This window comes from Deltaproteobacteria bacterium (assembly GCA_016875225.1).
Lineage (GTDB): Bacteria > Myxococcota_A > UBA9160 > SZUA-336 > SZUA-336 > VGRW01.
The window spans coordinates 1-48,179 of sequence record VGRW01000022.1 but is presented as its reverse complement, the minus strand read 5'-3'; the positions used below and the strand labels follow the sequence as shown (position 1 = coordinate 48,179).

51 protein-coding genes and 1 pseudogene are annotated in these 48,179 nt (G+C 70.5%); 15 read left to right on the top strand and 37 right to left on the bottom strand.

Annotated features, from left to right (window positions below; all coding sequences use genetic code 11):
• Positions 1 to 755 (bottom strand): CoA transferase (locus FJ108_07900; GenBank protein MBM4335819.1); only part of this gene is annotated, 755 nt, incomplete at its 3' end.
• Positions 756 to 770: 15 nt separating this feature from the next.
• Positions 771 to 1,397 (bottom strand): nucleoside triphosphate pyrophosphohydrolase, encoded by a 627-nt coding sequence (mazG, locus tag FJ108_07895; protein ID MBM4335818.1) that lies wholly within the window; start codon positions 1,395 to 1,397, stop codon positions 771 to 773.
• A 30-nt stretch (positions 1,398 to 1,427) separates the two neighbouring features.
• Between mazG and FJ108_07890 the strand changes: the two genes are divergently transcribed.
• Positions 1,428 to 3,221 carry an AMP-binding protein gene (locus tag FJ108_07890; protein MBM4335817.1) on the top strand — a complete coding sequence of 598 codons (1,794 nt, stop codon included), beginning with the start codon at positions 1,428 to 1,430 and terminating at the stop codon, positions 3,219 to 3,221.
• On the top strand, positions 3,218 to 4,057 hold the full coding sequence (modA, locus tag FJ108_07885; GenBank protein ID MBM4335816.1) for a molybdate ABC transporter substrate-binding protein: 840 nt from the start codon (positions 3,218 to 3,220) through the stop codon (positions 4,055 to 4,057). Before FJ108_07890 ends, modA begins: the two co-directional genes overlap by 4 nt.
• A 26-nt stretch (positions 4,058 to 4,083) precedes the next feature.
• Here the strand turns inward: modA and FJ108_07880 are convergent, their stop codons facing one another.
• The 8 genes from FJ108_07880 to FJ108_07845 all read right to left on the bottom strand — a co-directional run bounded on the left by FJ108_07880 (position 4,084) and on the right by FJ108_07845 (position 11,328).
• Positions 4,084 to 4,557 carry a DUF1232 domain-containing protein gene (locus FJ108_07880; protein ID MBM4335815.1) on the bottom strand — a complete coding sequence of 158 codons (474 nt, stop codon included), beginning with the start codon at positions 4,555 to 4,557 and terminating at the stop codon, positions 4,084 to 4,086.
• Positions 4,554 to 4,961, bottom strand: coding sequence for a peptide-methionine (R)-S-oxide reductase MsrB (gene msrB / locus FJ108_07875; protein MBM4335814.1), 408 nt, complete (start codon positions 4,959 to 4,961; stop codon positions 4,554 to 4,556). Before msrB ends, FJ108_07880 begins: the two co-directional genes overlap by 4 nt.
• A gap of 15 nt (positions 4,962 to 4,976) precedes the next feature.
• Entirely contained in the window at positions 4,977 to 6,470 is a 1,494-nt protein-coding gene (locus FJ108_07870) for an MATE family efflux transporter (GenBank protein MBM4335813.1), read from the bottom strand.
• A 3-nt stretch (positions 6,471 to 6,473) separates the two neighbouring features.
• Complete coding sequence (locus FJ108_07865) at positions 6,474 to 7,670, bottom strand: lipid-transfer protein (protein ID MBM4335812.1); 1,197 nt, start codon at positions 7,668 to 7,670, stop codon at positions 6,474 to 6,476.
• 13 nt (positions 7,671 to 7,683) lie between these two features.
• On the bottom strand, positions 7,684 to 8,541 hold the full coding sequence (locus tag FJ108_07860) for a 3-alpha,7-alpha,12-alpha-trihydroxy-5-beta-cholest-24-enoyl-CoA hydratase (GenBank protein ID MBM4335811.1): 858 nt from the start codon (positions 8,539 to 8,541) through the stop codon (positions 7,684 to 7,686).
• A 9-nt stretch (positions 8,542 to 8,550) separates the two neighbouring features.
• Entirely contained in the window at positions 8,551 to 9,456 is a 906-nt protein-coding gene (locus FJ108_07855) for an SDR family oxidoreductase (GenBank protein ID MBM4335810.1), read from the bottom strand.
• Positions 9,453 to 10,085, bottom strand: coding sequence for a TetR/AcrR family transcriptional regulator (locus tag FJ108_07850; GenBank protein MBM4335809.1), 633 nt, complete (start codon positions 10,083 to 10,085; stop codon positions 9,453 to 9,455). The genes FJ108_07855 and FJ108_07850 overlap by 4 nt, the downstream gene beginning before the upstream one ends.
• An 82-nt stretch (positions 10,086 to 10,167) precedes the next feature.
• Positions 10,168 to 11,328 carry a pyridoxal phosphate-dependent aminotransferase gene (locus FJ108_07845; protein ID MBM4335808.1) on the bottom strand — a complete coding sequence of 387 codons (1,161 nt, stop codon included), beginning with the start codon at positions 11,326 to 11,328 and terminating at the stop codon, positions 10,168 to 10,170.
• A gap of 176 nt (positions 11,329 to 11,504) precedes the next feature.
• Between FJ108_07845 and FJ108_07840 the strand changes: the two genes are divergently transcribed.
• Genes FJ108_07840 through FJ108_07825 form a run of 4 tightly spaced genes read left to right on the top strand, consistent with a single transcriptional unit; the run spans position 11,505 to position 15,002 of the window.
• The gene (locus FJ108_07840) at positions 11,505 to 12,842 is read left to right on the top strand and encodes a hypothetical protein (GenBank protein MBM4335807.1); all 1,338 of its coding nucleotides are present in this window, start codon (positions 11,505 to 11,507) and stop codon (positions 12,840 to 12,842) included.
• Positions 12,820 to 13,392 carry an FMN-binding protein gene (locus FJ108_07835; protein ID MBM4335806.1) on the top strand — a complete coding sequence of 191 codons (573 nt, stop codon included), beginning with the start codon at positions 12,820 to 12,822 and terminating at the stop codon, positions 13,390 to 13,392. Before FJ108_07840 ends, FJ108_07835 begins: the two co-directional genes overlap by 23 nt.
• A 12-nt stretch (positions 13,393 to 13,404) precedes the next feature.
• On the top strand, positions 13,405 to 13,908 hold the full coding sequence (locus tag FJ108_07830; GenBank protein ID MBM4335805.1) for a hypothetical protein: 504 nt from the start codon (positions 13,405 to 13,407) through the stop codon (positions 13,906 to 13,908).
• A complete protein-coding gene (locus tag FJ108_07825) occupies positions 13,905 to 15,002 on the top strand; it encodes an FAD:protein FMN transferase (GenBank protein ID MBM4335804.1) in 1,098 nt (365 codons plus the stop codon). Before FJ108_07830 ends, FJ108_07825 begins: the two co-directional genes overlap by 4 nt.
• Here the strand turns inward: FJ108_07825 and FJ108_07820 are convergent.
• The 7 genes from FJ108_07820 to FJ108_07790 are packed head-to-tail and all read right to left on the bottom strand — an operon-like array spanning position 14,953 to position 23,186.
• A complete protein-coding gene (locus tag FJ108_07820; protein MBM4335803.1) occupies positions 14,953 to 16,161 on the bottom strand; it encodes an acyl-CoA dehydrogenase in 1,209 nt (402 codons plus the stop codon). The two genes, FJ108_07825 and FJ108_07820, sit on opposite strands and share 50 nt — an antisense overlap.
• 7 nt (positions 16,162 to 16,168) lie before the next feature.
• Positions 16,169 to 17,248 carry an acyl-CoA dehydrogenase gene (locus FJ108_07815; protein MBM4335802.1) on the bottom strand — a complete coding sequence of 360 codons (1,080 nt, stop codon included), beginning with the start codon at positions 17,246 to 17,248 and terminating at the stop codon, positions 16,169 to 16,171.
• 54 nt (positions 17,249 to 17,302) lie between these two features.
• Entirely contained in the window at positions 17,303 to 17,875 is a 573-nt protein-coding gene (locus FJ108_07810) for a hypothetical protein (GenBank protein MBM4335801.1), read from the bottom strand.
• Entirely contained in the window at positions 17,875 to 18,540 is a 666-nt protein-coding gene (locus tag FJ108_07805; GenBank protein ID MBM4335800.1) for a hypothetical protein, read from the bottom strand. The genes FJ108_07810 and FJ108_07805 overlap by 1 nt, the downstream gene beginning before the upstream one ends.
• A complete protein-coding gene (locus FJ108_07800) occupies positions 18,537 to 19,220 on the bottom strand; it encodes a sigma-70 family RNA polymerase sigma factor (GenBank protein MBM4335799.1) in 684 nt (227 codons plus the stop codon). The genes FJ108_07805 and FJ108_07800 overlap by 4 nt, the downstream gene beginning before the upstream one ends.
• A 48-nt stretch (positions 19,221 to 19,268) precedes the next feature.
• The gene (gene polA, locus FJ108_07795; protein MBM4335798.1) at positions 19,269 to 21,941 is read right to left on the bottom strand and encodes a DNA polymerase I; all 2,673 of its coding nucleotides are present in this window, start codon (positions 21,939 to 21,941) and stop codon (positions 19,269 to 19,271) included.
• A gap of 9 nt (positions 21,942 to 21,950) precedes the next feature.
• Positions 21,951 to 23,186, bottom strand: coding sequence for a hypothetical protein (locus FJ108_07790; GenBank protein ID MBM4335797.1), 1,236 nt, complete (start codon positions 23,184 to 23,186; stop codon positions 21,951 to 21,953).
• Here FJ108_07790 and FJ108_07785 point away from each other — a divergent pair.
• Positions 23,185 to 23,400, top strand: a complete 216-nt coding sequence (locus FJ108_07785; GenBank protein ID MBM4335796.1) for a hypothetical protein — start codon at positions 23,185 to 23,187, stop codon at positions 23,398 to 23,400. The genes FJ108_07790 and FJ108_07785 overlap by 2 nt on opposite strands.
• On the opposite strand, the gene FJ108_07780 is transcribed toward FJ108_07785, so the two are convergent.
• On the bottom strand, positions 23,397 to 24,380 hold the full coding sequence (locus FJ108_07780) for a ketoacyl-ACP synthase III (GenBank protein MBM4335795.1): 984 nt from the start codon (positions 24,378 to 24,380) through the stop codon (positions 23,397 to 23,399). The genes FJ108_07785 and FJ108_07780 overlap by 4 nt on opposite strands.
• Positions 24,381 to 24,385: 5 nt before the next feature.
• Complete coding sequence (locus tag FJ108_07775; protein ID MBM4335794.1) at positions 24,386 to 24,628, bottom strand: acyl carrier protein; 243 nt, start codon at positions 24,626 to 24,628, stop codon at positions 24,386 to 24,388.
• 182 nt (positions 24,629 to 24,810) lie between these two features.
• On the opposite strand from FJ108_07775, the gene FJ108_07770 reads away from it, so the two are divergent.
• Together FJ108_07770 and FJ108_07765 are read left to right on the top strand one after the other, a co-directional pair.
• Positions 24,811 to 25,176, top strand: coding sequence for a hypothetical protein (locus FJ108_07770; protein MBM4335793.1), 366 nt, complete (start codon positions 24,811 to 24,813; stop codon positions 25,174 to 25,176).
• A gap of 33 nt (positions 25,177 to 25,209) precedes the next feature.
• Complete coding sequence (locus tag FJ108_07765) at positions 25,210 to 25,584, top strand: hypothetical protein (GenBank protein ID MBM4335792.1); 375 nt, start codon at positions 25,210 to 25,212, stop codon at positions 25,582 to 25,584.
• Between the two features lie 451 nt (positions 25,585 to 26,035).
• Here the strand turns inward: FJ108_07765 and FJ108_07760 are convergent.
• The 6 genes and pseudogenes from FJ108_07760 to FJ108_07735 all read right to left on the bottom strand — a co-directional run bounded on the left by FJ108_07760 (position 26,036) and on the right by FJ108_07735 (position 30,949).
• Positions 26,036 to 26,218: pseudogene (locus FJ108_07760) on the bottom strand (helix-turn-helix transcriptional regulator).
• Entirely contained in the window at positions 26,215 to 27,168 is a 954-nt protein-coding gene (cysK, locus tag FJ108_07755) for a cysteine synthase A (GenBank protein ID MBM4335791.1), read from the bottom strand. The pseudogene FJ108_07760 and the gene cysK overlap by 4 nt, the downstream one beginning before the upstream one ends.
• Complete coding sequence (locus tag FJ108_07750) at positions 27,165 to 27,542, bottom strand: hypothetical protein (protein MBM4335790.1); 378 nt, start codon at positions 27,540 to 27,542, stop codon at positions 27,165 to 27,167. The genes cysK and FJ108_07750 overlap by 4 nt, the downstream gene beginning before the upstream one ends.
• Positions 27,527 to 28,336: a ribonuclease HII gene (locus tag FJ108_07745; GenBank protein ID MBM4335789.1), complete on the bottom strand. Its 810-nt coding sequence runs from the start codon at positions 28,334 to 28,336 to the stop codon at positions 27,527 to 27,529. Before FJ108_07745 ends, FJ108_07750 begins: the two co-directional genes overlap by 16 nt.
• Before the next feature lie 5 nt (positions 28,337 to 28,341).
• The gene (lpxD, locus tag FJ108_07740) at positions 28,342 to 29,397 is read right to left on the bottom strand and encodes a UDP-3-O-(3-hydroxymyristoyl)glucosamine N-acyltransferase (protein MBM4335788.1); all 1,056 of its coding nucleotides are present in this window, start codon (positions 29,395 to 29,397) and stop codon (positions 28,342 to 28,344) included.
• Between the two features lie 7 nt (positions 29,398 to 29,404).
• Positions 29,405 to 30,949: an aldehyde dehydrogenase family protein gene (locus FJ108_07735; GenBank protein MBM4335787.1), complete on the bottom strand. Its 1,545-nt coding sequence runs from the start codon at positions 30,947 to 30,949 to the stop codon at positions 29,405 to 29,407.
• A 116-nt stretch (positions 30,950 to 31,065) separates the two neighbouring features.
• On the opposite strand from FJ108_07735, the gene FJ108_07730 reads away from it, so the two are divergent.
• Complete coding sequence (locus tag FJ108_07730) at positions 31,066 to 32,490, top strand: MATE family efflux transporter (GenBank protein ID MBM4335786.1); 1,425 nt, start codon at positions 31,066 to 31,068, stop codon at positions 32,488 to 32,490.
• A gap of 1 nt (position 32,491) precedes the next feature.
• On the opposite strand, the gene FJ108_07725 is transcribed toward FJ108_07730, so the two are convergent.
• Positions 32,492 to 32,923, bottom strand: coding sequence for a CBS domain-containing protein (locus tag FJ108_07725; protein ID MBM4335785.1), 432 nt, complete (start codon positions 32,921 to 32,923; stop codon positions 32,492 to 32,494).
• 66 nt (positions 32,924 to 32,989) lie between these two features.
• Here FJ108_07725 and FJ108_07720 point away from each other — a divergent pair, with 66 nt between their 5' ends.
• The 3 genes from FJ108_07720 (at position 32,990) to FJ108_07710 (ending at position 37,066) form a co-directional block, all read left to right on the top strand.
• Positions 32,990 to 33,388, top strand: coding sequence for a hypothetical protein (locus FJ108_07720; GenBank protein ID MBM4335784.1), 399 nt, complete (start codon positions 32,990 to 32,992; stop codon positions 33,386 to 33,388).
• A gap of 1,159 nt (positions 33,389 to 34,547) precedes the next feature.
• The gene (locus FJ108_07715) at positions 34,548 to 36,107 is read left to right on the top strand and encodes an AarF/ABC1/UbiB kinase family protein (GenBank protein ID MBM4335783.1); all 1,560 of its coding nucleotides are present in this window, start codon (positions 34,548 to 34,550) and stop codon (positions 36,105 to 36,107) included.
• On the top strand, positions 35,456 to 37,066 hold the full coding sequence (locus FJ108_07710; protein MBM4335782.1) for an LLM class flavin-dependent oxidoreductase: 1,611 nt from the start codon (positions 35,456 to 35,458) through the stop codon (positions 37,064 to 37,066). The genes FJ108_07715 and FJ108_07710 overlap by 652 nt, the downstream gene beginning before the upstream one ends.
• Before the next feature lie 6 nt (positions 37,067 to 37,072).
• Here FJ108_07710 and FJ108_07705 read toward each other — a convergent pair whose 3' ends face one another.
• The 8 genes from FJ108_07705 to FJ108_07670 are packed head-to-tail and all read right to left on the bottom strand — an operon-like array spanning position 37,073 to position 44,543.
• Positions 37,073 to 38,374 carry a hypothetical protein gene (locus FJ108_07705; GenBank protein MBM4335781.1) on the bottom strand — a complete coding sequence of 434 codons (1,302 nt, stop codon included), beginning with the start codon at positions 38,372 to 38,374 and terminating at the stop codon, positions 37,073 to 37,075.
• A gap of 3 nt (positions 38,375 to 38,377) precedes the next feature.
• Positions 38,378 to 38,566 carry a DUF4177 domain-containing protein gene (locus FJ108_07700; GenBank protein MBM4335780.1) on the bottom strand — a complete coding sequence of 63 codons (189 nt, stop codon included), beginning with the start codon at positions 38,564 to 38,566 and terminating at the stop codon, positions 38,378 to 38,380.
• Positions 38,559 to 39,533 carry a porphobilinogen synthase gene (gene hemB, locus FJ108_07695; protein MBM4335779.1) on the bottom strand — a complete coding sequence of 325 codons (975 nt, stop codon included), beginning with the start codon at positions 39,531 to 39,533 and terminating at the stop codon, positions 38,559 to 38,561. Before hemB ends, FJ108_07700 begins: the two co-directional genes overlap by 8 nt.
• Positions 39,520 to 41,049, bottom strand: a complete 1,530-nt coding sequence (cobA, locus tag FJ108_07690) for a uroporphyrinogen-III C-methyltransferase (protein MBM4335778.1) — start codon at positions 41,047 to 41,049, stop codon at positions 39,520 to 39,522. The genes hemB and cobA overlap by 14 nt, the downstream gene beginning before the upstream one ends.
• Positions 41,046 to 41,954, bottom strand: coding sequence for a hydroxymethylbilane synthase (hemC, locus tag FJ108_07685; protein ID MBM4335777.1), 909 nt, complete (start codon positions 41,952 to 41,954; stop codon positions 41,046 to 41,048). Before hemC ends, cobA begins: the two co-directional genes overlap by 4 nt.
• The gene (locus FJ108_07680) at positions 41,951 to 43,201 is read right to left on the bottom strand and encodes a glutamyl-tRNA reductase (GenBank protein ID MBM4335776.1); all 1,251 of its coding nucleotides are present in this window, start codon (positions 43,199 to 43,201) and stop codon (positions 41,951 to 41,953) included. The genes hemC and FJ108_07680 overlap by 4 nt, the downstream gene beginning before the upstream one ends.
• A 17-nt stretch (positions 43,202 to 43,218) precedes the next feature.
• Positions 43,219 to 44,010, bottom strand: coding sequence for a hypothetical protein (locus tag FJ108_07675; GenBank protein ID MBM4335775.1), 792 nt, complete (start codon positions 44,008 to 44,010; stop codon positions 43,219 to 43,221).
• On the bottom strand, positions 44,007 to 44,543 hold the full coding sequence (locus tag FJ108_07670; GenBank protein MBM4335774.1) for an Appr-1-p processing protein: 537 nt from the start codon (positions 44,541 to 44,543) through the stop codon (positions 44,007 to 44,009). Before FJ108_07670 ends, FJ108_07675 begins: the two co-directional genes overlap by 4 nt.
• Before the next feature lie 72 nt (positions 44,544 to 44,615).
• On the opposite strand from FJ108_07670, the gene FJ108_07665 reads away from it, so the two are divergent.
• Together FJ108_07665 and trxA are read left to right on the top strand one after the other, a co-directional pair.
• Positions 44,616 to 44,990, top strand: a complete 375-nt coding sequence (locus FJ108_07665; protein MBM4335773.1) for a hypothetical protein — start codon at positions 44,616 to 44,618, stop codon at positions 44,988 to 44,990.
• Complete coding sequence (gene trxA, locus FJ108_07660; GenBank protein MBM4335772.1) at positions 44,974 to 45,297, top strand: thioredoxin; 324 nt, start codon at positions 44,974 to 44,976, stop codon at positions 45,295 to 45,297. The genes FJ108_07665 and trxA overlap by 17 nt, the downstream gene beginning before the upstream one ends.
• Before the next feature lie 9 nt (positions 45,298 to 45,306).
• Here trxA and FJ108_07655 read toward each other — a convergent pair whose 3' ends face one another.
• The 3 genes from FJ108_07655 to mrdA all read right to left on the bottom strand — a co-directional run.
• Positions 45,307 to 45,990 (bottom strand): HAD family hydrolase, encoded by a 684-nt coding sequence (locus FJ108_07655; protein ID MBM4335771.1) that lies wholly within the window; start codon positions 45,988 to 45,990, stop codon positions 45,307 to 45,309.
• A 16-nt stretch (positions 45,991 to 46,006) separates the two neighbouring features.
• Positions 46,007 to 47,116 (bottom strand): rod shape-determining protein RodA, encoded by a 1,110-nt coding sequence (gene rodA / locus FJ108_07650; protein MBM4335770.1) that lies wholly within the window; start codon positions 47,114 to 47,116, stop codon positions 46,007 to 46,009.
• Positions 47,103 to 48,179 (bottom strand): penicillin-binding protein 2 (mrdA, locus tag FJ108_07645; protein ID MBM4335769.1); only part of this gene is annotated, 1,077 nt, incomplete at its 5' end. The genes rodA and mrdA, both read right to left, overlap by 14 nt.

The window sequence follows — 48,179 nt, the reverse complement described above, 5'->3', positions numbered from 1 at the left end:
AAGCCCGGGCCGAGCACCACCCAGCCGTCGCGGGTCGGGAAGCGCATGCGCATGAAGAGCTTGCCGAGCTGCAGCCCGCCGGAGCTGCGCTCCGCCGGCGCCTGCCCCCAGGGCGCGTCCAGGATCCGGTACAGCGTCGCGAGCCCGAGCGCCTGTTGGGCCGACACATCCACGTGTTGGCCGCGACCGGAGCGCTCGCGCTCGAAATGCGCCACGAGCGCCGCCATCGCCGCCTCGGCCGCCGCGAAGTGGAAGGCCTGCGGCGCGGAGACGCGAAGCGGCGCACGGTCGGCGTCTCCGGTCAGGTACAGGGGCCCGCCCGACGCCATCGCGATCAGGTCCGTTGCAACGTAGCCGGACTTCGGACCGTCCTGCCCGAACGGCGTGATCGAGACGCCGATCAGCGCGGGGTTGTCGCGCGCGAGGCTCTCGTGGTCGAGACCGAGCTCCCGCATCCGGCCCGGCGCCCACGACTCGATCAGGAAGTCCGCTCGGCGCGCGAGCTCGCGCAGGCGCGCGCGTCCGTCGACGCTGTCGAGGTCGAGCACCACGCCGCGCCGGCCGCGCGCGTAGGCCCAGAAGAAGAGCGAGCGCTCGGGATCGCGCGCGTCCCCGAGGAACGGACCGAGCCGGCGCGCGGGAGATCCCGACGGCGGCTCGATCAGGATCACGTCGGCGCCGAGATCCGCGAGGATCTGGCCGCAGAGCAGACCCCGCTCGTCGCTCAGATCTAGAACGCGCAGGCCGTCGAGCATCGCCGCGATCCTAACCTAGCCGCGCGGCGCTCGGGCGCGGAAGCGCTCACAGGCCCTGCGCAGCGCGGTCTCCGGATCGATGCCGCGAAGCGCGGCGCCGCGAGCGAGCTCGAAGAGCGCGTCGCCCACCGCCGTCTCGTCCGCTGCGCCGATCGGTTCGCCCTCGCGCGACCGCCGCCCGGCGCGGTCCGCGCGGCGCGCGAGCTTTGCGGCCTGCATCAGCGCGGGGAGAGCGCGCGGCACGGCGTCCAGGTCGTCCACGCCGCGGGCTTCGCGCTCGGCGGCCTTGTGCGCGTCCCAGGCGAGCGATTGCTCCGCGGCCGTCTCGACGCGCGCGTCGCCGAAGACGTTCGGATGCCGGCGCACGAGCTTGGCCGAGATCGCTTCGACCACGTCGTCGAAGTCGAACAGCCCAGCCTCGCGCGCGATCTGCGCGTGGAAGACGACCTGGAGCAGCAGGTCCCCGAGCTCGTCGCAGAGCTCGGGCCAGGCCGCTCTGCGGATCGCGTCGTCGACCTCGTAGGCCTCCTCGATCGTGTACGGCGCGATGGTCGCGAAGCTCTGGGCGAGATCCCACGGGCAGCCGCCCGCCGGGTCGCGCAGACGAGCCATCAGCTGCAGCAGGCGGTCGATCTTCGGCATCCGGTGATCTTACGGTAAGATCGGCGACCCATGAGCCAGACACCGATCTCGTTTCCCCCGGCCGAACTCACCCTCCGCGAGCAGATCCGCGTGCGCGCCGAGCACCCCGAGACCGCGGACAAGGTTTTCCTGATGCACGACGCGCGGCGCTGGAGCTACCGGCGCTTCCGCGACGAGGCGACGCGAGTGGCGCACTTCGTGCTGGGGAGGCTCGGCGCGAGCGACGAGAAGCGGCCGCCGCACGTCGCGATGCTGCTCGAGAACCACCTGGAGCTGGTTGCGCTCTTCGGCGGCTGCGGGATCGCGGGCGCGACCCTCTTCGGCATCAACACGGGCCTGCGCGGGGAGGTTCTGGCGGGGGTCGTCAATCACTCGCGCTCTCGTCTGCTCGTCGTCGACGACAAGCTCCTGCCCGAGGTCGACCGCGTGCGCGCGGAGCTGCGAACCGTGGCGCGCGAGAACATCGTCACGCTCTCGGAGCTGCGAAGATGCCTCGACGCGGAGGTCGGCCCGGCAGAGGCGGCGCGGCCCTACCCCGACGTCGTCGTCACGCCGCAGACCAACCTGATGGTGATCTACACCTCGGGCACGACGGGCCTGCCCAAGGGCATCATCAACAACCACTTCAAGCTCTGCGCGACGGGCGTCGGCGTGTCGATGAACACCGGAATGCACCGCGACGACATCGGCTACGCGTGCATGCCGCTGTTCCACTCGAACTCGCTCTTCGTCGGGCTCATGCCCTGCTTCTGGGTCGGCGGCGGAATGGGACTGCGCGAGCGCTTCAGCGGCAGCCGATTCGTGCCCGACTGCTTCGAGTACGGCGTCAGCATGTGGAACTACGTGGGCGAGCCGGTCCACTACGTGCTCGCTGCGATCGAGAAGGAGCACGGCGGGGATCCCGAGCGCATCCGGCGCGAGGTGACCGAGAACGCGCGCAACCGGCTTCGCTTCGCGATCGGCAACGGCGCCTCGCCGGTCGACATCGACAAGTTCACGGCCTGGCTGGGTCTCGACGACATGTTCGAGCTCTACGGCTCGACCGAGGCGGCGATTAGCACCTTCCGGCGCATGGGCGATCCGCGCGGAAGCGTCGGCGAGATCACCGACCCCAACGTGAAGATCCTCGACGAGCGCGGCGGCGAGTGCGCGCCTGCGGAGCTCGACGCCGAGGGCAAGATCGTGAACTACGACGCCGCGGTCGGCGAGATCTGCCGGAAGGCCCCCGAGACCGGGCTGTTCCAGGGCTACTTCGACAACCCGGACGCGAACAGCTCCAAGTACCGCGACGGCGTCTACCACTCGGGCGATCTCGGGCACGTGCTCGTGCGCAACGGCAAGCGCTACCTGTTCTTCGACGGTCGCACCGACGACTGGATCCGCAAGGACGGCGAGAACTTCTCCGCGCTGCAGGTCGCCCGTCTGCTCTCCGAGCATCCGGACGTGCCGCTCGCGGCCGCCTACGGCGTTCCGTGCGCGGTCTCCGACGAGCTCCTGATGACGGCGCTGAAGCTCCGCGAGGGCGCGAGCTTCGACCCGAAGGAGTTCTTCGAGTTCTGCGAGCGACAGATCCGCGACGGCGGGATGGACCGCAAGTGGTTCCCCGACTTCGTGCGGATCGTCCCGGACTTCGAGTACACGGGCACGCAGAAGGTGCTCGTGCGCAATTTGAAGAAGGTGCATTTCGATCCGCGCCGTGTGCGCGATCCGCTGTTCTTCCGCGAGCGGGGCGACAGCTCGTACCGGCCGTTCACGCCCGCCGACTTCGAGCGCCTGCGCGCCGTGTTCCGCGCGGCCGAGCGAGAGGACCTGCTCGACCGATGACGAGCCGCTCCGCCCGCTGCGCACTCGGACCGCTCGTGCGAGGCACGCTCCCGACCTTGCTGCTGCTCTGCGCATGTGGAGGCGAAACCTCCCCGGCTTCCGATCCGGCGGCGCCGGGCGCGGCGATCGAGGCGCCCTCGGGCCCGCACACTCTCGCGGTCTGCGCGACCGCTTCGCTGCGCCGCGCGTTCGAGGCGATCGCCCGACGCTACGAGCAGGAGCACCCGGGCGCGAGCGTCACGCTGCACTTCGACGGCGGCACGCAGCTTCTCGCCGCGATGAACGCAGGAGAGCGCTGCGACGTGATCGCGGTGGGCGACAGCTCGGTGATGGCCCGGATCACCTCGGCGGGCCACACCGCCGTCGGCAGCCCGGCCGAGCTCGCCCGAAACCGCGTCGCGATCGCCGTCGCGAGCGGCAATCCGAAGCAGGTGCAGGGCCTGGCCGACCTGGGCCGCAAAGACCTGCGCCTGGCGCTGGGCGCGCGCACGTCGTCGATCGGTCGCCATTCCCGCTGGGTGCTGTCGCGGCTCGAGCTCGCGCCGGATCCGGCTGTCGAAGCCGCTACGGCGGATGAGGTGCTGGCGAAGGTCGCAGCCGGGGAAGCGGACGCCGGAATCGTCTACGCGACGAGCTTCGCCGGCGCCGGCAGCGGCGTGCAGCGCATCGACGTGCCGAGCGAGCAGAACACTCCCGCGCTCTACTCGATCTCCGCGGCGCGCGAGCCGGCGGAGCCGCGCGCCGCGGCGGATTTCCGGGCGCTGGCGCTGGGGCCGGTCGGCCAGGAGCTGCTCGGCGACGCCGGCTTCCTGCCCATCGGCGCGAAGCTCCGCTAGCCGCCGCGCGCTCGAAGCGCCGCCGATCAGCTCTTCTCGCGCAATCCGATCAAGCGCGAGAGCGTCTTGCCGACGAGCTTCTCGGACCAGCCGAGCACCGACTTCACGACGTCGAGCACGTCGCCGGATCCGGACCAGTGCGCGCGCACGAGATCCGGATGCACGTGGTTCACGACCCACGAGACGGATGCGGTCGCGATCAGGAGATCGTCGAGAAAGCCGAGCGGGCCGAACAGGATCTCGGGGACCAGATCGATCGGCGAGAGTGCGTAGCCGACGCCGAGCAGCGCGACCGCCTTCGCGCCCGCCGGGACGCGCGGGTCGCGCACCAGCCGCAGCAACAGGACGACCAGGTCGGGAAGGAAGAGCAGCAGGTCGCGCACGCCCGCGCTCGCGCCGGGCTCGGCCTCGACGACCCGCGCGCGCAGGCGGTCGTAGACGCGCCGTTCGCGCGCGCGCAGATCGACCTCGAGGCGCTCGTCCGCCGCGGGCTCGGTCATCCGGGCTTTCGCTCCTCGGGCAGGGGCTCGCCCTCGGCAACGAAGCACAGCGCGGCCCCGTTGTTGCAGTAGCGGCGGCCGGTCGGCTGCGGGCCATCGTTGAAGACGTGCCCCTGGTGTCCGCCGCAGCGCGCGCAGTGGTACTCGGTGCGCGGCAGGACCAGCTTCCAGTCGCGCTTGGTCGCGACGTTTCCGGCGACGGGCTCGAAGAAGCTCGGCCAGCCGGTACCGCTCTCGTACTTCGACTCCGAGGAGAAGAGCGGCAGAAAGCAGGCCCCGCAGACGAACTGGCCGCGGCGCTTCTCGGCGAGGAGCGGGCTCGAGCCGGGCCGCTCGGTCGCCTCTTCGAAGAGCACCGCGAACGCCTCGGGCGAGAGGATCTTCTTCCAGTCGTGCTCTGGCATCGTACGCCTCCTGTCTCAGTGTGCGCCTGGTCGGCGCGCTTTGCCCAGCCCCGCGCCCAGGTTCAGCGCCCAGCGCTCGCGGCGGAACGCCCAGGCGAGCCAGATCGCGCGCGTCACGTGATCGAAGACCAGCGTCCCCCAGACCCAGACGACGTCCGCGTGAAAGACCTTCGCGACGAGCATCGCCAGCGGTACTCGGAAGACCCAGTTGCCGAGCGTCGCGGACCAGAGCGGTGTCACGGTGTCGCCCGCGCCGCGAAGCGCACCGGCGAGCGTGAAGTGCACGCCGAGGAAGGGCTGCGCGATTCCGAGCAGGAGCATGAACGGCTCCAGCGCCGCGATCACCTCGGCATCGTCGGTGAACCCTTCGGCGAGCGTCTTGCGCAGCAGCGCGAACACGACGAAGAGCACCAGCGACACGAGCAGCGAGAGGCGCGCGCTGCGCCAGCCCGCGCGGGCGGCGAGCCGCACGTCTCCTGCGCCGAGCGCCTGGCCGACCAGCGTCGAGGCCGCGATGGAGATGCCCACACCGGGGATCCACGAGAACGAGAGCAGGCGGACTCCCACGGTGTAGGCCGCGATCGCGACCGGTCCGTAGTCCGAGAGCACCCAGAAGTAGATCAGCAGCGCGCCGTTCAGCAGCACGCGCTCGCCGAGCGCGGGCCAGGAGACGCGTACGGTCTCGGGCAGCCCCTCGCGCACCTTCGCGAAGTCCGCGCGGCGCAGCCGGACCGCCTCCGATTCGGGCCGATCGCGCCTGCTGGCCGCTGCGATGAAGAGCAGGACGCCGACGAGCTGCGAGAGAAGCGTGGCGATCCCGGCGCCGACCAGATCGAGCCGAGGAAATCCGAACGTTCCGAAGATCAAGAGCCAGTTCAGTCCGAGCTTCACGACCGTGACCACGCCCGCGATCAAGAGCGGCATGGTCGTGTTTCGCGCCGAGCGGAATGCGCTCTCGATCGTCAGCGTCACGGCGAGCAGAAGTGTCGAGCCGAGCGTGAGCCTGAAGTAAGGCACGGCTCGCTCGATCACGGCGGGATCGGCGTTCAGCGCGCCGAGCAGGAACGCCGGAAACACGATCGAGACCACGCAGATCGCGGCCGCAGAGCCTAGTGCGAGCACTAGCGACGCCGCGAGCGCTCCGCGCGCGCGCTCGGGCTCGCCCGCGCCTAGAGCGCGGGCCATCAGCGCCACGCACGCGACCGAGAGCGCGAGCAGCGCGGCCTGCGCGAGCTGGAAGAACTGCGAGGTGTAGCCGACGGCGGCCAGCGCGTCGGTGCCGAGCCGGCCGAGCATCCCGATGTCGATCAGAGAGACGGCGCTCGCGAGGACCTGCGAGACGATCGCGGGCCAGGCGAGCCGGAGGATGTCGCGATCGGTGCGCCGACGCAGCTCGTCACGCGTCGGCGCACCGGCCGCGGCGGCGACCGCTCCCGCCGGGTTCGCCCCGGCACCGATCTCGGGATCGGACGGGTCGTCGAGCTCTGGGTCAGACCGCCTGTCGTCCACGCATCAGACGAAGCGCGCCTTGCGGTACATCGCGACCACCGCCGCGCCGCCGAGGCCCAGGTTGTGCTGCAGCGCCACCTTCGCGCCCGCGACCTGGCGCTTCTCCGCCTCGCCGCGAAGCTGCCAGTTGAGCTCGGCGCACTGCGCCAGCCCCGTGGCGCCGAGCGGATGCCCCTTCGAGATCAGCCCGCCCGACGGATTCACGACGACCTTGCCGCCGTAGGTGTTCGCGCCGGAATCGACGAACTCGCCGGCCTTCCCGATCGGACAGAGACCGAGGCCCTCGTAGGTGATCAGCTCGTTGCACGAGAAGCAGTCGTGCAGCTCCACGACGTCGACGTTCTCGGGACCGAGACCCGACTGCACGTACACCTTCTCGGCCGCCTTCTTGGTCAGGTCGAAGCCGACCAGCTTGATCATGCTCTTCTCGTCGAAGGTGCTCGGCATGTCGGTCGCCATCGCCATGCCGAGGATCTCGACCGCCTTCGACTCGAGCTCGTGCTTGTGCACGAAGTCCTCGCTCGCCAGCACCGCCGCGCCGCCGCCGTCCGAGGTCGGGCAGCACTGCAGCTTCGTGAGCGGACCGTAGACCTGCGGAGCCGCGAGGATCTGCTCGAGCGTGTACTCGTCCTGGAACTGCGAGTACGGGTTGTTCACCGAGTGCTTGTGGTTCTTCCAGCCGATCTTCGCGAAGTGCAGCGGCGTGGTGCCGTAGCGCTCGTTGTGCTCCAGACCGGCGTTGCCGAACATCTGCGGCGCGGCGGGCGCCTTGGCGAAGCCGCGCTGCTCGACCATCAGCTTGAAGTGCTTGTCCATCGGCGTGGTGCGGTCGGTGTACTTCACGCCGAGCGAACCCTTTTCCATCTTCTCGAAGCCGAGCGCCATCGTGCACTCGGCGAGGCCGCCCTCGACGAGCTGCTTGGCCATGAACAGCGCCGTCGATCCCGTCGAGCAGTTGTTGTTCACGTTGTAGATGGGAATTCCGGAGAGCCCCAGCTCGTAGAACGCGCGCTCGCCGGCCGTGGAGTCGCCGTAGCAGTAGCCCACGGCCGCCTGCTCGACGGCGTCGAAGGGGATGCCGGCATCGGCCAGCGCCTTCTGTCCCGCCTCGCGACCCATGTCGGGGTAGTCCCAGGCCTTGGAACCGGGTTTCTCGAACTTCGTCATGCCGACGCCGACCACGAACACCTTCCGACCCATTTTCGTGTACCTCTCAGTCTCGAAGCGTGATGGCGGCGTTGCTGATCACCGGCGTGCCGCGTTCCTTGGTCTTGGCCGCGATCAGGATCTTGTTCCCCTCGCGCCACATCGAAGTCTCGATCGTCTCGCCCGGGAAGACGACGCCCGCGAATCGCACCTGGTAGCGCGCGACGCGCTTCACGTCCCCGCCGAGCAGCTCGTCGACGACCGCCTTGCAGACGATCCCGAAGGAGCAGAGTCCGTGCAGGATCGGCTTGTCGAAGCCACCGAGCTTGGCGAAGTCGGGATCCGCGTGCAGCGGATTCTTGTCGCCGGACAGGCGGTACAGCAGCGCCTGGTGCGGAAGCGTCGGCGACGAGACCACCGCGTCGGGCGCGCGCGACGGTGCGTCGTTCCCGGCCTTGGGGCCCGCGTCCCCGCCGAAGCCGCCCTCGCCGCGCGCGAAGATCGAGAAGCGGTTGGTGAAGAGCTTGTCCCCACCGACCTCGCGGGTCTCGACCTCGATCACGATCAGCGCGGCCTTGCCCTTGTCGTAGATTCCCGCGATCCGGCCCGCGCTCTCGATCTTCGCTCGCACCGGGATCGGGCGGTGGATCTCGATGTCCTGCTCGCCGTGCAGCACGAGCGCGAAGTTGATCTGGATGCCGGGCACGCCGGCCATGCCGCCGACCGCGCCGAAGACCGGGATCACCCCGTAGCTCGGCAACACCTTCAGGTTCTTCTCGTAGGTGTATTCCAGCTCCTTCGGATCGGTCGGTCGGGCCGTCCCGGCCCCGATTCCGAGGTGGTAGAGGATCACCTGGTCCTGGCCCCACTCGCCGGTCGTGGTGGCGAGCTTCGCTCCGCGCGCTTTCTCGAGATCGATCGGCATGTTCGACTCCTATCCCAGCAGGTCTTTGGCGATGAGACGCATCTCGTCGCCGACGCTCTTGGGCACGATGTAGTTCTTCTCGTCCATGATCCGTCCCAGGTTGTCGCGCACGTCCTCGAGCGAGACGACCTTGCCCTTGCCCGCGAACCAGCCCGGTGCGAGGCCGACGAAGACGCGTGCGAAGCGCCCGCCGCCGACGGAGAAGACCTCGTGCGAGAGCTCGCAGGCTTCCGAGACCAGATAGCAGGCGAGCGGCATCACCGTCGACGGGTCGAGGGCGCTCGCGATCGGGCCGAGCAGGTTCTCGGTCAGCCGCGTGCGCGCGATCGGCGCGATCACGTTCGACTTGATGCCGTTCTTCGCGCCTTCCACCGCGAGCACGTTCGACAGCCCGACCAGCCCCATCTTCGCGGCGCCGTAGTTGGTCTGGCCGAAGTTCCCGAAGATGCCGGCGGCCGAAGCGGTGAACAGGAAGCGGCCGTAGTTCTGCTCCTTCATCACGCGGTAGGCCGGCTGCGAGACGTAGAAGGCGCCCTTCAGGTGCACGTCGAGAACGATCTCGAGGTCCTGCGGCTCGAGCTTCAAAAAGCTCTTGTCGCGCAGGATGCCCGCGTTGTTGATCACGATGTCGACGCGGCCGAACGAGTCGATCGCCTTCTTGATGATCGCCTCGCCTCCCGCCGGCGTCGCGACCGAGTCGTAGCTCGCGACGGCCTGCCCGCCGGCCGCCTTGATCTCGTTCACGGTCACGTCGGCCATCGAGGTCGACTTGCCGCTGCCATCGGGAGCGCCGCCGAGGTCGTTCACGACCACGTGCGCGCCGCGACGGGCGAGCTCGAGCGCGTAGGTCTTTCCGAGGCCGCCTCCTGCGCCGGTGATCACGGCGACCCGTCCATCGAAACGAATCTCGCTCATCGCCTTCTCTCCTTCTGTACGGGGGATTCGAGGCACGCGTACACCATGCGCTTCCAGAGCTCGAAGAGCCGTCGCCGCTCGGTGTCGTCGTCGCGAAGGATCCGCTGCAGGGCCATTCCGCGCATGATGTGGAAGCTCAGCTCCAGAAGGTCCTCGAAGTGCGGCGCCTTCGTGGCCTCGGAGCCGGCCAGCTCGCGCCAGAGCTTCGCCATCTCGCGCCCGACGCCGCGCTCGAAGCGCACCAGGCTCGCGCGGAGCTGCGCGTCGCTGCGCGAGGCGACCCAGAGCTCGAGCGACGCGTAGAAGAGCGGACCCGAGAAGCTCGCCCAGAGCGCGTCGAGCGCACGTTCGAGCCGATCCGGCGCGGCGTCACGGGGCTCGAGATCCCGGCGCACCTCGTCCGCGCGGCGCTTCGCCAGGTGCGCCACGGCATGGACGACCAGATCCGCGCGCGTGGGGAAGTGGTGCAGCTGCGCACCGCGCGAGAGGCCGGCGCGCGCGCAGACCTCCGTGGTCGTCGTCGCCGCGTAGCCGACCTCGACCAGCGAGGCGACCGTCGCGTCGAGCAGTCGCGTGCGCGTGTCCGCACTGCGCTGCTCCTGTGTCCGGCGCGAGCGCGGCGCGCGCAGAACGGCTTCGCGGGTGCAGGGGGCCAAGCAGACCTCGGGTCGGGTGGGAGCGGCCGGACTCTAGTCGAGCCCGCAGAAACCGTCAAACCTGCAGGTTTCTGAGCCGACGACAGGCTTCGGCGAGATCGGCGTCGGTCTTGCCGAAGCAGAAGCGACCCAGCCGGTGCGCGTCTCCGTCGCGCCAGAACGCCGTCCCGGGAACGCAGGCGACGCCGCATTCGCGCAGCAGCGCGAGCGCGCGCTCGTCCCCGTTCGCGCCGGGCATGCGCGAGATGTCCGCCAGCGCGAAGTAGGACCCTTGCGGCCGCAGCGGCGCGAGCCGAGCCGCTGCGAGCGCCTCGCAGAGCTGATCGCGCTTGCGCTGGTACTCGACCGAGATCGCGGCGTAGTACTCCGGACCGAGACGCTCGAGCCCGATTGCGCAGGCGAGCTGCAACGGCGTCGGCGCGCATACGTAGACCAGATCGTGCAGGTGTGTGAACGCTTCGGCGAAGCGACGCGGCGCCGCGACCCAGCCGATCCGCCAGCCCGTGACCGCGAACGTTTTCGAGAGCGCGTTCATCGTGATCGTGCGCTCGCGCAGGCCGGGAAGCGAGGCAGGACTCACGTGCTCGCGGCCGTCGTACACGAAGTGCTCGTAGACTTCGTCGGTGAGCAGGAAGACGTCCCGCTCGCGCGCGATCGCGCCGAGCGCCTCGAGCTCGGCTCGGGTGCAGACCTTGCCCGAGGGATTTCCCGGCGTGTTCACGACGATCGCGCGCGTTCGCGAAGAGAGCGCGATCTCGAGCTCGCCGAGCGGAAGCGCGAAGTCCGGCCCGCGCAGCGTCACGTAGCGCGGGACGACCCCGAGCGCCTCGAGCGTGTTGCGGTGGTAGCCGTAGTACGGCTCGAAGAGGATCACCTCGTCGCCGGGCTGCAGAAGCGCCTGACAGACCACGTAGAACGCGCCGGTCGCCCCGCTGGTCACGACGATCTCGGAGTCCGGATCGTAGTCGAGCCGATCGTCGCGGCGCATCTTCGCCGCGAGCGCGCGCCGCAGCTCCGGCAGCCCCTCGGAGCGCGAGTAGCTGTTCGCGCCGTCCTCGATCGCCGCCTGTGCCGCGCGCCGCACCAGCTCTGGAACCGGGGTGTCGCAGACGCCCTGCGCCAGGTTGATCCCGCCGACGCGCGCGCACTCCGCCGTCATGCTGCGGATCGGCGAGGTGCGGGCGGCGCGCGCGCGTGGGGTGAGTTCGAGCGACATGCGGTGTCCTGTTCCGCGGCTCCGTCGACTTCGCGCCGGGCGCCGTGGCTTCACGGCGCCCACGATACACCACTCCATCCGCGGTCCATGGACCTCGCCGAAATCGCTGCTCTCTTGACACGCCGACCACCTCCCCGTTAGGTTCGCGTTGAGAGCGATTATCAGTGTCGTCTCGAATGGCGGAGGGCGTCGTGGGATTTCCGAAGCGGTGGGTTCATGGTCCGGCACTGATCCTGCTCCTGGGCGTGTCGTGGGCCTCGACGGGCGGGGCGCAGGAGTCGAGCGACCGCGAGATCGCGCGCGACGACGAGATCGCCGAGCTCAAGCGGAAGCTCGGCGTGGTCGTGACCGAGCTCGAGACGCTGCGCACGCAGGTCGCGGCGCCCGAGCCTGCCGGCGGACTGGAGAGCCAGTACGGTCTGGGTCCCGCCGCCTCGAAGGTGTACGGCATCGCGCGTGGCCTCTCGATCGGCGGCTACGCGGAGGGTTACTACCGGCGCCGGGACTCGGGAGCCGACGACGAGGCGGACATGACGAGGGTCGTCGCCTACCTCGGCTACAAGTTCAACGACTGGATCGTCTTCAACACCGAGATCGAGTTCGAACACGGCACCACGGCGGAGAACGGCTCCGTGAGTGTGGAGTTCGCGACGCTGGATTTCCTGCTCATGCCCGAGCTCAACATCCGCGCCGGCGAGGTCCTGATCCCGATGGGCTTCGTGAACGAGTTCCACGAGCCTCCGTTCTACTACTCGACGTTCCGCCCCACGCCGGAGCGCGTGATCATCCCGTCGACCTGGCGCGAGAACGGGCTCGGCATCTTCGGCAACCTGGGCGAGCGGCTCAGCTACCGGGTCTACGCGGTGAACGGCATGGTCGCCAGTGACTTCAGGTCCAGCGGGCTGCGCAGCGGCCGGCAGAGCGGAAGCGAGGCGATCGCGAACGATCTCGCGCTGGTCGGCCGCCTCGACCTCGACTTGTTCGAGGGCATGCGGGTCGGCAGCTCGTTCTACTCCGGCAACTCCGGGCAGGACCAGGACATCGAGATCGCCGGCTCCGACGTCTCGCTTCCCGACGCGCGCACGACGATCTGGGAGGTGCACGGCGAGTACCGCTGGCAGGCGCTCACCGCGCGCGCTCTCTGGACCCAGGCGCACGTCGCCGACGCGGGAGCTCTTTCGAACCTGCTGACCGCGTCCGGCGCCAGCAACGCAGTGGTCGCGCGCCGCATGATCGGCGGCTACGGAGAGATCGCCTACGACATCGTTCCGCTGTTCTTCCCCGGCTCCGAGATGTCGCTCGAGCCGTTCTTCCGCTTCGAGTACGTCGACACGCAGAACGACGTGCCGAGCGGATTCAGCGCGAATCGCGCCTACAAGCAACGCATCTACATCCCGGGTCTGCAGTTCAAGCCGATCCCGAACGTGGTCGTGAAGCTCGACTACCGCAAGGTCGACGACTTCGCGCAGAGCAGCCGTGACGAGGTGAGCCTTGGCTTCGGTCTCATTTTCTAGAGCGCTCGCCGGCTGCGCCGCGTTCGCCCTGCTCTCTGCGCTGGCCGTCCCGCAGGCACGCGCGACGGTGTACGCGAGCAAGCAGGAAGCGCTTCGCGAAGCCTTCGCCGACGCCGATCGGATCGAGGAGAAGAGCTTCGTCCTGACCGAAGACCAGGCTCGGTCGATCGAGGAGCTCGCGGCCGCTCCGCTCGAGCGGCAGATCTGGACGCTCTATCTGGCGTATCGCGCGGATCGGCTGCTCGGCGCTGCAGTGATCGACGTACGCAACGTGCGCACGCTGCCGGAGGCGCTCCTGGTCGTGATCGCCCCGGACGGCACGGTGCGTTCGCTGCGCATCCTCGCGTTCCACGAGCCGACCGAGTACCAGCCATCCGCGCGCTGGCTCGCGGGAATCGAGAGCCGGCAGCTCGGACCGGATCTCCACCTGAAGCGAGGAATCCACAGCATCGCCGGGGCGACCCTGTCGTCGCACGCCGTGACGCGCAGCGTCCGCACCGCGCTCGCGCTATATCAGGTCCTGTTCGAGAGCCAGAATCCAGCCGAGTAGCCGGAGCGCCAGTTGAGGTTCGTGGTCACCGGAGAGATGAACCGCAATCGCCTGCTCCAGGTGATCATCGCGCTCTACTCGCTCTACGTGGCACTTCTCTGGGTCTCCAATGCCCTGCTCTACTTCGACCGGATGGGGCTGTCTCCGGAGTCCGTGGTCGCGCACTACCTCGGCTCGGAGGAGCAGTTCCGCGAGCCGCGAAGTTACGCGGGGCTGCTCGAGGTCAGTCACTTCCATCTCTTCGCGATGGGAATGCTTCTGCTCGTGCTCACGCACCTGGTGCTCTTCGTGCCGCTCGCCAATCGCGCCAAGGCGTGGATGATCGCACTGCCATTCGTGTCGGCGCTGGTCGACGAGGGCTCGGGCTGGTTGGTCCGCTTCGCGTCCCCGCACTTCGCCTGGGCGAAGATCGCGGGATTTCTCGCCCTGCAGACCAGCCTGGCCGCACTGATCGGGCTCTCGCTCTGGTCGGCGTTTCGCGGCACGAACGATCGCTATCGGAGCGGAGAGGATTGAGGCGACTCGCGGCCGCGATCGCCCTCGTGGCGCTCTCCGGCTGCGCGCGTCCGTCGCCGCACGAGGAGCCGGAGCAGCTCTGTCCCGTGACCGTCTCCGACGGCCGGTACCTGATGGGCACCGTCCTCGAGATCAGCCTCTGCGTGTCCGAACGCGAGCGCGGCGAAGCACAGCTCTCCGAGCTCTTCGCGGAGGTCGCGCGGCTCGAGCGAATGTTCTCGCGCCACGACGAGACGAGCGATCTGTCGCGGCTGAACCGCGCCGCGGGCTCGGGTCCGATCCCGGTCGCGGCACCCCTCGCCGATCTCACGGAGCTCTCGATCGGGTACACCGCGCTCACCCGCGGCGCGTTCGACGTGACGATCGGCCCGCTGGTCGCGCTCTGGCTCGAGGCCGAACGCGCGGGAAAACTGCCCTCGGCCGAGGCTCTGGCGACCGCCCGGTCCCGCGTCGGCGCCGCGGGGGTCGGGGTCGATCGGTCCGCGAGCACGGTGGAGCTCCGGCACTCGGGCGCGATGCTCGACCTCGGCGGGATCGCGAAAGGATGGACGCTCGACCGCCTGGCCGAGAAGTTGCGCGACGCCGGCATCTCCCGCGCGCTGCTCGCGTTCGGCCAGAGCAGCATCTGCGCGCTCGGGAAGCCCGTGGGCTGGGACGGCTGGGGCATCCTGCTCGGTGACGCCTCCGGGGGCTTCGCGGGAACCGCGCAGCTCGACGACCGCTCGATCTCGGTCTCCGGGAGCCTCGGCCAGTACGCCGAGATCGCGGGGCGTCGCTACGGCCACGTGATCGATCCCAGAACGGGAGAGCCGCTGACACGCGCGCGTGTCGCGGCGGCGCTGGCGGCGGACGGCGCGCGCGCAGAGGCGCTCTCGAAGGCGCTGCTGATCCTGGGCGAGAGCGACGGGATCGAGCTGCTCGAATCGCTGCCGGATGCCGAAGGCATCCTGATCGACGAGAGCGGCGCGAGCTGGCAGACCTCGGGCTGGACCCGGGAGACCCGATTCTCGCCCGACTGGCCCGGCGCGGCCGCGAGCGCGAGCCCTACTTCGCGCGCGGATCTCTCGGCAGCCCGAGTCCGCGCTCGCCGATGATGTTGCGCTGGATGTTCGAAGCGCCGCCCGCGATCGAGTTCGCGATCGCGAACATGTACTGAGCGACCCAGCCGCCCGAGGTGCGCAGCTGCGAGGCCATCCCGTACTCCTCGGCCACCGGCGCGACCAGGCCGTCGCCGCCGAGCAGGTCGAAGGCGAGGCGCGTGATCCGCTGCATCGCGTCGGTCGAGTAGAGTTTGTTCATCAGGATCGGAAGCAGCGTCGCGAGCTCCTGGCCGCGCAGCGCGGCCGAGAACTGGCGCTGACCGGAGTACTCCTGACTGCAGACGTAGCCCTCGATCTCGGCGAGCCGCTGGCGCACGCTCGAGTCCTCGAGTGCGGGACGGCCGTTTCTCTGCGACCGCCGCGCGAGCTCCACGAGCGAATCGAAGGAATTGCGCAGGTAGCGCGGGTCGCCAATCAAGTTGCGCTCGTGCTTCAGCGTCGAGCGCGAGACCTTCCAACCCTCGCCGCGCCGCCCGACGATCGAATCGGCCGGGATGCGCACGTCGCTGAAGAAGACCTCGTTGAAATCCGCGCCGCCGGTCATCTGCCGCAGCGGACGCACCTCGATCCCCTTCGAGCGCATGTCGATCAGCAGATAGGAGATGCCCGCGTGCTTGGGAGCGTCGGGCTCGGTCCGGAACAGGCCGAACATGTAGTCGGCGGACTGCGCTTCGCTGGTCCAGATCTTGTGGCCGTCGATCCTCCAGCTGTCGCCGTCCAGAACCGCGCGGCTGGAGAGCGCCGCGAGATCGCTCCCCGCTCCCGGCTCGCTGTACCCCTGACACCAGCGCAGGTCACCGCGCAGCGTGGGCGGAATGAAGCGTATGCGCTGCTCTTCGCTACCGCAGTCGAGAAGAGTCGGAGCGAGCATCGCAGGCCCGATGCCGCGGATGTCGCGCGGCGCGCCGGCGGTGCGGAACTCCTGGTCGAGGATCATGTCCTCCAGCGCATCCGGCGCCTGCTCGGATCCCCCGTAGAGGCGCGGAAAGCCCCGGTACACGTAGCCGCGCGCGAGCGCGCGCTCGCGGAAGAGCTTCTCCTGCCGCTCCGGTGCAAGCTGCGCGTCGGCGCCGCGCAGTGGCCAGTGCTCGCGCAGAAAGGCGCGAACCTCGCTGCGGAACGCCTCGTATTTCTCTCCCAGGCGAAGGTCCATCGCGCACCTACCAGCCCGCGAGGCGCGCGCTGCGCTCGCGGTGAAGCTCGGGGTTTCCCAGGAACGCCCGGTCGAACATCAGGCGTTTGAACCAGATCTGCACGTCGCACTCCCAGGTGAAGCCGATCCCGCCGTGGAGCTCGACCGCGCCGCGCGCGACATCGAGCGCGCGGTCCGTGACGTGCGCCTTGGCGATCGCCGCCGCGCGCTCCGACTCCGACGCAATCTGGTCGAACGCGTGCGCGGCGTACCACCAGAGCGCGCGCGTCGGCTCGAGCTCGGTCGCCATGTTCGCGAGCTGGTGCTTCACGGCCTGAAACTGGGTGAGTACGCTTCCGAACTGCTGGCGCGTTCCCGTGTAGGCGAGAGTGATCTGGAGCAGCTTCGAGGCCGCGCCGAACGCATCGGCCGCCAGAACGCAGAGCCCCGCGTCGCGCACGTGCCGGGCGGTCTGCGCGCCGCCCGACAGGGGCTCGCAGCGCGCCCCTGAAAGCTCGACGCGCGAGATCGGTCGCGTGCGATCGACTCCGTTCTGGTCCGCGATCGAGACGCCCGCGTCCTTGCGCTCGACCAGCGCGAGCCCGCCTCCCGCGACGCCGACGAGAAACAGGTCCGCATCCGCGGCGCCCGGGACGAAGCACTTCGAGCCGCTGATGCGATTCCCTTGGACCTGCGCGCGAAAGCTCTCGGGCTCCCAAGCGGCGGCATCCTCCGCCAGCGCGACCGTGCCGATCGCCTCGCCCGAGGCCAGCCGCGGCAGCCAGACACGCTTCTGCTCCTCGCTTCCGGCGCTCGCGACCGCGAGCGACACCAGCTGGTGTCCGAGAAACGGTCCCGGCAGCGCGGCCTGTCCCATGACCTCGGCCACGAGCGCGAGGTCGAGCAGCTCGAGCCCCGCCCCTCCGTACGCCTCGGGCACGATCAGGCCGAGGACCCCGAGCTCCGCGAGCCCCTTCCAGAGCGACGCGTCGTGTCCGCTCGCGGCGTCGAAGAGCTCGCGCAGTCGGTTCGGCGGACACTCGTTCGCGCAGAAGCCGCGAAGCGCCTCCTGCAGCAGCTCCTGCTCGTCCGAAAGACCGAAGTTCATCCCGCCCCCGCACGCGATCCGCGCGGAGCAGGAGTCTACACGAGTCGGATCGCGCTAACGGTCGCTGCGTGCCTTGCGCGTCTCCGGCGGATCGGGGCGCCCGGCCGCGGGCGCCTCGACGTAAGCGCTGAACTCCGGCACCAGCTTGAACACGAGCGTGCCGTTCTGGTAGGGAACGCCGCCGACGTAGAAGGCGCGATTGTTCGCCATGCGCATGCTCGTGTTCAGCAGCTCCGGCATCTCGAGCTGGAGATGGAGCTGCCCACCGTGAACCGCGACGGGAATCAGGTGCACCTCGGATCCGGTCGGCAGCACGACCCGCGCCTGCTCGCCGAAGAGCACCTCGATCGTGCGCTCCTCGATCATTCGGATCGAGTGGTACTTCGCCGGGAGCTGCTCGTAGATGTCGCGCGCGGCCGGATCGAGCGCTCCGTCTTCCTCGCTCGCCGTCGCGATCGCGATGCGAATCGTGATCGGCGGGATCGGCGGAATCGCCTCGGTCGCCCGCTCCGATTCCGGGCCGAGCGACGTCGTCGTCTGCGCTCGGAGCTCGAACGGAGCGAGACCGGCCAGCACCAGCGCGGCGGCCACTGCGAGCGGCGTCAGTCCCGCGCCTGCAAGCTGCATCAGCTCCACCGGTCCAGGCGCTCGAGGCGTCGCGACAGATCGTCGTTCTCGAGCAGCCAGAGCAGCGTAGAGCCGTCCGGGTTCTGGAAGATCATCGCGGGCGTCTCGCGCGGCGACACGTCGTACACGCCGGCCGCCGGATCCCGCAAGAGATTCGCGGGCGCGAAGGACGACGTCGATCGTCTCGAATGCGTGCTCGGGGTCGCGGCACCAGGCATCGGCGCAGACTGTAGCGCCGCCTCGCCCTGCGGCGGAAGCACGGCCGAGAGGCCGGGGATCGGACCGCCCGAGGGGCGGGGCAGGAACGCGAGAGCGAGCAGGAACGCCAGAGCCGCCGAGGTCGCGACCGGCATCGGGCCGAACCAACCGGAGAGCCGGATCCGCGCCTGCTCGAGGGTCTGCAGCCAGCCCGGCCGCGCGCGCCGCTCACGCGAGATCGCTGCGAGCTGCGGCCGAAGCGCGGCGAGCAGGACGTCGGGCGACGGCGACGGCGGGCCCTCGGTCCAGGCCTCTCTCACCAAGTGCGCGAGCGCGCGCGATCGCTCGAGCTGCTTCCGGAGCCCCGGGTCCTGCTCGAGCTCGCGCTCGAGCCGATCGCGCCTGGCCTCCACCAGCGCACCGTCCAGGTACGCGGAGATCCGCTTTTCGAGGTCGGTGTCCTTCAAATCACATCCTCGGGATCGACGCCTCGCTGCGCGAGGAACACGATCATCTTCTTGCGTGCGTAATGTAGCCGGCTCATCACCGTCCCCTTCGAGATTCTCATCGACTCCGCGATCTCTTCGTACGACAGCCCGTCGACCTCGCGAAGCAGCAGCACCTCGCGCTGGGCGTCGGGCAGCGTCTGGATCCCCTCGGCGACCAGGGCGCGGACCTCCTGCCGGCGCAGGTCGATCTCCGGGTCGTGCGCCACGGACACCTGCGCGCGCGGATCGACCTGGTGCGCGATCGCGTCGTCCCACTCCAGCGTCGGCTCGCGCTTGCCACGGCGCCGGCGATCGAGCGCCAGGTTGACCGTGATCCGATACAGCCAGGTGTAGAAGGACGAGCGCGCCTCGAAGCGGGGCAGCGCCCGGTAGGCCTTGATCAGCGCCTCCTGCAGGACCTCCTCGGCCGCCTGCTGGTCTCGCACGACGCGATACGCGGCGCGGAAGGCCCGTTCCGCGGGGCGGCGAACCAGCGTCTCGAAGGCCGAGTGGTCGTTGGCCTGCGCCTCTCGGATCAGCTCGGCATCGGTCCGAACGACGCTCTCGGTCCGGCCCATGCCCGGCAAGCGACCCAGGGTGGTCACGGCATCCACGCGCGGCTCGTCCTTCCGGTCCTGTTCACCCACGGCTTCGACCATCGCCCGGCCCGCCGCATTCGGCCAGTGCGGCCGGCCCTGCGGCACGGCTCAGTGCGCCGCGAGCCAATGGGGCCCGTATCCGACGTGGACGACCAGCGGGACGCTCAGTTGGACGGCGTTCTGCATGCGCTCGAGCACGCAGCGCGAGAGCGCCTCGCGATCGCCCGGTGCGACCTCGAAGACCAGCTCGTCGTGGACCTGCAGGATCATCCGGGCGCTCGGGGCGGCGCCCGCTCGCAGATCCGCATCCAGATCGACCATCGCGCGCTTGATCACGTCGGCCGCGGTGCCCTGGATGACCGAGTTCACCGCCATGCGCTCCGCGGCCTGACGCAGCGCGCGATTGCCGGACTCGAGCTCGGGCAGGTAGCGGCGGCGCCCGGACAGGGTGCGGGCGAAGCCCTGTTCGCGGGCGCTCCGGATCGCGGCGTCGATGAAGGTGCGGACGCCCGGATAGCGCGCGAAGTAGGTCTCGATCTGCTCGCGCGCGTCGGTCTGGGAGATGCCCAGCGCCCGCGCCAATCCGAAGCCCGACTGCCCGTAGATGATTCCGAAGTTGATCGCCTTGGTCCGGGCGCGCTGCTCGGGGCTGACCTCCGACTCGGGAATGCCGAACACCTGCGACGCCGTGCGCACGTGGATGTCGGCGCCCTCGCGGAACGCCTTCACGAGCTCCGGGTCCTCCGAGACGTGCGCCAGGATGCGCAGCTCGATCTGGCTGTAGTCGGCCGAGAGCAGCAGCCGGCCCTCCTCGGGAACGAACGCCGCGCGGATCTCCTGTCCGAGCGGCGTGCGGATCGGGATGTTCTGCAGGTTCGGCTTCGACGACGAGAGCCGCCCCGTCGCGGCGACGGTCTGATTGAAGGTGCAGTGGATGCGCCCGGTCTCGGGGTGCACGAGCCCGGGAAGCGCCTCGACGTAGGTGCTCGAGAGCTTCGCGAGCTGCCGGTGGTGCAGGATCTCGCCCGGTAGCTCGTGCGTGAGCGCGAGCTCCTCGAGCACGGACTCGTCGGTGGAGAAGCCCGTCTTGGTGCGCTTGGTGGGCGCGAGCGCGAGCTTGTCGAACAGGATGCCTTGCAGCTGTTTGGGCGAGCCGATGTTGAACTCCTCGCCGGCCAGCGCGAAGATGCGGCGCCGCGACTCGGCGAGCTCGTGCTCGAGGCGTTTGCCGAGCTCGGCGAGCCTGGCCAGATCGATCCGCACGCCGGCGAGCTCCATTCGCGCGAGCACCGCGACCAGCGGCACCTCGAGCTCGTCGTAGATCGCGCGCTGGCCGCTGCGGTCGAGCTCGCGCTCGAGCGCGGGCAGAAGCGCGTGGTCGAGTGCCGCGAGCGCCGCGAAGTGCGAGGCGAGCTCTGCCTCCGAGACCTGATCGAACGGCCTGCGTTTCGCGCCGGCACCGAAGCGCTCCGCCGCGGAGCTCACGCTGCGATCGAGATGGGTCCTCGCGAGCGCCTCGGGGCGATCGACGGCCTGCGCGGGGTTGGCCACGTAGGCCGCGACCGCGACGTCGCGAAGCTCACCCGAGAGCCGCACCCCGCGCCGCGAGAGCGCGATCGCGCTGCGCTTCAGATCGAAGCCGACGAAGACGCGCTCGCGCGCTTCGAGAAGCGGGCGAAGCGCCTCGAGCGCGGCCTCGCCGGCTCCGCCGCGGAGGGGAACGAGCGCCGCCTCGCCTGGCGAGCCCGAGAGCGCGAGCGCGAGCAGCTCGCCGCGCATCGGATCGTCGGGCTCGAGCACGGGCTCGATCGAGAGCATCGCGGCCGCTTCGAGAGAGCGAGCCAGCTCCGCCAGCGCTTCCGCGCCGACGACGATCCGCGTCTCGACCGGATGATCGGGCTTCGGGTCGCTCGCGACCGCCGCCGGCGCCGGCGCGCCAAGATCCTCGAGCAGGCGCCTGAACTCGAGCTCGCGGAAGAGCTCGGAGAGCGCCGCGGCATCGGGCTCGCGCAGCGCCATCTTCGCGGCGTCGAACTCGAGCGGCAGATCCTCGCGCAGTCGCGAGAGCTCGCGCGAGAGCCGCGCCATCTCGGCGCCGTCTCGAAGCGCTTCGCGCGCGCGCTTCTGCGCGATCGCATCCGGGTTTGCGAGCAGCGCATCGAGCGATCCGTGCTCACGGAGCAGCTGCGCCGCGCCCTTCTCGCCGATGCCCTTCACACCCGGGATGTTGTCGGAGCTGTCTCCGATCAGTGCGCGAAGGTCGAGCATCTGCGCTGGCGGCACTCCGAATCGCGCCTCGACCGCCTCCGGCGAGAAGCGCCGATCGCGCATCGTGTCGACGAGCGTCACGTCCTCCGAGACGAGCTGCATCAGATCCTTGTCCGTCGACGCGATCTCGACCCGCACTCCCGCGCGCTCCGCGGAGCGCGCGAGCGTCGCGATCACGTCGTCGGCTTCCTCTCCGTCGTACTCCAGCGCGGCGAGCCGGTAGGCGTCCACGATCCTGCGAATCCACGGGAACTGCGCGCGCAGCTCCTCGGGCATGGCGTCGCGCGTCGCCTTGTAGGCGGGATAGATCGCCTTGCGGCGTTTGGGTCCGGGCGCGTCCCACACCACGGCGACGTAGTCGGGCCGTGTCTCGCGCAGCAGCTTCTGCAGCATCGTCGTGAAGCCGAGCGCGGCGTTGGTGGGAACGCCCGCGCTATTCGCGAGCGCGGGGATCGCGAAGAACGCGCGGAAGACGCTCGAGCTCGCGTCGACCAGGAGCAGCTTCTTCTGCATCGGCTCGAATCATATCCCGGAGAAGCGCCGGACGAGCGCCTCGTCCGCACGAAGCGCCTCGAGATCGGCGCGCGTCTTGATCGGGAAGAAGCGGCCGCGCTCGCCGCCGCGCGGCGTGACCAGGTAGCTGGTCGGAACGAAGCTCGAGAGCTCGTTCACGAGCCGCTCCATCTGCACCGCCGTGCGCCCGTCCACTTGCTTCTCGACGTAGAGCCACGAGAGCGGGTACTCGCGTTCGAGCAGCGCGAGCGAGATCGCGAACGTGTTGGTCGCCATGAAGGGAACGCGCGCGAAGTCGAAGCCGGCCGGGAAGCGGAATCCCTCGACGATCTGCAGCTCGTCGCCCACGAACGCGGGCGCGCCACCGACGTCTCCGGGAAGGGTCTCGGCGAGCTCGGCCGTGAGCGCTCGCCCGCGCGCGAGATGGAATCCGATCAGGAGCGGATCGAGCTCCGCGCCGAGGTTGTCGATGTTCGAGAGCAGAAGCGTCTCGACGCCGCGCTCCGCGAGCCGCGCCAGAAGTCCCGAACGTCGCAGGCTCCCAGGAAAGTCGCCGTGTCCGGGCGCGTAGAGCGAGACCCGGCCCGAGGCCTCGCGAAATACGTCACCGCGCGGTGTCAGACGCAGGCTCACGCTCTGCAGGAAGACCTCCGCGACGTCGCCGAGCTGGTGCCCGGCCAGGAACTGGAGCGTTCGCGCGTGGGTCGCGAAGCTGTTCATGATCAGGAATGGAACCCGCCCGAACCGCTGTGCCTGCGCCAGCTTCACTTCCAGGAAGCTGCGGCCGCCGACGGCCTCGATGATGCCCTTCACGTCGCCGCCGAAGCGCGTGGCCATGCCGCCGTTCAGGACCGCGACGGCGACGCGGCCGCGGACGATCGCCTCGCGGCCGAGCGCCTCGAGCTCGGACCGCTCGCGGGTGCTGGCGCGCTCCAGGTTCTCGACGTGTTCGCGACCCGCGAGCCGGATCGGACCGGACACGACGCTCGTGGACTTCGACAAGCGGCCGGCCGCGATCGCGCGCGCGTGCGACTCGATCAGCTCCGGGTCGAGCGCCACGTCCTCGTGCGCGACCAGACCGACGCCGTCGAGCTGAGCGTCCACGTCCTTCATGATCTCGGTCCAGTCGAACTGCATCGCGCGCCTTAATCTCGCCGGACTTGCGACGTCCGACAAGGCCGCGTATCTCTGCGCCGTGCAGAGGGGTCCCGCACCGGCGCGTTCGCCGAGCATGGTTCCGCGCATGACGCTGACCGTGCTCGCGGGCTTTGCGCTGTTCCTGGTGGTGACCCTGCTCTACTCGCTCCCGGTGCTGCTCGAGTCACCGCCGGAAGGGGCGATCCCCTCCTACACGGCCGAGCGGGTCAAGTCGCATCTCGACGGCAAGGTGACCTGGCTCCTCGCTGCGTCGTTCGTGATCGTGGGGGCGATCGGCGCCTGGCGGACGAGGCGCTCCTAGGCGTCTCGAGTCCACTCCACGGCCGACGCGCCCCAGGTCAGGCCACCGCCGAACGCGACCAGCAGCAGCTTGTCGCCGCGCCTGAAGCGCCCCGCGCGATTGCACTCGTCGAGCAGGACGGGAATCGAGGCGGCCGAGGTGTTTCCACGCACCTGGAGGTTCGTCGGCATCTTCTCCGACGGAATCTCCAGCCGATCCGCCACCGCGCTCAGGATGCGCTGGTTCGCCTGATGGGCGATCACCCAGTCGACGTCACCGATGCTCCAGCCGACCTTCGCGAGCGTGTCGCGGGCGACCTGCTCCATCGACTGCACGGCCACCTTGAAGACCTGCGGGCCGTTCATGCGCACGAACACCTCGCGCCGGGCGAGCATTTCCGGCGAGGCGGGCATGCGCGCCGCGCCGCCGGGAATCTGGATCATCTCGCTGTACTGCCCGTCCGACTTGAGCGTCGTGGCGAGGACTCCGCCGGGCCCGTCGCTGCGCTCGAGCACCACCGCCCCCGCGGCATCGCCGAAGAGGATGCAGACCGAGCGCTCCTGGTAGTCCATGAAGCGCGTCAGCCCCTCGCCGCCGGCCAGAAGCGCGCGCCGATAGCCTCCCGACTGCAGCATGCTGGTCACGACCTCGAGGCCGTACACGAATCCGGAGCAGGCCGCGTTCACGTCGAAGGCCGGAATCGTGGACCCGCGACACAGATTCCGGTGCACGTGATTCGCCGTCGCCGGAGTGAACGTGTCTGGGGTGCAGGTCGCGACCACGATCAGATCGAGATCCTCGGGCGCGAGCCCCGCCTGCTCCAGAGCGCGCCGCGCCGCGCGCGTGACGATGTCGCTCGTCGCCTCTTCCGGCGCGAGCATGCGCCGCTCGCGGATGCCCGTACGCGTGACGATCCACTCGTCACTCGTCTCGACCATCTTCTCGAGGTCGGCGTTCGAGATCACCCGTTCCGGCAGCGCCGAGCCGGTTCCGCGGATCAGCGTGCTCAAGCAGCGGTCGCTACGCGCGCCTCGATGTAGCTCAGGATGTCTCCGAGGGTGCGGATGTTCTCGGCGTCGGAGTCCGGCACCTCGATGCCGAATTCCTCTTCGATCGCCATCACGAGCTCGACGACGTCCAGCGAGTCGGCGCCCAGGTCGTCGAGAAGATTCGCCTCGGGAACGAGCGTCTCCTTGTCCACCCCCAGCTGCTCGCCAACGATCGCAACGATCCGCTCACCGAGATCCATCGTCCTCTCCTCCCCAGGCTCCGCGAACGGGCCGTTTGATCTGGATCCGAATTGTGACTCAGGGTCACATTCCGCTCGATTGAGTTTTCCCGACGGTCCGCGGCTTGTCAACGAATCCCTCGCTCCGCTGCTCAACAGGTGGACGCGGCTCGGCATCGGGCTGCTAAGAAGGGGGGCATTCGATGGGCAGATGGGGAACGACGACCCTCGCGGTCGCAGTGATCTCGGCTCTGGCGGCGCCCGCGCTCGCGGCCAGCACCGCGGCGCTCGCGCCCGGCGGGCGCACGCTCGCGGGTCCGGGTACGGCGAGCATCGCGATCGCCGGGACGGAGACGGTCTTCAGCAACGGCGATCGCGACGCCTGCGCGACGGTGGTGAACTCCGGCAGATCCACGCTGCAACTGTCGGTGACGGCTGGCACCACGACAGCGATCACCATCGACGCCGGCGACAGCGCCGCGCTGTGCAGGCTGGCGCTCGAGCAGGTGGATCTGATCTGCACCGGCACGACCGCGTGCGCCGCGCAGTGGCGCGTCGACGACAACTGACCAGACGCTCGACCACGAGAGGAGGAAATCGACATGAACAGGATTTTTTCGATCGCACTTTCGACTGCACTCGTGCTCGCGCTGGCCACGCCCGCGCTCGCGGCCAAGTCCGCATCGCTCGCGCCGGGCGGGCGCACGCTCGCGGGTCCGGGCTCGAGGAGCCTCGCCGCCAACAGCACCGAAACCGTCTACACCGACACCTCGGGCAACGCGAATGCCTGCGCGACGGTGGTGAACACCGGGAGAGTCGCGCTGACCGTGACCCTGGACGGCAACGGCACGTCTTCGATCGACGTTCCTGTCTCGGGCAGCGGCTCGCTCTGCCTCGATTCGCTCGAGACCGTGGAGCTGACTTGCCCGGCCGGAACCGTGGCGTGCAGCGCGCAGTGGCGGGTCGACAACAACTAGTCGTCGAGCGGCCTCAGCGCTTCGAAAGACCGCGAAGGAAGAATTCGATCGCCTCGTGGTAGACGAGCGGGACGTCGCGCTCCCAGAGGGCGCGGCGTTCGGGCACCTCGAGCGTCTGGATCACCGCGTTCGCGCCGACCCAGACCACGTTCGCGCTCAGCCACGGGTCGCTCGGCTCGAACTCGCCGGTCGCGACGCCGCGCTCGATCACCTGCGCGAGCAGGAGCAGCGCGCGCTTCCACACGTCCGTCACCAGCGCGACCAGGTTCGGCGGGAGCTGCCCGATCAGGCTCTGGTTGTCGATCGCCCAGAAGATCCGGAAGTACTCGAGCTGCGTCGTGTAGTGATCGAAGTAGAAGGTCGCGAGCCTGCGGATCTGGTCGGCCGCGGGCAGGTCCGGATCGATCACCCGCGCCATGCGCTGAACGAAGGTCTCCGCGTTCTGGGCCAAGATCTCGACGTAGAGCTCGGCCTTGCTCTCGAAGTGGCGGTAGATCGTGCCCTTGGCGAGGCCGGCTCGGCGCGCGACCTCGTCGAGATTCGCGCGCTCGAATCCCTGCTCGAAGAAGACCTGGCGTGCGGAGTCGACGATGCGCTTGCGGCTGCGCTCCCCCCGCCTGGCGCCCGGCTTCAGATCGGATCGCTCCCGTCGTACTGCAGGTGCTCGAAGAGCGCCGTCGACAGATAGCGCTCGCCAAAGCTCGGCAGGACCACGACGATCAGCTTGCCCGCGGCCTCGGGCCGGCGCGCGATCTCGAGCGCCGCGTGCACGGCCGCACCGGAGGAGATGCCCGAGAGCAGGCCCTCCTCGGTCGCGAGCCTGCGCGCCATCTCGATCGCCTGCTCGCTCGAGACCTTCACGACCTCGTCGATCAGCTTCGTGTCGAGGATGTCGGGGATGAAGCCCGCGCCGATGCCCTGGATCTTGTGCTTGCCGGGCTTTCCGCCCGAGATCACCGGGCTCTCGGCCGGCTCGATCGCGATCGCCCTGAAGCCCGGCTTCTTGGCCTTCAGCACCTGCGCGACACCGGTCAGTGTCCCGCCCGTGCCGATGCCCGAGATCAGGTAGTCGACCTCGCCGTCGGTGTCTCTCCAGATCTCGAGCGCCGTCGTCTCGCGGTGCACCGCCGGATTGGCCGGGTTCTTGAACTGCTGCGGCACGAAGCTGTCGGGCACCCTTGCGGCCAGCTCGTCCGCGGCCTTGATCGCGCCGGACATGCCGTCGGCGCCGGGCGTGAGCACGAGCTTCGCTCCGTAGGCGCGGAGCACCGCGCGACGCTCGCGCGACATCGTGTCGGGCATGGTGAGCACCAGCGAGTACCCGCGCGCGGCCGCGACCATCGCCAGCGCGATGCCGGTGTTCCCCGAGGTGGGCTCGATCAGCGTGGTCTTGCCCGGGGTGATCTTGCCTGAGAGCTCCGCCGCCTCGATCATCGCGGCGCCGATCCGGTCCTTCACGCTGTTCGCCGGGTTCTGCGCTTCGAGCTTCGCCACCACGCGAGCCCTCGCGCCCGCCGTCACCCGGTTCAGCTGGACCAGCGGCGTGTTTCCGATCAGCCTCGTGACGTCCTTCGCAATCTTCATCGCGGTTCACCTCCGTCGCCCAGGGATGGTACCACGAGGTTGGTGACTCCGATCCGTCCGCCCGGCGACGCGCGCAGGAGCAGCGCGCCGACATGGGCGACCAGATCGCGCACGCCCGGGCTTCGCTCCGGGTGGGTCATCGGGTCGACGCGAACCGTGGCGCTGCCGCGGTCGTGCACGGCGAGCTTCACGTAGAAGGGCTGCTTTCGGCCCGCCTCGACGCAGAGCGCTTCGATCAGAGCGGCGCGCGCATCGGGCGAGAGGTACAGGTGATCCGCGCGCAGGATGTCCGCGCCGCGGCGCAGCACGAACGGCTGCCAGGCGCGCTCGAACTCCGAGAGATCGGCGACGCCCTCGATCACGACGTGCGGCATGGGTTCCCCGCGCGCGAGGCGCAGGCGCGCACCGGCTCGAACGAGTGCCGGTGGATCGGGCTCGGCCCGAGCTTCGAAAGCGCCGCCAGGTGCTCCGGCGTTCCGTAGCCGGCGTGCCGCGCGAAGCCGTACCCCGGATGGTGTCGGTCGAGCTCCGCCATTCGGGCATCGCGGAAGACCTTCGCGACGATCGAGGCCGCGGCGATCGCGGCGACCCGCGAGTCGCCCCCGACGAGCGACTCCTGGCGGCAGGGGACCCCCGGAACTCGGCGAGCATCGACGACGAGCGCGTCGGGTGCGGTCGCGAGCGCCTCGACGGCGCGCCGCATCGCGAGCAGCCCGGCATGGAACACGTTCACGCGGTCGATCTCGTCCGGCTCGACCGAGCCAACGCCGACCCCGAGCGCGATGCGCTCGATCTCGCGCGCGAGCCGCTCGCGCGCGACGCGCGACAGGCGTTTGGAGTCGTCCAGACCCGGAAGCCAGGCATCCGCGGGCAGGATCACGGCGGCCGCGACGACCGGGCCCGCGAGCGGTCCCATCCCGACCTCGTCGACGCCGGCGATTCGCGCGTGACCTTCGGAGGCGAGCTTGCGCTCGAGTGCAAAGAGCTGCGCGAGCCGGCCGCGCTCCGCGACCTCGCGACGTGCGCGCGCCGCGAGCGCTTCAGCGAGCTCCCGCGCGCCTTCGCGCGGGTCGGCGCGCAGCGCGCGGATCAGGTCGGGCGTCACGTCTTGCGCGCCGGGCGCGTAGCGCTCCCGAAGCCGTGCCAGCGCGACGCGCGCGAGCTCCACGGCGGCTAGTCCCCCGCGTCCGCTTCGTCGACGCCGAGCCGCTTCTCGATCCTGCGCACGCGCCTCAGCAGCTCGGGCAGGCGCTTCTGCGCGGCGACGATCCGGCCGAAGAGCTTGCGCTCGACCGCCGGCGCGCCGAGCACTTGCGAGCCAGGCGGCAGGTCGCTGGCTGTCGCGGCCATGGCGCCGACCAGCGAGAAGTCGCCGATCGTGACGTGCCCGGCGCTCGCCGCCTTGCCAGCCATGTAGACGAAGCGACCGACCACGGTGCTTCCCGCCAGGCCGACCTGGGCGCAGAGCGTCGAGTGGTCGCCGATCTCGCAGCCGTGCGCGATCTGCACGCCGTTGTCGATCTTCACGCCGACGCCGATCCTCGTGCGGACCTGTGCATGGCCGCGCCTCGGGTGGCCCGGGTGCGACGCGTCGATGGTGGTATTCGCGCCGATCTCGCTGTCGTCGCCGATCTCGACCGGGCAGACGTGCGGGATCCGCACGCGCACGCCGTCGGCGCGCGCGGTGAAGCCGAAGCCCGGCGCGCCGATCACCGCGCCGTTGTTGATCAGCACGCGCTTTCCGATGCGCACGCCCTCGCGGAGCTGCGCCCCGGAGTGGACTTCCGCGTCCTCGCCGATCTCCACTCCCGGGTACACCGTCACGTGTGGGTGGATGCGCACGCGCGCGCCGATCCGGGCTCCCGCCCCGATCACCGCGCAGGCTCCGATCGAGACGTCCTGTCCGAGCCACGCATCGGGCGCGACGACCGCGCTCGGATGGACGCCCTTGGCTTGCGCCGGCCGCGGGTGGAACAGATCGATCGCGCGCGCGAAGTCGGCGTAGGCCGCGGGCGAGCGCAGACAGGGCCGGCCCAGCCGCTCGAAGCCGGGCGGGAGCAGGAACGCGCCCGCGCGAGACGAAGCGAAGGCGGCCTGGTACTTCGCGCCTGTGACGAACGCGAGCTCGGCGGGACCCGCGTCTTCCAGGCTCGCGAGCCCGTCGAGCGAGACGGACCCGTCGCCCTCGAGCGGGAGCGAGAGCGCGGCTGCGAGCTCCGCAAGACGCAACGCCGTCTCAGCTCCCGAGCAGCTTGCCGAGCGGCGAGCGGTACAGGAGCCCGAGCGCGCGCCTGGCCAGCCGCAGCGTCCGTGTGCTGTACGGGTACCAGAGCGGCTCGGACTTCCCGCGCATTCGCGGCAGCACCACCGACTGCACGTGGCAGAAGCTCTTCAGGCCGAGCTCTCCGTTCACGCGCCCGATCCCGCTCTCCTTCACGCCGCCGAACGGGCTCTCGGAGATCCCGTAGGTGACCATGCAGTCGTCCACCACCACGCCGCCCGCCGCGATCCGATTCGCCAGACGCTTTCCCTTCCAGGTGTCGCGCGTCCAGACGCTGGCCTGCAGCCCGTAGCAGGAATCGTTCGCCAGACGCAGCGCCTCTTCCTCGTCGCTCACCACCTGGATCGGAAGACACGGGCCGAAGGTCTCCTCGCGCATGATCGCCATCTCGTGATTCACGTCGACGAGCACGGTCGGCTCGAAGAAGAGCCCCGGCCAGGCGGGATTGCGCCGGCCGCCGGTCAGGATCTTCGCCCCCTTGGCCACGGCGTCGGCGACGTGCTGCTCGATGATCTCGAGCTGTGCGGGGCTCGTGATCGCGCCGAGATCGACGTCGCCCTCGGTCTCGGGCCCCTGGCGCAGCTCGCGCGTGAGCTCGACCACGCGCCCGGTGAACGCGCTCGCGACCTTCTCGACCACGTACACGCGCTCGGTCGACATGCAGACCTGACCCGAGTTCGTGAACGCGCCCCAGACCGCGCCGCGCGCGGCGCGCTCGATGTCGGCGTCGTCGCAGACGATCATCGGGTCCTTGCCGCCGAGCTCGAGCGTGCACGGCACGAGCGCGCGTCCGCAGGCCTCGGCGATCCGCCGGCCGGTGCGCGCTGAGCCCGTGAACGAGATCTTGTCGCAGCCCGCGTCGACCAGCGCCGCGCCGGTGGAGCCGTCGCCGGTCACCACCTGGAACACGTTCTCGGGCAGCCCCGAGTCGGCGAAGAGCTTCGCCAGCGCCAGGCCCACGAAGGGCGTGATCTCGGAGGGCTTGAGCACGACGGCGTTGCCGGCCGCGAGCGCCTGCGCGGTCGGGTTCAGCGAGAGCATGAACGGGAAGTTCCAGGGCGTGATGATCCCGATCACGCCCATCGGCCGGTAGGAGAGCACCAGCTTCTTCGTCTTCATCAGGTGCAGGCGCTTCTTCTCGTCGCGCAGCAGCCGCCTGGCGTTCTTCGCGTAGAACGTGAGCGCGTCGCAGCCGCCGAGGATCTCCGCGGTCATCGCCTCGAGCCTCGGCTTGCCGGTGTCGCTGCAGATCACGTCGGCGATCTCGTCGGCGCGTTCGACGAGCAGGGCGCGGGCGCGGAGCAGGAGGCGCTCGCGCTCGTCGAAGCTCCGCGCCGCCCACTCGACCTGCGCGACGCGAGCGCGGCCGACGGCTGCGCTCACGTCCTCGGGGCTCGCGACCTCGATCTCGCCGAGCCGCTCGAGCGTCGCGGGCGCGAACACCTCGAGCTTGCGGCGGCCGTGAAGCTCGCGCGGAGTCACCGGCTGGAGCAACGCCATGTCTTCACCTCCCCACGCCGGCGCAGCGCCGGCCGTCGATTGCTAGAAGATCGCAAAATCGGTGTCAATGCGAGGATTTTGACGCGTGCGAGCGCCTGTGAGATAAACCGCGCGCCGTGAGCGGGACGCGCCACACCTCCGGCGAGCCGGAGACCCGAGCCGAGCTCGCCTCGGACCTCGTCGACCTGTACGAGGAGGGCTCCTCGCCACCGGCCGCATCGCCCGCGTCGCTCGGCGTCTGGGATCTGGCCTGGCCGACGATCCTCTCGTTCATGACCCAGTTCGCGGTGCGCTGGGTCAACTTCGCGATGGTCGGCGACCTCGGCGCGGACGCGCTCGCCGCGGTCGGCATCGGCAATCAGTTCTTCTGGCTGGTGCAGTCGCTGGCCACGCTCGCGCCGACGGGAATCGTCGCGCTGCTCTCGCGCGCGGTCGGCGCACGCGACGAACGGCTCGCCGACGCGAGCCTTCGCCAGGGCCTCTGGCTCGGCCTGGGAATCGGCGGCGCCGCGACCGCAGCGCTCCTGCCGCTCTCCCATTTTGCGATCTCGCTCTACGGCGTGAACGAGAACGTGGTCGCGCTCGGCGGCGTCTACCTGTTCTGGACCATCGTCGGAAACGTGCCGATGACGCTCGCGATCGTCTTCGGCGCCGCGCTTCGCGGAGCCGGCGACACGCGCACGCCGCTCTGGATCGGGGCGTTCGCCAACCTGCTGAACGTCGGGCTGTGCTGGGCGCTCATCTACGGGCAGTTCGGATTTCCCGCGCTCGGGGTCGCGGGAGCGGGAATCGCGTCGACGATCGCCGTCTCGCTGCAGCTGCCGGCGTTCTGGTGGCTCTGGCAGACCGGCCGGCTCGCGCTCAAGCCGTCGGGCGCGAGCGCGTGGCCGGATCGCGAGGTGCTGGGGCGGATCTTCCGGATCGGCTATCCGGCCGCGTTCGAGGGCGTGATCTTCCAGAGCGGGCTGCTCGCGTTCATGCGCGTGCTCGGCGGCTACGAGACGGCGGCGATCGCCGCGTACAACGTCGGCGCGCAGATCCTGTCGTTCTCGTTCCTGCCCGGGCTCGGCTTCGCGACCGCGGCGGCGACGCTGGTCGGACAGCACCTCGGCGAGCGCGAGCCGCGGCTGGCCGAGCGCTCGGCATGGCGCTCGATGTGGGGCGCGATCCTGTCGATGAGCGTGCTCGGCGCGGCGACGATCGCCGCGGCGCCGCGTCTCGCCGGGATCTTCAGCAACGACCCGCGGGTGATCGAGCTCACGGTCGACTTCATCTGGACGCTAGGCGCGGTGCAGCCGCTGATGGCGATCGAATACACGATCGGCGGTGCGCTGCGCGGCGCAGGCGACACGCGCTTTCCGCTCTTCGCGATCTTCGCGGGGCTCTTCAGCTGCCGCTTGCTTCCGGCGGCGATCGCGGCCTACGTGTTCGGCGCCAGCGTGCAGGTGGTCTGGAGCATGCTCGTGCTCGACTACACGCTGAAGGCCGCGCTGCTGCTGTGGCGCTTCCGGCGCGGGCGCTGGAAGACGCTCGAGGTCTAGCTCAGCTCGCGCCGGACGCGGGGAGCAGCGCGAAATAGCGCAGCACGTCCGTCTCGGTGAGGATGCCGACGATCTCGCGGCCATCGACGACGGGCAGGCAGCCGATCTTGTTCTCGGCCATGAGCTGCGCGGCGGTCTGGATTCCCTCGTCGGGCCCGATCGTGCGCGGCGGGGTGGACATGACCTCGGCGATGCGCACGCCCTCGAGGAAGATCTTCTGCTCCTCGGCCGAGATCCCGATGATGTTCGAGAGCGACGCGCGCAGCAGGTCCCGCTGCGAGACCACGCCGACCAACGCCCCGCGGTCCACCACCGGAATGTGTCGGACGCTGCCGAGATCCATGATCTCCTTGACGATCCACAGCGTGTCGTCCGCGGAGATCCGCACCACGTTCTTCTTCATGACCTCGCGGACGGGAACCACGCGCCTCATCTACCACGCGGAGCCAAGGGGTGACAATCTCGGACGCTCCCGCGCGCGGCTGCTATCATGGGACGCATGGGTCGGGACCGGGACGACGAGGTCGAGCTGGAGCGCGATGCGCAGCGCAGGGCGGGCCTGTTCGAGGCGCTGCTCCACGAGGCGATCCGGCGCACGGCCCAGGTCGGCTTCTCGAGCTTCTTCGCGACCGAGGACGCCGTGCGCCGCGCCTTCTCCGAGGCGGTTCCGCGGGACTGGGTCGACTACGCGAACCGGCAGAGCACGGAGCTTCGCTCCGAGATGATCGAGCGCATGTCTGGGGAGTTCGGCGCCTGGCTGCGCACGATCGACCTCGCGCAAGTCATGGGCAAGCTGCTCGCAGAGAACGACGTCGAGCTTCGCGTCTCGATCTCGGGCGGGCGACGCGGCGCCGAGCGCTCGCCGGAGCTCTCGCTGGTCACGAAGCGCAGCAAGTAGAGAAGCTCCGCGGGAGGTTTGTGATGGGCAGGCTCGGCTTCCTCGCGGGCGTTACGGCCCTCGCGGGGGTCTACTACTTCGGCTTCGGCGCCGGGCCGTCCGCCTCCGAGTACCTGGAGGACCTCGAGTGGTGGCGGCCTTGGGGAACGCTGGTGCGCTGGCTGCCGCTGGCCGGCCTCACGGCGATGGCGCGCGCGGGCCTCCCGGACGCGCTCGCGCCGTTCGCGCTCTTCTGCGGGCCGCCGCTCGCCCTCCTCGCCGCCGCGCACGCTGTGTTCCGCGAGAACGCCGCAGCTCGCGCCTACGCGTTCTTCCTGGCGATGGCGATGTGCATCTTCGTCTGGTACGGCTATCGCGCGGAGCAGGTCTGGCGCTTCTTCGAGTGGCGCTTCGCCGCGGTGGCGCTCGCGTTCGCGGCCGTGACCAGCGCGGTCGCGTACTCTCCTTCGCTGCTGCGCTGCCTCGCACGGAGATCTCCGTGGCTTGCCGCTCTCGGGGTCGCGGGCTCGATCGCGGGAATCTTCCTGCTGTCGACCGAGGTCACCGGCACCAACACCGACATGCCGTTCAACGTGAGCCCGTGGCCGATCGTGACGCTGGTGGGCCTGCTTCTGGTCGGCGCGACGTTGGCCGCGGCGCACACGGCGGGCGGCGCGGCGGTCTGGCTTCGCGCGCGGATCGGAGGCGCGCGCGGCTTCGCGCTCGGGGCCTTGCTCGCGCTTCCCGTCGGCGGGCTGGCGGGCGCGCTCGTCTTCAGCGCGCCGCGCGGCTGGATCGCGGTGGCGGTCTTCGCGGCGATCTTCGCGGTCCTGTGCCTGGCGCTCGCGCCTCGCGACGCTCGGGAAGCGCAGCGCACCGGCCTGTTCCGGCTCGCCGCCGGCGCGCTCCTGCTGGCCGCGATCTTCGGCTCCGACCAGGTCGCCGCGGCGCTGCAACGCGCCGCACGCGACCAGACCGCGCTCGATCTTCTGGTCGCCCTCGAAGCCTACAAGCGCGAGCGGGACACCTACCCCGAGACACTCGAGGATCTCGTGCCCGAGTATCTCCAAGAGGTGCCCCGCCCGGCGATCGGCCTGATTCGCGACGACGACGACCGCTTCGCCTACTCCAATTATGGTGACTCCTACGCGCTCGAGTTCGCGAGCGTCCTCTGGGTCCAGTGTCAGTACAGCCCGCCCTACGAGTTCGCCGGTGCGGATCCGGGGGAGCTCGACGAGGAAGAGGCCGTCGGCGCGGAGGCGGGCGAGTCCGACGCCGCGGCCGAGCCCTCGGATGCGCCCGACGTCGCCGCGAAGCGCGAGCCGACGGCCGAGGATCGGGAGCTCGCGGCAAGACTCGCGGAGCGCGGCCTCGAGGGATCCTGGAGCTGCCCGGAGGAGCCCCCGAAGCTGTGGTGACGACGGCGGCGACGGAAATCGAGCTCGGCCCGCGTGAACGCCTGCGCCGCGCGGCACGCACGGGAGGAGCCATCGCGGGCATCTACATCGGCTACAAGGGCCTGCACTGGCTCGACCGCGGCGCCCTGCGCGGCGTGGTCGGCGTCGCGCGCCGCCAGTGGGACCGCTTCTCGGCATCGACGCTGAACGACGCTGCGACCGACCTCGGGGGTGTGCTGCTCAAGGCCGGGCAGTTCCTGGCCACGCGCGCCGACGTCCTGCCGCCCGCGTACATCGAGCGGCTGGCGCGCCTTCAGGACCGCGCGCGGCCGATCCCGTACGCGGACGTGCGCTGCGTTCTGTGCGCGGAGCTCGGCACCGAGCCCGAGACGCTCTTCGCGAGGATCTGGCGCCGCCCGATCGCCTCCGCGTCGCTCGCGCAGGTGCACCGCGCCACGCTCCTGGATGGCCGCGAGGTGGCGATCAAGATCCAGCGCCCCGACGTGCGCAGCGCGCTGCGCGCGGATCTCGGCACGCTCCGGCTGGCGGTGCGCGCGATCCAGAGCATCGAGGGGACACTCGGCTTCTCGATCCTTCTCGACCAGCTCGAGCAGAGCCTAGATCGAGAGCTCGACTTCCGCCTCGAAGCCGAGAGCGCCGAGCGAATGGCGCGGAATTTCGCGGGCGATGCATGCGTGCGGATTCCGTACGTCGTGCCGGAGTTCACCCGCACGCGCGTGTTGGTGACCGAGTATCTGCCGGGCATCCGAGTGACCGACCGCGCGCGCCGGACGCGCGCGGGGCTCGACTGCGCGCGCGTGCTCGACGTCCTGTTCGACGCCTACACGGCGCAGGTGTTCGGCCACGGTTTCTTCCACGGCGATCCCCACCCGGGAAACCTGCTCGTGCTGCCGGGCCGCGCCGGAAGCTTCGAGCTCTGCTTCGTCGACTTCGGGATCGTGCAGGAAGTTCCCGCGGGCTTTCATCCGGGAGTGGTCGCGCTGGTCCAGTCGCTGCTCGCGCGCGACGCGACGTCGGTCGCCGCCGCGCTGTACGCGCTCGGGCTCGAGACGCGCGACCCGGCAGCGCGCACGATCGAGCGGATCGCGGAGCGGATCACGTCGGCGCTGCGTCGGGCCGATGCGGACGGATTCGCGACGCTCGTCGCGGCGCTCGGAAGCGAGATCGGCGAGCTCTTGCGCGAGGACCCGCTCGCGAGCGTTCCCCCGCACGTCTTTCTGCTCGGACGCGTGCTCGGCCTGCTATCCGGCGTCGCCGCCCAGCTCGGCGTGCGGATCAACCCGATTCGCGCGCTGCTGCCGCGGCTCTTCGAGGGACGATGAGCCGACTCCACGTCGGGCTCACGCCCTGGCGCACCGATCCGCAAGGCGCGGCCGGCCCGCTCGCCGCGCAGGGCGAGCGCGCGGAGTCACTGGGCTTCGATTCGTTCTGGCTGCCGGAAAGTCACTTCAACGCCCGCGGCGCGCTGCCCCAGCCACTCCTGCTGCTCGCCGCGGTCGCCGCGCGCACGCGCAAGCTCAGGCTCGGCACCACCTCCTACCTCCTGCCCGTGCGACACCCGCTCCAGGTCGCGGAGGACGTCGCGGTGCTCGACCGGCTCTCGGAAGGTCGCGTGATCCTCGGCATCGGTCGCGGCTTCCGATCCGAGCTGTTCACCGCGTTCGAGGTGCCCCCGAACGAGAAGCGCGATCGCTTCCACAGCGCGCTCGAGCAGATCCTACGCGCCTGGAGCGGCGAGCCGATCACGCGCGACGCGGCGGGTGGCGAGGAGTTCCGACTCGCGCCCCTGCCCGTGCAGCAGCCGCACCCGCCGCTCTGGGTCGCGGCGTTCGGGCCGAAGGCCGTCGAGCAGGCCGGACGCCTGGGACTGCCGTACCTGGCCTCGCCGATCGAGTCGCTCGAGACGCTCGTCGCAAACCACGAGCGACACCGCAGCGTGTTGGACGACGCTTCGCGGGCGGAGACGCTGGCCGTGCCCGTGATGCGCACGGTCTTCATCTGCAAGAGCGAAGCGCTCGCCGAGCGCGTGCGCGAGGCGCTCGCAGCGCAGACCGCGGCGCTCGCGGCCTCGCGCGCCGCGAGCCTTCGCCGCGCCTCGGAGTCCCAGGTCTCGAGCTTCGCTCTGGTGGGCGAGGCCTCGCAGGTCGCCGAGGGGATCGCTCGCTACCGCGAGGTGATCGGCATGACCCACCTGATCGCGCGCGTGCAGGTTCCCGCGGCCGAGCCCGCCGAGGTCGAAGCCGCGCTCGAGGGCCTGGCCGAGCTCGCCGAAGGTTTCTAGGCCCGGCTACTCCTCGAGCGCCCGCAGGGCGCTGTCGAGCGCGGCCGGATCGACGCGCTCTGGAAATCGCTCCGCGGCGCGGTAGATCGCCGCCAGCCGCGCGCTGGTCGCGGCGTCGAGCGGCCGCGCGAAGTCGCGCTCGCGCAGCTCGCGCAGGATGCGTCGGTTCAGCGGATCGAAGAAACGCGCGTCGAACTCCGCGGTGTCGTTCATGATCGACGCCGACTCCCGCACGTGCACCGCGCCGAAGAGATGCGCGAGCTCGTGCGCCGCGGTGAGCACGCTCGCCTCGCCCTCCGCCGGACAGAGCGCGACCGCATGCGTGCCGAGCGGGATCGCAAGCCCGGTTCGCCGCGCGCCGATCGAGAGCTCGCGAAGGGAACCGGCCGGGGCCAGCGCGAGCACGACACCCCCGGGCGGGGCCGCGACCCGCGAGGCCGCCTCGAGCAGCGCGTCGAGGTCGCGGGCGCTCGCGGGCGGCGTCCAGCTCTCGGGCCGCGCGACCAGCGCGACATCGGCCTCGCGCGTGAAGACCTCTGTCGTCTGCGCGATCAGACGCCGCGCGCCGTCCGCCCCCAGCGCGCAGGCGTCGAGAAGCCGCAGATCGAGCAGGCGCGGCGTCCGGCTCGCGTCGCGGAGCTCCGCGTCGAGGCGCGCCGCCAGCGCTTCGCCGCCGAGCGCGAGCGCCTCGAGCGCGGCGTCCGCGAGCCCCCCGCGGGAGCTCTCGGTTCGCGTCGCGACGCGGTCGCGCAGAACCAGGCCCTCGCGCGACCAGAGCTCGAAGCGCAGGGCCATGCGGCCGAGCGGCGTGCCCCAGCGATCCCGCACGAACCCGACGCGGAACGGTGTCACCACGAAGCTGTGCCACTGCGATCCCGAGAGCTCCTCGAGCTCGCCGATCAGGACGAAGTCCGGCGCCGATGGCGCCGGCCAGGCGGCCGGGTCGCGCGGATCGAAGCCGACCGACTCGACGTTCGCGAACGTGCCCGAGCGCAGCAGCGTGGCCAGCAGGTCGCCGCGCACGGCGTCGAGCACCGGCGCGTCGAAGGCGTCGTCGCCGGTGCGCTCGATCCCCTCGCGCACGACTCCGCCAAGGCCGAGCTCGAGCGCGGGCCGCGAGCCGCTTCGCATCGCGTCGGGGCGCAGGTCCGCGATCGCGCCGAGCCCGAGGCCGGGGCGCCCGGAGCTCGCCCGGTCGGCCGCGATCGCCCAGTCCAGATGCGGCGCGACCGAGACGGGCATGGGCCCGCCCAGACACGCGGCGAGCGCGAGCGAGACGCAGAGCGCGGACGCGGCGGGCGCGCGCAAGCGCTACTCCTTCGAGTCCGCGTCGCGCGTGAAGAGCAGGAACGCCATCGAGGGGCGCTTGGACGACTCGCGCATCGCGAACTGCATTCCGTCGAAGACCCAGCCCTCGGCAACGCGCTCGTTCAGGATCCGCTCGATCTCGTCCTCGGTGACCGACGAGGTCTCGACGACTTTGTAGACGACGCTAGCCACGGTAACGCCCCGCGAAATCCTTCGCGAAGTAGGTCACGATCCGGTCCGCGCCCGCGCGCCGGATCGCGAGCAGGCTCTCGTCGACGACGCGCGGCGCCTCGAGCCAGCCGCGCGAGATCGCGGCCTGCAGCATGCTGTACTCGCCGCTCACCTGATAGGCGAAGATCGGCAGGTCGAAGTGCTCGCGCGCCTGTCGCACCACGTCCAGGCAGGGCATCGCGGGCTTCACCATCACCATGTCGGCGCCCTCCTCGACGTCGGCCGCGATCTCGCGCAGCGCCTCGCGCGCGTTGCCCGCGTCCATCTGGTAGCCGCGCCGGTCGCCGCTCTTCGGGGCCGATTCGGCGGCCTCGCGGAACGGCCCGTAGAAGGCCGAGGCGTACTTCGCCGCGTAGGAGAGGATCGGCGTCCCGGAGAGCCCGGCCGCGTCGAGCCCGCGCCGGATCGCGGCGACGCGCCCGTCCATCATGTCGCTCGGCGCGACCACGTCCGCGCCCGCCTCCGCCGCGACGACCGCGGAGCGCGCGAGCAGCGGAAGCGTCTCGTCGTTCGACACGGCGCCGTCGTGGACCACGCCGCAGTGACCGTGATCGGTGTACTCGCACATGCAGATGTCGGCGATCACCACGAGCTCGGGCGAGGCGCTCTTCATGGTCCGGATCGCGCGCGCGATGATGCCGTCGGGGTCGTAGCCGCTGGTACCCAGCGCGTCCTTGTGGGCCGGAATCCCGAACAGGATCACGCCGCCCAGGCCCAGGTCGCAGATCCGCTTCGCCTCGTCGGCGAGCTGGTCGACGGAGAGGCGCAGCACGCCCGGCATCGACGAGATCGGCTCGCGAACCGCGCGGCCCTCGACCACGAAGAGCGCGTCGATCAGGTCGCCGGGGTGCAGGCGCGTCTCGCGCGCGAGCGCGCGAAGCGCCGGGGTCCGGCGCAGCCTGCGAAGCCGCTGCTCAGGAAAGGCCATGGGAGTCCTCCGCGAACCCGCGTTCGAGTGCATCGACGAGGGCGGTCGTGTTCTGGAGCTGCGCGGTCCAGGCGCGCGCCGGTGCGCCGCCGAGTGCGCGCGCGAGCGCTTCCGCCGTGGTCGGGCCGATGCAGGCGAAGGCCGCGCGAGCGGCGAGCCGGGCGCGCTCCGCCGGCGCGAGCAGCGCGAACAATCGCTCGACCGTCGAGGGGCTGGTGAGCAGCACCGCGTCGATCCCGAGCGCGAGCTCCGCGGCGAGCCGCTCGCCCGCGTCGACGGGCGCGCGATTTCGGTAGGCGTGGACCGCGTCGACGCGCGCGCCGCGCGAGGCGAGCGCGCGGGGCAGCACCTCGCGCGCGAGCTCCGCGCGCGGCAGCAGGACGCTCCGGCCCGCGAGCCCGCCCGCCGCATCGAGCGCCTCGGCGAGTCGCTCCGGGGTGCTCTCGCCGTCCGGAACGAGATCCACGCGCAAGCCGCGCGATCGCGCCTCGCGCGCGGTCGCAAGGCCGATGCAGGCCACGCGCGCACGCCCGAGCGATTGCGCGGGCGGCGTCGCGAAGCGAACCGCGTTGGCGGAGGTGTAGACGATCCAGTCGTACGTCGACGCGCGCGCGAGCGCCTCCGCGAGCGCCGCGGGGTCGGCGGCCGGGACGAGCTCGAGAAGCGGGACGATCACGGGCTCGGCAGCGCGACGGCGCAGCTCGAGCGCGAGGTCCGCGCCCTGCCCGCTCGCGCGCGCGACCAGCACGCGCCGGCCGAACAGCGGCAAGCGCTCGAACCAGGCGATCTGCTCGCGGCAGCCCACCACGTCGCCGATCACGATCACCGCGGGCGCCTCGATTCCGGCCGCGCGGATCTGCGCCGGCAGCTCGTCGAGCTTCGCCACCACCACGCGCTGTCGCGGCGTCGAGCCGCGCGAGATCGCGGCCGCCGGCGTCTTCGGGTCGCGGCCCCCGGCCAGCACGCGAGCCACGATCTCTTCCGCCCACGCCGTGCCCATCAGGATCACCAGCGTCTGCGCGCTGCGCGAGAGCCCCTCCCAGTCGATCTTCGCGCCCTGCTCGCCCGCGCCGCGGTGGCCGGTGACGATCGCGAGCGACGACGAGAGCCGGCGATCCGTGACGGGGATTCCGGCATAGGCGGGCACCGCGATCGCAGAGCTGATCCCGGGCACGATCTCGAACGGGATTCCGGCTTCGCGAAGCCGGGTCGCCTCTTCGCCGCCGCGCCCGAAGACGAACGGATCGCCGCCCTTGAGCCGAACGACGCGCCGGCCCGAGCGCGCCTTCTCGAGCAGAAGATCGGCGATCTGGTCCTGCGCAATTCCCTTCGATCCGTCGCCGCGCTTGCCCACGTCGATGCGCTCGCAGCTCTCCGGCACGAGCGACAGGATCGCGGGATCGATCAGAGCGTCGTAGAGCAGCACCTCGGCGCGCTCGAGCTCGCGAAGCGCGCGCACGGTGAGCAGGTCGGGATCGCCCGGCCCCGCGCCGACCAGCAGCACGCGGCCACTCAACCGCGTCCCTCGATCAGCCTGCGCGCGCCGCGCGCGAGAAGCTCGCGCCCGAGCGTGGTGCCGAGCATCTCCGGCGCCGACAGCTCGCCCTCCGCCGTGCCCTCGACGCGCTCGCGCCCGTCGAGCGACATCACCAGCGCGCGCAGGCGCAGCCGCACGCCGTGGATCGACGCATACGCCGCGATCGGCGTGGTGCAGTCGCCGCCGAGCTCGAACAGAAACGCGCGCTCGGCGCGGATCTGCGCGGCGACGTCGGAGTCCTCGAGCTCGCCGACGATCTGCTGCACGTCGTCGTCGTCGATCCGCGTCTCGAGCGCCAGCGCTCCCTGGCCGCCGGCGGGCACGTAGCGCTCCGGATCGAGCGGATCGAGCACGTGATCCTCGAGCCCGAGCCGGATCAGGCCCGCCGAGGCGAGGATCACGCCGGCCAGGCCGAGCGTCTCGATCTTCGCGATCCGCGTCGGCACGTTGCCGCGGATCGGCACCGGCTCGAGCTCCGGCCGCAGCGCGCGCAGCAGCGCGATCCGGCGCGTCGAGCCCGTGCCGACCCGCGCGCCGGGCGCGAGCGCCGTGAAGCGCTGCCCGGGCGCGCCGACGAACGCGTCGCGCGGGTCCTCGCGCTGCGGGTACGCGCCGACGGTGAGCCCATCGGCGAGCTGCATCGGCAGGTCCTTGGCCGAGTGCACCGCGAGATCGATCGTGCCCTGCAGCAGCGCGGTCTCGATCTCGCGCACCCAGACCTGCTTGCCGCCGTGCGCCGCGACCGGACCCTCGATGCGGTCGCCGGTCGTGACGATCTTCACGATCTCGACCTCGTGGCCGTTCGCACGCAGCTGTTTGGCGATCGTCTCCGCCTGCGCGAGCGCGAGCTGGCTCCCACGCGTACCGAGCTTGAGCTGCGTCACGGGTCCTCCTCTTCGAGACCGAAGAGCTCCCGAAGCGCCCCGGCATAGTACTGCGCGCCGCCGTTCGACGCCTCGCGGCGAAGCTCCTCGAACGGCCGGTGCAGAAGCTTCGCGACGATCGCGTGCGCCAGGCGCTCGAGCTCCGGCTGCACGCTCTCGGGCGGCGCGCCCGGCCGCGACATGATGCGGCGGACCTCGTCGAGCGCGAGCCGTTCCAGTCGCTGGTTCAGCTCGCGGATCGTCGGCGCGTGCGGAAGCACCTCGAGCCAGTGCAGGAAGCGATCCGACTCGGCCCGGGTGATCGCGCCGGCCCGATCGGCGGCTGCGGCGCGGCTCGCGCGCCCGCGCTCCGCGGTCGTCTCGAGGTCGTCGAGGTCGTAGACGTAGACGTTCTCGAGCTCCTGCACGGCCGGGTCGACGTTTCTGGGGATGCCCAGGTCGAGCAGCAGCAGCGGCCGGCCGCGCCGGTTCGGAAGCGCGCGCTCGAGCTCGGGCCGGCCGATGATCGGCCGATCCAGCGACACCGACGTGATCACGACGTCGGCGCGCTCGAGTTCCTCGGCCAGCGCGTCGAGCGGTCGCGCGCTGCCGCCGTGCCGCGCGGCGAGCTCGACCGCCGCCGCAAGCGTTCGGTTCACGACGCACGGATCCGTCGCGCCGGCCTCGCGCAGGCCAAAGAGCGCCGACTCCGCCATCTCGCCGGCTCCGACCAGCAGCACGCGCTTTCCCGCGAAGCTCTCGAAGACCTCGCCGACGAGCTGCACGCCCACGCGCGCCACCGACACGGTCGCCGCGCCGAGCCCCGTCTCGCTGCGGATCCTCTTCGCGGCGTGGAAGGCGTGCTGGAACAGGCGATTGAGCACCGGGCCGGTGCTGCGCGCCTCGACGGCCGCGCGGTAGGCAAGCTTCAGCTGGCCGAGGATCTGCGCCTCGCCGAGCACCATCGAGTCGAGCCCGCCCGCGACGCGGAACAGGTGCCGCACGACGTCGCCGCCGCGCAGCTCGTAGACGTGGCTCGCAGACGCCGAGCCGTCGCCGAGCTCCTCGCGCAGGAAGCGGTGCATGCCCTCCAGCGCCGGCTCGCCCGCGCGCGACGCGCCGAGCAGCTCGGTGCGGTTGCAGGTGGAGAGGATCGCGCCCTCGTCGAGGCTCACGCTGCGCAGCAGCTTCGCGTCGCGCTCGACGATCTGCGCGGCGGGGACGGCGTAGCGCTCGCGCACGGCGACCGGCGCGGTGCGATAGCTCATCCCGACCAGGAACAAATTCAAACCATTCCCCCGATCACGCGAATGCCGATGTACGAGAAGGCGAGGAACGCGAAGCTCCACACCACACCGCGCGCCGGCGCGGGCCCTTGCTGCTGGCGCACGATCCGCGCGCCGACGGGAAGCAGGTACACGCACCACGCGGAGAGCAGGAAGACGGTGTGGCGGGTCCACGGGTAGTTCCCGCGGTTCACGTCCCAGGCGAAGCCGGTCGCGACGCCGAGCGTCAGCAGCGCGAAGCCGAGCGCGAGCGTCAGGTGCTCGCCGCGATCGAGGCTCTCGAGCGCGGGCAGCGAGAGCCCGAAGCCGCGCCTCCGCTTCAGCGCGCGCTCCTTCGACAGGTAGCCCAGCCCCGCCATGCTCGAGAGCGCGAGGAGCGCGAACCCCGACGTGCCGAGCAGGACGTGCGCGTGCGACCAGGCGACCGACTCGCCCTCGGCCTCGAGCGCGGGAGCAGCGATCTGCAGCCCGATCTCGGCCATCAGCGTGAACGCGGCGGCGACCGACCCGACCCAGGGCCCCGCGCCGCGCAGCCTCACGTTTCGCAACACGCCGAGCCAGGCGAGCGCGGTGAGCCAGCCGATCATCGAGAGCGCGGCGGGAAAGCTCGAGAGCGGCACCACGGGCTCCGAGACGTGCAGCGCCCAGATCCCCGAGGCGTGGATCAGCGCGGCGAGCGCGATCAGGTACGGAACCCTGCGCTTTCCGTTGCCCGCGCCCCTGCGCGTCCAGCCCAGGAAAGCTGCGAACAGATACAGCGCGGTGGCAAAGCCGTGGGCGGCAAGCGTCAACGGGTGAACCTCGCAAGTGTCGCGCGCACGCGCTCCGCGTCTTCGACCTGTTCGAAGACGCGGTACGCGGGCTCACCAAAGAGCACGAAGTGCACGGTCTCGAGGCTGGTCGCGCCGGCGAGGTGCGCGCGCACCTCCTCGAGCATGACCTCGGCGCAGGCGGCAACCGAGAAGCCGCCGACGCCCGTGCCGAGCGCGGGAAACGCGATCGAGTGCAGCCCGTTCTCGCGCGCGAGCTCAAGGCTCGCGCGGGTCGCGGCTCGAAGCGACTCCGCGCTCACCTTCTCGCCGGGGCGCATCGCGGCTGCGTGGATCACGTGGCGGGCCGGGAGCGCGCCCGCGCCCGTCAGGGCGGCGGCCCCGAGCGCGATCGGGCCGATCGCGTCGCACTCGGCCTGGATCCCCGGGCCACCGAGCTCGCGAATCGCACCGGCAACTCCGGTTCCCAGGCGCAGATCGGTGTTGGCCGCGTTCACGATCGCGTCCACGGCGAGCGCCGTAATATCGCCCTCCGAAAGCAGAATCCGGCCCATCGACGCTGGATCTTCGCGCCCGCGGACAGGCGCGGCAAGCACCGAGGGACGGCCTCCGGTAGGCTTGGCCGAATGCCTCCGAGTGCCCGCGCGCTGCTGATCGCGATCTCTTGCGCCGCTCTCTGCGCGTGCCCGGCGCCGCCGGTGTCGTTTCGGGTCGTCGACCTCGACGAGGCGAAGCGGCTGGTCGAGACGCGCGAAGTGGTTCTGGTCGAGGCGCCTGAGCTGGCGACGAGCGCACCCTCGGTCGGCGAGCCGACTCCGCCAGGCGCCGCGGTGCTCGTCTTCGGAGTGAGCGAAGCGGCGACCCGCGCTCGAGCTGCGGCGCTCGCGCGGGCCGGAAACCGCCCCGTGCTGGTCTTCGTCCCACGCGATGCGGACGAACGCGGCAGGTTCTATGCTGTCGCCAGCCCCGCCAAGGAGGATCCACGTGGCGAAGATTCTTGATGTCACCGACGCCACGTTCGAGGCGAGCGTGCTGAAGTCCGACGTCCCGGTGCTGGTGGACTTCTGGGCCGAGTGGTGCGCGCCGTGCCGGCAGCTAGCGCCCACGGTCAAGGAGCTGGCCGAGGAATATGGCGAGAAGCTGCGCGTGGTGAAGGTCGACGTCGACGCGAATCCGGGCACCGCGGCCAAGATGCAGGTCCGCGCGATGCCGACGCTGCTCGTGATCAAGGGCGGGGCGGTCGTCGGCGCGCTCGTGGGCCGCCAGCCCAAGGACAAGATCAAGGCGCTGATCAACCCTGCGCTCTAGCGGCGGCTTCTAGCGCGACGGGCGCTGGAAGAAGCGCACCGGCCAGTGGCGCTGCAGCGCCTTTCGGTACAGCAGCGGGTCGGGATTCACGATCACCGGGTGTCCGACCAGATCGAGAAGCGGCAGGTCGGTGATCGAGTCGGTGTAGAACCAGCAGCGGGCCAGATCGAGCAGCTCGCGCTCGATCAGCTGCTGGATCCAGTAGATCTTCCCCTCGCCGAAGCAGATCGGCCGCACCACCCGCCCCGTGAACACGCCTTCGCTCGCCTCGAGCTGCGTGCAGAGCAGGTGCTTCACGCCCAGGTGCTCCGCGAGCGGATCGAGCACGAACTTCGTCGAGCCGGAGACCAGCGCCACCAGGTGGCCCTGCCCCAGGTGCCAGCGCACGCGCTCCTCGGCCTCGGGGTAGATCGACGGCAGGAGGGCGGTCTGAAACAGCTCCGCGGCCTCGCGCGAGGTCGCGGACTCGCTGCGGCCCGCGAACGCCGAGCTGTTCCGCTCGGTCCAGCGCTCGATGTCGAGCAGGTTCAGCTTGTAGCGCAGGTACGAGCCCAGACCCGCGACCACGGTCTTCCAGTCGATCTCGCCGCGCTCGTACAGGACCTTCAGATAGGCGGTGCCGGAGTTCTCGGCGAGGATCGTCTTGTCGACGTCGAAGAACGCTCCGATGTTCGCGGGCCTGGCTCTCGGCACGCCTCGATTCTAGCCGTCAGAACACGTAGCGGCGCATCGATACGTTCATCAGCAGCCCGATCGCGATCATGCAGGTGAGCAGCGCGGACCCGCCGTAGGAGAGCATCGGCAGCGGCACTCCGACGACCGGAACCACGCCGATCACCATGCCCACGTTGATCAGCCCCGCCCAGAAGAACAGCGCCACGATGCCCACCGCCAGGTAGGAGCCGAACGAGTCCTTCGACGAGTGGGCGATCATCAGCCCGCGGATCAGGATGCCCAGGTAGAGCGCGAGCACGACTGCGCTGCCGACGAAGCCCCACTCCTCGCCGAGCACCGAGAAGACGAAATCGGTCTGCTGCTCGGGCAGGAAGTCGAGCTGGCTCTGCGAGCCCAGGCCGAAGCCCTTGCCGAACAGGCCCCCGGAGCCGACCGCGATCTGGCTCTGGATGGCGTGGTACGCCGTGCCAAGCGGGTCGCGCTCGGGGTCGAGGAACGTGAAGACCCGCTCCTTCTGGTAGTCGTGCAGGAAGTAGAACCAGCCGACCGTCGCGCCGACGACGCCGATCGCGGCGAGGAGCACGAACGAGAACACGCGCACGCGTGTCAGCACCAGGAAGCTCGCCGAGACGATGCAGACGACCAGCGTCGTGCCCAGGTCGGGCTGCTTCACGATCAGCGCGGCCGGGATCGCGATCAGGACGGCCGGCACGATCAGGTCGCGGAGCCCGACCGGCGAGGCGCTGCTGCGCCGCGCCAGGATGCGCGCGAAGACCAGGATCATCGCCAGCTTCGCGAGCTCCGACGGCTGCAGGTTCAGCGGCCCCAGATCGAGCCAGCGCCGCGAGCCGTTCACGACACGGCCGCCGAAGAACACGCCGACCAGCAGGGCCACGACGAGCACGTAGAACGGAAACGCGAAGCGCTCCAGCGTGCGGTAGTCCGGCACCAGCGTCGCGAGCATCAGCACGACGCCGATTCCGAGCCAGGCGAGCTGACGCAGAGCGGTGCCGGGCAGACCCGAGGCGGTCTGGTCGGGCGAGGCCGAGACCAGGTTCACGATCCCGATTCCCGCCACGAGAAGCGCCATCGTGAAAAGCGGCCACTCGAAGTTCTGGATCAGCCGGCGATCAATTCCCTGCATACATCCCCGCCTCCTGCTCCAGGAATCGGACCACCACGTCGCGCGCGATCGGCGCGGCCGCGCTGCCGCCGTGGCCGCCGTGCTCGGCGAGCACGGCCACGACGATGCGCGGGTCTTCGGCTGGCGCGTAGGTCACGAACCAAGCGTGGTCGCGGTGCTGGCGCTGCAGATCCTTGGAATCGACGCGCTCACCGGCGGCCATTGCGACGACCTGCGCGGTGCCGGTCTTGCCGGCCGCGAGCACCCCGCCGGGCAGGTTGCGCATCACCGCGCCGGTTCCGTGCGGCCCGCCGACGACGTCGGCGAGGCCCTTCCGGATCAGAGCGAACGTCTCGGCCGAGACCGGAACCTCGCCTGCGACCTCGGGTCCGAAGCTCTTCACGAGCGTGCCGTCGGGCTCCTCGATCCGCTGCACGAGCCGCGGCCGGTAGCGGATTCCGCCGTTGGCGATCGCGGCGTACGCGGCCGCGAGCTGCAGCGGCGTCCACAGATTCGCGCCCTGACCGATCGACACCGAGACGGTGTCGCCCTCGACCCAGGGAGTTCCGTCGCGGAGCTGCCGCCACTCCTTCGTCGGCACGAGCCCCGGCATCTCCCCGCCGAGCTCGATCCCGGTGCGCGCGCCCAGCCCGAGCGAGCGCGCGTAGTACGCGAGCCGGTTCACGCCGAGCTCGAGCCCGAGCTTGTAGAAGTAGACGTCGCAGGACTGCACGATCGCGCGGTTCAGGTCGACGGTTCCGTGGCCTTCCTTCTTCCAGCAGCGGTAGGTGCGCCGCCCCAGCCGGAACGAGCCGCCGCAGTGCACCTGCGTGTGCTCGTCGACGAGCTTCTCCTCCAGCCCCGCGATCGCGGTGACGACCTTGTAGGTGGAGCCGGGCGGGTACTGCCCCTGCAGCGCGCGGTTCATGAACGGCTTGTACGGGTCGTCCTTCAGGCTCTTCCAGACCTCTGGATCGATCCCGGTCGCAAAGCCGTTCGGGTCGAACGCGGGGCGGCTCGCGAGCACCAGGACCTCGCCGGTGCGCGGATCGAGCGCGACGACCGCGCCCGTGTGGCCGGCCCA

What these genes read in the sequence shown, in the direction of transcription:
- mazG (MBM4335818.1), bottom strand. Translation starts at nt 1,397, where the DNA reads ATGCCGAAGATCGACCGCCTGCTGCAGCTGATGGCTCGTCTGCGCGAC.
- FJ108_07890 (MBM4335817.1), top strand. Translation starts at nt 1,428, where the DNA reads ATGAGCCAGACACCGATCTCGTTTCCCCCGGCCGAACTCACCCTCCGC.
- modA (MBM4335816.1), top strand. Translation starts at nt 3,218, where the DNA reads ATGACGAGCCGCTCCGCCCGCTGCGCACTCGGACCGCTCGTGCGAGGC.
- FJ108_07880 (MBM4335815.1), bottom strand. Translation starts at nt 4,557, where the DNA reads ATGACCGAGCCCGCGGCGGACGAGCGCCTCGAGGTCGATCTGCGCGCG.
- msrB (MBM4335814.1), bottom strand. Translation starts at nt 4,961, where the DNA reads ATGCCAGAGCACGACTGGAAGAAGATCCTCTCGCCCGAGGCGTTCGCG.
- FJ108_07865 (MBM4335812.1), bottom strand. Translation starts at nt 7,670, where the DNA reads ATGGGTCGGAAGGTGTTCGTGGTCGGCGTCGGCATGACGAAGTTCGAG.
- FJ108_07860 (MBM4335811.1), bottom strand. Translation starts at nt 8,541, where the DNA reads ATGCCGATCGATCTCGAGAAAGCGCGCGGAGCGAAGCTCGCCACCACG.
- FJ108_07855 (MBM4335810.1), bottom strand. Translation starts at nt 9,456, where the DNA reads ATGAGCGAGATTCGTTTCGATGGACGGGTCGCCGTGATCACCGGCGCA.
- FJ108_07845 (MBM4335808.1), bottom strand. Translation starts at nt 11,328, where the DNA reads ATGTCGCTCGAACTCACCCCACGCGCGCGCGCCGCCCGCACCTCGCCG.
- FJ108_07840 (MBM4335807.1), top strand. Translation starts at nt 11,505, where the DNA reads ATGGCGGAGGGCGTCGTGGGATTTCCGAAGCGGTGGGTTCATGGTCCG.
- FJ108_07820 (MBM4335803.1), bottom strand. Translation starts at nt 16,161, where the DNA reads ATGGACCTTCGCCTGGGAGAGAAATACGAGGCGTTCCGCAGCGAGGTT.
- FJ108_07815 (MBM4335802.1), bottom strand. Translation starts at nt 17,248, where the DNA reads ATGAACTTCGGTCTTTCGGACGAGCAGGAGCTGCTGCAGGAGGCGCTT.
- FJ108_07810 (MBM4335801.1), bottom strand. Translation starts at nt 17,875, where the DNA reads ATGCAGCTTGCAGGCGCGGGACTGACGCCGCTCGCAGTGGCCGCCGCG.
- FJ108_07800 (MBM4335799.1), bottom strand. Translation starts at nt 19,220, where the DNA reads ATGGTCGAAGCCGTGGGTGAACAGGACCGGAAGGACGAGCCGCGCGTG.
- polA (MBM4335798.1), bottom strand. Translation starts at nt 21,941, where the DNA reads ATGCAGAAGAAGCTGCTCCTGGTCGACGCGAGCTCGAGCGTCTTCCGC.
- FJ108_07785 (MBM4335796.1), top strand. Translation starts at nt 23,185, where the DNA reads ATGACGCTGACCGTGCTCGCGGGCTTTGCGCTGTTCCTGGTGGTGACC.
- FJ108_07790 (MBM4335797.1), bottom strand. Translation starts at nt 23,186, where the DNA reads ATGCGCGGAACCATGCTCGGCGAACGCGCCGGTGCGGGACCCCTCTGC.
- FJ108_07775 (MBM4335794.1), bottom strand. Translation starts at nt 24,628, where the DNA reads ATGGATCTCGGTGAGCGGATCGTTGCGATCGTTGGCGAGCAGCTGGGG.
- FJ108_07770 (MBM4335793.1), top strand. Translation starts at nt 24,811, where the DNA reads ATGGGCAGATGGGGAACGACGACCCTCGCGGTCGCAGTGATCTCGGCT.
- FJ108_07765 (MBM4335792.1), top strand. Translation starts at nt 25,210, where the DNA reads ATGAACAGGATTTTTTCGATCGCACTTTCGACTGCACTCGTGCTCGCG.
- cysK (MBM4335791.1), bottom strand. Translation starts at nt 27,168, where the DNA reads ATGAAGATTGCGAAGGACGTCACGAGGCTGATCGGAAACACGCCGCTG.
- FJ108_07750 (MBM4335790.1), bottom strand. Translation starts at nt 27,542, where the DNA reads ATGCCGCACGTCGTGATCGAGGGCGTCGCCGATCTCTCGGAGTTCGAG.
- FJ108_07735 (MBM4335787.1), bottom strand. Translation starts at nt 30,949, where the DNA reads ATGGCGTTGCTCCAGCCGGTGACTCCGCGCGAGCTTCACGGCCGCCGC.
- FJ108_07725 (MBM4335785.1), bottom strand. Translation starts at nt 32,923, where the DNA reads ATGAGGCGCGTGGTTCCCGTCCGCGAGGTCATGAAGAAGAACGTGGTG.
- FJ108_07720 (MBM4335784.1), top strand. Translation starts at nt 32,990, where the DNA reads ATGGGTCGGGACCGGGACGACGAGGTCGAGCTGGAGCGCGATGCGCAG.
- FJ108_07710 (MBM4335782.1), top strand. Translation starts at nt 35,456, where the DNA reads ATGCGTGCGGATTCCGTACGTCGTGCCGGAGTTCACCCGCACGCGCGT.
- hemB (MBM4335779.1), bottom strand. Translation starts at nt 39,533, where the DNA reads ATGGCCTTTCCTGAGCAGCGGCTTCGCAGGCTGCGCCGGACCCCGGCG.
- FJ108_07680 (MBM4335776.1), bottom strand. Translation starts at nt 43,201, where the DNA reads ATGAGCTATCGCACCGCGCCGGTCGCCGTGCGCGAGCGCTACGCCGTC.
- FJ108_07670 (MBM4335774.1), bottom strand. Translation starts at nt 44,543, where the DNA reads ATGGGCCGGATTCTGCTTTCGGAGGGCGATATTACGGCGCTCGCCGTG.
- FJ108_07665 (MBM4335773.1), top strand. Translation starts at nt 44,616, where the DNA reads ATGCCTCCGAGTGCCCGCGCGCTGCTGATCGCGATCTCTTGCGCCGCT.
- rodA (MBM4335770.1), bottom strand. Translation starts at nt 47,116, where the DNA reads ATGCAGGGAATTGATCGCCGGCTGATCCAGAACTTCGAGTGGCCGCTT.